This is a genomic window from Cyanobacteriota bacterium, assembly GCA_025054735.1.
Lineage (GTDB): Bacteria > Cyanobacteriota > Cyanobacteriia > SKYG9 > SKYG9 > SKYG9.
Genome location: JANWZG010000001.1, coordinates 1 through 57,671, shown reverse-complemented (window position 1 = coordinate 57,671; position 57,671 = coordinate 1). Strand labels below are relative to the sequence as shown.

Genomic DNA, 57,671 nt, shown 5'->3' with positions numbered 1-57,671 from the left:
AAAATCGCCAAGGTGTGAATATTATCCTAGTACGCTGGGAAGACTGGCAACGGGAACTAGCAGAACACGATGACTCGATCGCCCAAGTAGAGCGTAATCTAGATGACCTAATCGTAGCTCTCAGAGCAGCAACAGGACGATCATCAACACCCTACATAGTTGGGCTATGCCCGTCTTCACCAGCCGTGCAGGCAGATCCCAGCCGAGCTGCTTTCTTCCAGCGGATTACTGAGCAATTTATAGCTGAGACCAGCAGCATTCCTGGTCTGTACCTGGTGCAAACAGCAGATTTTGCTCTGTACCCCGTAGCTAACTACTACGACCCATCACGAGACAAGCTGGGGCATATCCCCTTCACGCCACTCTTCTTTGCCACTTTGGGCACTATCTTGGCTCGCAAGATCTATGCCCTCAAACATCCACCCTATAAGGTGATTGTCCTAGACTGCGATAACACCCTTTGGAAGGGAGTTGTAGGTGAAGATGGGGTTATGGGTATTGAGATTCCCCCTCCTTGGCAAGAATTGCAGGCTTTTATGGTGAAGCAGCAACAGGCAGGAATGGTGATCTGTCTCTGTAGCAAGAACATTGAAGCTGATGTCATGGAAGTGTTTGATCAGCGTCAAGACATGATCCTAAAGCGGGAACACTTGGTGGCATGGCGAGTAAACTGGATGCCCAAATCTGAAAACTTAAAGTCCCTGGCTCAGGAGTTAAATTTAGGACTAGATAGCTTCATTTTTATCGATGATAACCCAGTGGAATGTGCAGAGGTGCGATCAGCTTGTCCAGAGGTGTTGACGTTGCAATTACCGATCGCAGGAGATATTCCCCAGTTCCTGAACCATATATGGGCGTTTGATCACCTGAAGGTGACAGAGGAAGACAAGCAGCGCACAGCACTCTACAAGCAAAATATAGAGCGATCGCGCTTCCAAAAAGAGGCTCCCACAATCAGTGACTTCCTGGCTGGTCTTAACCTCACGATTACAATCGACGTTCCCACAGAGGAGCAAATTCCTCGTGTTTCTCAGCTTACTCAGCGCACTAACCAGTTTAATATCACCACGATCCGACGCTCAGAGACAGAGATTCAGCAGCTTGCCCAAGCTGGGCTAGAGTGCCGTATGGTGCAGGTCAGTGATCGTTTTGGCGATTATGGGCTTGTGGGAGTGATGATCTTCGGCACGGCTGATAATGCTCTGCAAGTTGATTCCTTCTTACTCAGTTGCCGAGTACTGGGACGAGGGGTAGAACATGCTATGCTCAACCATTTGGGGACTGTTGCCCAGAGCAAGGGATTGAACTACGTACTAATACCCTACCGTCCTACTAAGAAAAACCTGCCTGTCCTCAACTTCCTTGACAGTGTGGGGGCAGCCTACAAACAACCCGACGGAGACGGTGCCTGTTATCGCTTTCCAGCAGACTATGCTGCTACAGTTACCCATACACCTAATGCTGAAGTGCTGGCCCTTGCAGACGAGAAGCCCAAGGCAAAGAGTTCTAGCGTGAATGGTAGTCAGGCTACCGCGATCGACAAATCTGCCCAACAGACACGCATTGCCCTTGAGCTATATCAGCCAGAGCAAATCCTTGCCCAATTGGAAAGACGAGCAAAATCAGCTCGCTCTCTAAAGCAAGCGTTTGTGCCCCCACAGACCGCTACAGAACACCTGCTAGCGGCACAGTGGTGTAAGCTGTTGCGCCTTGATGCCGTTGGTATCGAAGATAACTACTTTGACCTAGGCGGCACCTCTCTACTAGCGGTGGAGCTATTTGTTTGGATAGAGCAAGAATTTGGCAAAAAACTGCCTCTAACAACGATTTTGGCAGCACCCACGATCGCCCAACTCGCTGACTTGATCAACAAAACTGATCAGCAAACCGTTAAGGGATCCGTTGTCTTGCTGAAGCCCGGAGATGCCAACTACGCTCTGTTTCTAATCCACGATGGTGACGGCGAAACCCTGCTCTATCGCAACCTAGCAAAGCGCATGGATCCATCTTTACCTGTCTATGGTGTGCAGCCCCTTGGCAACGACCAATTTCCCATGCTCCATACTCGCATTACAGACATGGCAAGCTACTACGCTGACCAAATTCGCGGCGTGCAACCCGTTGGCCCCTACTTTCTGGGAGGCATGTGCGCGGGTGGCGTGTTGGCCTATGAAGTGGCACGGCAACTGCGAGCACAAGGTCAGCAGATTGGTTTGGTAGCCCTGATGGATTCTGCCGATGTAGCAGCACCTAAACGGGTTGGCCACATTGCTGGACAACGCATGAGCCGTTTTTCTGAAGCACTGAGTCAAGGCAGCAAGCTACCCCACTGGCAGCGCTGGCTATTTATCCTCACCAAAGTCTGGCAAAAGGTAACTAACTTGGTGCAATACGAGGTGACTAGCCGCTTCAAGAGACTACAGCAAAACCTGAAGATGCGCTTGTTTCGTTATTGCCTTGATCGCAACCGTCCGATACCAGCTTGGCTAGCACCCATTTCTGTACGTACAGCCTACAACTACGCCGAGCTAGACTATCGTCCCCTTGAACCCTTTGACGGTGAGCTAGTATTGTTGCGAGCAACGGAAGGCACAGGCACTGATGAGCCGTTTAGCCATATTTACAGCGACCCATTACTAGGCTGGGAGCGACGAACAATCAAGGGCGTGAAAGTGTACGATGTACCTGGCGGTCATGCCAGTATGCTCCAAGAGCCAAATGTCGCTGTGATGGCAGAAATTCTGCGAAACTACATCACCACTCAAATGCCTGCCTCGTCTGCATCTAATCATTTATCAGCCATTCTTTAACCCTATGACTGCTAGTGTTTGGACCAGCCCGCTACAGCTTCTGGTTGTCATTGTTAACTATCGTCGGCCAGATTTAGTTGTCGATTGTTTGCGATCGCTATACCCAGAAGTAAAAGCACTGCCCAGTGTACGTGTTGCCGTGGTTGACAATCCCTCTGGAGATGACTCGGTAGCCCAAATCAGCGCTGCGATCGCTGAAAACCACTGGCATGATTGGGCGTATCTCTTGCCTGCTCCCTACAACGGCGGCTATGCCTACGGCAACAACTTTGCCATTCGTCCGGCCTTGCAGTCAGCCTATCCTCCCAGTTACGTGCTGCTGCTGAATCCTGATACTCAGGTGCGTCCTGGTGCACTCCATGCCCTGTTGGACTTCATGGAGCATCACCCCCACGTCGGCATTGCTGGTAGCAGCTTTGAAAATGCCGACGGTAGCCTGTGGCCGATCGGCTTCAAATTTCCCTCCCTTTGGAGCGAACTGGACGATGGCCTACGCCTAGGCTTTGTCACCAAGTTGCTGAAAAAACATGTTGTTCCTCAAACCTTAACACCTGTGGCCCAACCGATCGATTGGCTCCCCGGTGCTAGCTTGATGATTCGCAAGGAAGTCTTCGACGCGATCGGCCTCATGGACGAGGACTACTTCCTCTACTACGAAGAAACCGACTTTTGCTTGCAGGCCAAACGGGCTGGCTGGCCCTGCTGGTATGTGCCTGAAAGCCGCGTTATGCACATTGCTGGGCAAAGCACTGGTGTCACCGTCCGCGATCAACGTCCAAAACGGCTACCACCCTACTTGTTCGTGTCGCGCCGCCGATTCTTTGTAAAAAACTACGGCTGGCTCTATGCTGCCCTTGCCGACATAATCTGGCTGCTCGGTCGATCCCTATGGCGGTTACGGCAATTGATTCAGTGCAAGCCTAATAACGATCCACCCTACGTGCTGATAGATTTCTTCACCAACAGTGTATTCTTTAAGCGCACTATTTCTGGACGGGTAACTCCACCGTCCTCAGCATCGTTGTCTAATATATAAGTTCATGAATATTGTTCCCTCTGAAATCCCTGATGTCTTGATTCTTGAGCCACGGGTATTTGGCGACGATCGGGGCTTCTTTTTTGAAAGCTATAACGAGCAAGTCTTCTGTGAAAAAACTGGCCTTAGTGTGCGGTTCGTGCAAGATAACCATTCCAAGTCTGTCAAGAATGTGCTACGCGGGTTGCACTACCAAATTCAGCAAGCACAAGGCAAGTTGGTGCGGGTGATTGCTGGCGAAATCTACGACGTAGCGGTGGATATTCGGCGATCGTCCCCCACCTTTGGTCAATGGACAGGAGTCAGCCTCAGCGCCGACAACAAGCGTCAGGTTTGGGTGCCCCCCGGCTTTGCCCACGGATTTGTAGTAGTATCCGATTCAGCAGAAGTGTTATACAAAACAACAGACTACTATGCACCTGCCTATGAGCGCAGCATTCTTTGGAATGATCCAGACTTGGGAATTGACTGGAAGCTAGAGGGTGAGCCAATCCTTTCTAAAAAAGACCAAGCTGGTACACCCTTTGCCACAGCGGAGGTATACCCATGACCCAAATTTTGTTAACAGGCGCAGCAGGACAATTAGGCCACGACCTCCAACCAGTGTTAGCCACAGTGGGTGAGGTGATGCCAGTCAGTCGAGATGAACTGGACTTGTCACAACCGGAGCAGGTGCGGACAAAGATTCGGGACTGGCGACCGAGGGCGATCGTGAATGCCGCTGCCTACACAGCAGTAGACAAGGCAGAGTCGGAGGCAGACCTTGCTAACACGATCAATGGCACTACACCCACAGTCATGGCAGAGGTGGCACAGGAGTTGCACATTCCTCTCATCCACATTTCTACTGACTACGTATTCGATGGCCAGAAGAACACCCCATACTTGGAAGATGATACCCCCAATCCCGTTGGTGCCTATGGCAAGTCCAAACTGCTGGGAGAAGATGGGGTGCGCCAAGCCTGCGATCGCCATCTGATTCTGCGCACGGCGTGGGTTTATGGTGTAGGCGGCAAAGGCAACTTTGTGAAAACGATGCTGCGGCTGGGCAAAGAGCGGGAAGAACTGCGGGTGGTGGTTGACCAGGTAGGCACACCTACATGGACAGGGGACTTGGCCACCGCGATCGCCCAGTTACTTCTAGGTCTCTTGCAGGAGACGATCAGTCCTGGCACCTATCACTATACCAACAGTGGAGCCATTAGCTGGTATGACTTCGCTGTGGCCATCTTTGAAGAGGCGGCTGCCTTAGACATGTCCCTAGCCATGCAGCGGGTCGTTCCTATTACCACTGCCGAATATCCCACCCCAGCCAAGCGCCCAGCTTATTCGGTACTGTCCGGCAAGAAAGTGTCAGCAGCACTAGGAACGATTCCGCCCCACTGGCGATCGGCCTTACGAGTAATGCTCCGTCAAATGCTTGCAGCTTAAATCATTACTTGAGTCATTATTAAGTCATTATTACTTGAGTCATTAGTAGTTATCTATCGCAAGCCCTGAAAGCTTTTCCCAAAAGTGATCGATCTGTAACAGGGCGATCGGTGTTTAAACCAGTGCTGCGTAACAAAATGTTATGCATTAATGCATACCAAATACTTTCTTATGCATTAGTTATGCATTAAGATCAGGATCACTATTTTTCAACTGCTGTTACGTCCAATGCAAACCAGAAAACGCGAACGGTTGGGTCGTCCCCTGGCATGGGGTGAGCCAAAAACGCGCACCACCCTGTCTCTCACACCTACAGCTCTGTTAGCCCTAGACAAGCTAGCAGCTCAAGAAAATGTGCGGACAAAGTGCGAACTTTTGGAGCAACTAGCACGAGGTACTTACAAACTAGTGCGAGTTCAAGATCTGGACAGCACCCGTCGCGTCGAAGGTGCAGAGGGCTAGTTAGCACCTGGGTGAGGGCGGCATTCCGGTCTCATTTTCCAGTTATTTGCAAACACAAAACCCAAAACAAAACCCACTAGTTGCGAGCTAGTGGGTCGTCATTCGCCCAGCCATGAGCTGGATATTTATCATGCTTAGTAAGATTGTAGCGCACACCCGCAACGGGTGTAAATTTGACATTCGTAATTACATCGAAGTTCACAATGGGCGGGCGAGTTGTCCTAGCTGCGAACAGGACGGCAAGCTCAAGCAGAAAAACCTTCAGGTCAATGACAACGGCAAGTATTGGTGCTATCGCGGCTGCACGCCAGAGCAGATCCGGGCGGCGTTGAATGCACCGCTACCGTTTGCTGCGAGTGCTGGGTTCTCTGTTCAAGAACACTGCAAACAAGAACACCACAAAGACACGAAGGTCACAAAGGTCGGGCTGCGTTCGCCACAGGTCTTTAGCCGACGGCAGGTGCAGCAGTCAGTTGATCGTCTGCTCAGTGCGAGTCAACCAGATCAACAGCAGGCTCTTTGCTGGCTAGAGGGTCGCGGCTTTACCCGTGACATGATCCGCCATTTCCAGCTTGGGTTGGAGCGCTATCCCCTCAAGGATCACCCGCAGTTACGCTATGTGTGGGCGATCGCCCTGCACATTCCTGTACCCAACCAGCCGGGACAGTTTTACCGCAAGTTACGCATTGCACCATGGCTAACGGGGGACGATCGTCCCGATGGTCTGAGCCGCTGGAGCCAGTACGGGGTTCCGGCAACGGTGTGGCTGACCTATCACCCAGAGAATGCTACAGAGACTTGGTTCTGTGAAGGGGAATGGGATGGGATGCGTCTTGGTTGGGAAGCACAACAGCAGGGGGCATCGATTGCTGTTGCTTGTTCTACCGCAGGCTGCGGCACCATACCACCCCTTGACCAGTTGGATCCCTTACCGGGTACAGTGACGATTTTCTTTGATCGTAATGACGAACCTCGTAAAGATGGTGTAGTTCCAGGAGAGGCTGGGGCAGAAAAACTAGCGCTGGTGCTGGGCGATCGGGGACGCATTGCCCAAGTGCCCATGCCAGAGGATTGCCCGATCGCTGGCTGGGATGTTTCCAATGCCCTTGATGTCGGCTACACCTGGCAAGATTTCCTCACTGCTGCCGCCCTTGCTGTCCCTCCATCCCCTGTTCTCCATCCTCCGTCAGCTTCTCCCTCTCTCCGGGATCAGATCCTCACGATTCTGCGGCAGCACGATTCCCCAGGACAGAGAGAGTTTGCCCTGATGGAGTTGGCACAAACGGCAGGCTATTACTACCGTGATATTTCTCACCTAGCACAGGCCTTGATGATTGAAGTTGACCTGCAAACCAACCTAGCCGATGCCATTCAAAAACTGCACAACCTGCTGAACATCCGCCACACGCAACTCAATCTACACCGTTACCTAGAGCCAGCCTTTGCTCAACAATTGATTGATACAGCTAGGGCCATGCCAACGGCTCCAGAAATGCTATTCACGACGTTGTTGCCTGCTGCTGCTTCGCGCATTGGTACCGGAGCACGGGTCGTAGTCAAGCCTAGTGCCAAATATACTCAACCAATGGTGTTTTGGACAGCGGTGGTAGCAGATTCTGGCTCCTTGAAAACGCCAGTGCAGCGGGTGATTATCGATCCTCTAATTGCCTTGGAAAAGGAGGCACACGATCGCTACCAACTAGACCTTGCCGACTACAAAGCAGAGCAACAGGCTGCCAACAAGTCCCAGGATGGAGACTATCGCCAGCCCCCTACTCGCAAGCGCTATGTTACTAAGGATGTCACCCTGGAAACCCTGCAACGTATTCACAGCGAAAACCCACGCGGCATCCTCTACTATCGCGATGAATTGGTGGGCAATGTTAAATCTCGCAATATGTACAGAGGTGGTGTGGGTGCCGATGAAGAGGCCGAACTAGACCAGTGGAATGGGGCAGCGATTTTGTACGATCGTGCCGAAAAATCCGTTTGCCTTGCCCAGTCTGCGGTCTCTCGCACCGGAGCCTACCAATGGGAAACCCTGAGCCAGCTCATGGGCGACCACACTGATTTCAATGGTAGCTTTGCCCGTTGGTTGCTCTGTGCCCCCAAACTCCCCCGGCGCTATCTCCGTTTGTTGCAAGATGACCAAGATACAGGCATCTCTGAAGCCTTGATGCGCCTCTACCGCGACCTGGAGCAGCTTCCTCCCCAAGACTACCTGCTCAGTTACGAGGCAAAACAACTGCTAGAAACCTGGCAACATCAATTAGTCGATGCTCAGATTACGGAATCAGCAGTGGGACTGCGGGCAGTCTATCCCAAAATAGAGTCTTACACCAGTCGGCTGGCACTATGGCTACATTTGGTGAATGCGACCCTGCGCGGCGATCGTCCCACCCAAGTGATCACCGGCGACACCATGGAAAAGGCGATCGAACTAGCTGCCTACTACCTCTGGCAATACCGCCTGATTTACACCCACAACTCTCCCGACGCTGGTTTAGAAGGCCCTAGCCTGAAACTGCAACGCTATGCCGAAAAACTGGGCAGGGTCACAGCTTCCCAAGCTAAGAGCGGTGTTTATGCCCTGCGGCGGATGCCCGTGGAGCAAATTCGCCAGTTGATGCAAACCCTGGTTGCTGCGGGTCACGGGACGATCGAGGGCGTGGGTGCTGAGTCGGTGTATATACCCTCTGGTCAGAGTGTGCCTACTCTACAGGAAACTGCCAGCCTGTCTACCCCCCTCAACTCCTTTTCTCTCATCGAGAATCAGAGGGATGCTGACCATCAACAATTGATCAATTCAGGGACGATCGACCCTTTCCCAGAGCCAGATATTGGCATTGATCCTGATCCACAATTGCCCGATCAGCCATCAACTGCTGCCGCCGATACTAGACCCCAGCTAGACGCAGAAGCATATCCTCTATCCCCCCCAGCAAGAGAGGTGATCAGCCAAGTCCCTGTACCCCTTTTCCCAGACGATGTGAAAGAATCATCCACCTTGAGTGGCAGTCCTCCTGGCTCTGGATCTGTCCAGGGCGATGAAACTAATGACCGAGATGATGCTGGAAATGGTATTGATCAATCGTTGCTGGAGAGATCAACTTCCCATAGCCCGTCGCGGGGGGATATTCAGACAAGTGTTGATGAAATTGATCCAACGTTAAAGGCTGTAGATGCTGCGTCGATCGTCCCTTGTCCCCTTGCGGTTGGCGATCGAGTTGCTTACATCGGTAACCATCCCAACTTGCAGCGTCAGTATCCCGGCACTCTCATTGTCCATAGCATCACCAGTGATGGCATCGCTTGTCTGACAGCAGAGGGGCGAATCACAACTTGGCTGCCCCCCGCTGACCTCCAACGCCCTGATTAGGCAGTATGATGAAACTAGTCATCTTGAACTAGCTCTCATGTCATCCGCTGAATCATCACAGCCATCTACTGAGTTACTAGACGATCTCCGGCAGATGATGCAGTTGGTTTTGGCCGAAGTCCAACAGATGCGATCGGTCTTGGCCGAAGTCCAGCAGCTCCGGCAGGATGTAGAAAGCTATCGGCATGAAGTAGCTGAATACAAACAGGAAGTCCTGAACTACAAGCAAGAAGTCCTAGGCTACAAGCAAGAAGTCAGTATGTTTAACGACAAATTTGAGACCTACCAGAAAGCTACCCAGTGGGTCGTACAGCTAGCCTTTAGCCTGATTGCCGCCGCGACAGTGACCATTGTTGTATCGTCGGTATTTAACAAATAGCCATTGCAGGAGACGCTTCATGACTATAGTGACGACAACTATTCCCACTGACTTGTCTACTGAATTGGCAGAGTGCGGCTGGCGCTATGAGACGATTGTGCTGGCTGACGGCACCACGACGGAGGTAATGGTGCCCCTGACAGAGGAGGAATTTTTGCATCCCCAGGAGGACTACCGTTTGCCCAACAGCACTTTCCATGACCAAGCTAGCCTAGACGCAAAAGATATCACTGCCCGTCGCTATGCCGATCGCTCCGATGTTGGTGTATTTCACGATCTACTCATCGAGTGGGATATCCCCGATCTGAAGGTTCACTCCCCCGATGTTTGCGTTGCTTTTGGCATCCGCAACAAGGAGCAAAACCGCACCAAGTTTATTGTGTCAAACGAAGGAGTACGTCCTGCCTTTGTGCTAGAGGTGGTTTCGCCCCGCTATCGCAAAGCCGATCGCGAAATCAAAGTCCTACACTACGCCACTGCTAGAGTTCAGGAATATGTGATCGTTGACCGTCGTCCCTATCGAGAACAGATGATCGACGAGGTACTAGGCTACCGTCTGACACCATTAGGAACCTATCAACCCATCAGCCCGGATGACGACGGACGTATCTACTGCCAAACCCTAGACCTGTGGATTAGTTTGCAAGATGGTCGGTTAGTCATTCAAGATGGACAGACCGGTGAGCGTCTGCTGCGATCGGACGAGCTAGAAACCTTAACTGTCCAAGAGCGGCTCCGAGCAGAGCAAGCCGAGCACCAGGCAGAACAGGAGCGACTGCGGGCAGAACAAGCCGAACACCAAGCAGAACAGGAACGGCTGCGAGCAGAACAAGCCGAATACCAGGCAGAGCAAGAACGACTACGATCGCAGCGCCTAGCCGACCTCCTCCGAGCGCAAGGCATTGACCCCGACCAATACTAGGTGCAGTCTGGAAATAAGAGTGCTATGCTACGGTTCTACCAGTAGCTCAATTAAACGATCACCTGTGTTTGGACCTTCCCCTGATACGAAATACCCCCTAGGGGGACAAACGCGCTTGGTTTACCTGAAAAATGTGGTGACCCACCCCATGATCATCGTCGGTGACTACACCTACTATGACGACCCCGAAGACCCCGAAGGCTTTGAGCGCAACGTTCTCTACCATTTCGACTTCGAGGGCGATCGGCTGATCATCGGTAAGTTTTGCTCGATCGCAGCAAAAACTACCTTCATCATGAACGGCGGCAACCACCGCACTGATTGGTTCACTACCTATCCGTTCCCTGTGTTTGGCAACGGATGGGAGAAGGCAATGCCAGAAAGCTGGCCCCACAAAGGAGATACCGTCATCGGCAACGATGTTTGGATTGGCTACAATGCCACCATCATGCCAGGAATCCAGATCGGTGACGGGGCGATCGTCGCCAGCAAGTCTGTTGTCACCCGCAATGTGGAACCCTATACGATCGTCGGCGGCAACCCAGCCACACCCATCCGCAAGCGCTTTGACGACAGCACCATCAACGCCCTCCTCAGCATCTGCTGGTGGGATTGGGATATTACCACCATCACCGAAAACCTCACCACTATTTGCAGTGCAGATATCAATGCTCTCCAGCAGATCACCCATCAACTCAGCAGCAACTAGCATCATAATGAAACTAGGTCTGATTCATCGGGAAATGCGCCCCCTATGATTGCCATTGCACCACCCGTGCCTCAGGAACACTTCGGTGAACAGCGTGTGACATTGTATGGGTTAACGTGGCAAGCCTATCAGCAGATTCTCCAAGTTCTACCCGAAAGTCGCGCTGCCCGTCTGACCTACGATCGGGGAACCTTAGAAATTGTTATGCCCTTAGAACACCATGAGTATGCTAGCGAGCTAATTGGGTTGTTTATCCGCATATTAGTGGGAGAAATGGGGTTAAAACTGAAGTCCCTACGTTCCACAACGCTAAACCGACCAGACTTAGACCGTGGTGCAGAACCAGACAATGCTTACTACATCCGACACCAGCCTCAAGTAGCAGGGCGCTCAATAGACTTAACACAAGACCCCCCTCCAGACCTAGTTGTGGAAGTGGACATCACCCACACTAATATTGACAAAAATCGCCTCTATGCTGCCATAGGAGTTCCTGAGTTGTGGCGCTACGATGGACAAGACTGGCAAATCTATGCTCTCCAAGATGGGATGTATCAGGTGTGCGATCGTAGTCCTACCTTCCCTTGGGTAGAAAAGGTATACCTCTATGATTTTTTGAACCAAGCTCAACAGGATGAAATCGAAGCTGAGAAAACATTCCGAGCTTTTGTCAGGCAGTGTCTTAGCCAATAGGCATCTATGGATTTTCCATGCGCTGCTATCACTAAGTCACTATCGTTATCATTGTTAACATGCATCGTTCAACATCGCTTGCCCCCCATGCCTTGCGCCTGAATCCTGGTGATGACCTGCGTCAGAGCCTCCTGACAATCGCCGTTAACCAATCCATCCACGCTGGGTTTATCCTCTCGGCGATCGGTAGCCTCACCCAAGCCGCCATTCGCTATGCTGACCAGCCAACCCCCACCATCCTCCCTGGCAGATTTGAAATCCTCGCCCTGAGCGGGTTATTCTCTCAGCACGGCATTCACCTGCACATGGCGATCGCCGACCACACAGGACGCACAATCGGCGGTCATGTCTGTGACGGCTGCCTAATTTACACTACTGCCGAGATTGTCTATGGAGAGTGTCAGGGAATCGTGTTCGATCGCCAGTTCGACCCTCAAACTGGCTTCATCGAGCTAGCAATCCATCACAATACTTAACCGTAACTACTTACCTTGCCGTTGTGAGAAATCTTGCCAATCAATATCCACCGTAAACTGTTCAATTGCCGCAACAGCATCCAACATGTCTCGCAAATAGTCTTCTACTTGCCGTAGTAGGCTCGGTGTTGCAGAAAACTCTACTGGGACATCAACATCACTCGTTTCTGTCTACTCTTACCAAATGTAGGAGCCAAAAATGCCCAATTCACTGACATGATACTAGTCTTGTAACAAGGGCTTAATGTTGTACAAGCCAATGCATGATGTCCTACAAGGATTTCGCAGCGTCATGTCGTCTTGAGGTAAACACAGGAAGACATCATCTAGTTTAAGTCTGGATGATGAAATGCTTGACGATCATCTCCAGCTCCACCACGCATCAAATATTAGGGACGATCGCAGCAAATTTTCTCAGTGAAACTACAGGTGTAGTCAGACACGAGTTATGTGAGTATAAACATAAAATATCTTAAGAATTTCTAAAGATTCTAGATTGCAAGCTAGCTTTGCCAGGTTTGCTCTAATTGCTTACCTCTAACGCATCATTTGTTCTATGGTTACATGGCGCACTCTACTTGTTAGTTTAGCTACTCTCATGTCTGGCATGCTCACATTACAGGCAACTCCTGCCTTGGCAAGGCAATGGGTTACGATTTGGAGTAACTCTAGGGCAACTGGTGAAGTTGATGTAGACAGCATCAGAGGCACAGGCGATAGCAGAACGTTTTGGCAAAGAATTGTATTTTTTGAAGATCAATCCTATGGCTACCGCCGACATCGAAGTTCAACTATGTTGATGTACGTAAACTGTACAACTCAACAAATAGGAGCACTGCGAGCGGTTTACCACGATCACTATGGTGAAGTAGTTGACAGCTTTGACCAAAGCTATCTCACCGTCCCCACAAATTTAACCACTGTCATACCTGACACCAATGGAGACGCTACACTGCGCTATATCTGCGAGCGTCGCCGACCCAATGGAGGATTCTCCACCACATCCTTACAAACTAGTGCTCGTAATGGCGGCGCAATAACCCGTGAGCAAGCCAGAAACTTGGTGAATCGATGGTTGCAGGCAAAGCGAGAAATTTTTGCGCCACCCTACAGCCGACAACGCATCGAAGAGCTAACCACAGGCAACCTGCGTCAAGAATTGCTAAGCGACAACGGCCCTGTTGCATTCTTGCGACGAAACAACGCTTGGTACGAATATGGGGCACAAGGTATTGAAGAAACTCGCATGTTCAGCGCCGACCAATCTGGAGCAGCCATCATTGAGGTTCGCGTTGGTGAATACATCACCTATTTTGAAAACGGACAACTCAACACCCGTGCTAGCGGCTGGAAAACCACTACTGTGCGCTACTACCTGCGCCGCACTAACGGTCAACTCAAAATATCAGGCATTTCAGTAGTGCAGCCATCCACTTGATAAAAATGGAGCATGGAGAGAGAAAGTTAAAAATTTAGCTCAGCATCTTTTCTATCTATTAGGCATTCTAGGCATATCTGCTTTGATGAATATAACCATAGTTTCAGGATCTAATATGATTCAAAAATACGAGCGTCGAGCCAAGCTACTGGGCATCATTGTATGGATTTTTCTATTCCTTGGAGAGCTTGTAATTGCAATTATTTTGAGAGTTTTGCTTGATTCTAATATTCTCTCTATCTCTGATGCACTCTTTGTAGGCAAAGCAACTTACTACATAATCCTTTATGCTCTATTTTCGTGGGCTTGCACTACACTAGCTCAGGCAAAAGGATATTCTCCTTTGTATGGGTTGTTTGCTCTCTTTCCTCCTGCCCTACTTGCAATAGTATTTCTTCCTGATAAGAAGAAAAAGCGACAAACTTAGTCCGATCTCTCCTTAGGAAAAATACGCCCCATTGGGCTATAGAGATTGATTGTGGAAGTTCCTCCCCGTACATTAAGAGAACTGCGTCCATCCACTAGCGCACTGGCATCATCTAAATTCATCCTTTACTGAGCCGTGTAATTGGAGCTGCTATGAGGTTGATTTCAGTTTGTGTTGGCTTGCTGCGTGAAGGGAAGGGAAAGGTAGTCGCAACAGGTACTTTAAGGGACGAATGATGATGCGATCGCTCAATCTAGACGGTGATCAACAGGCAGATTTGACAGTGCATGGTGGTGCCGAGAAAACGGTTTATGCCTATCCCATGGAACATTACCTCTGCGGTCAACTTGGTGCTTGACACGTAGTTAGGTCACTTCATTTAGCTGGTAGGAAGAAGACAAAGCATTATGTCCTAGTCCTACGTTTCAGTAATTTGGCTGTAATGGACGGGTTGAGAATCATCGAGAGAGCTAGGATATTGTAAGACAATTTATGGTACAATCGTCCTGATCTAACCAGATCTTCTGAGTATCCGGTAATAAGCCAGATTTATACTTTGCCTAACAAGGCTTCAGCACTTTCAGTACCATCAAATGCATCCTAATATACAGTTCGATCACGAACCCAGAAGAGCCATTTACTCTAAATGATTGATTTAGAGTAAACTGACCAACTGAATTGTTTTTGTAGTTGTAGCTTGTGATTTCAAGAAATAGCCCAAAACAGCAACCTGGATTATTTGCGTTAAGGTATTGCAATCGAGACTTTACTCAAAAGGAAGCCTGGGGCAAAAATTGTTTTAACACATCGTTTCCAGCTTCTCTTTGTTCTTACTTATACAGTAAAAATCTCGACAGCATATATATCATTCTCAACTCAAATTTAGAAATTGAACATTCAAGTATCAGTACAAAATCCTTTTACAGAATTGACCCAAACTCAGAGAATATTTTTTACGCTTTTGAAACTCAATTTACACCATATCAAAAATACTTGATTGGTGCTCTTCCAAGAGCAGATCTGGTGACTCAGCGAAGAGACACCGGGGCTTGCTTACAAGCGGTTGAAATAAAGTTAACAGCGTTACCAGATAACTCAACATGTGACTTTTTAGACGAGAATCTTTATGGATGTGAAATAGTTGTAAGACCTGATACTATTGTCTATCTAGCTTGTAGTATTGCTGAATATTTTGAACAGAATATTAATTTGCTTCAAAGTTTGATTACAGGAAATTTTGAGGAAATAAATGATTGGACAGAACCTCTAGAAGTAATACCCCATCTCTCTAATATGTTTGCCTCCATCAGAGCAATCATATTGGCAATGATAGAAGCACAAAAGCCTTCTATAATGCAGCCTATATGGAAAACTATGGGAAAATCTCCTAAGCTTGCGGATAACTGTTTAGATGTATTTATTTGGAGCAATCTTGCTTTTATAAAACTAATTTTAGATTCGAGCAGATTAGATAGAAATTTAACTCAAACGATAACTATTGGTAGACATATTCGTGCCATTGTTTGGCTCTTTAAGATGATTTATGATTTTAGCCTGCAGTCTCAATTTGATCAGGGAAGAATTATTGATATTGCATATAATACGAAAAATGATAAAGCTTTTTCAGTTAATGGGAGATTTACAAATCTTTATATGAGATCAGAAGTTTTAAGAATGCCAAGGATTCAAAAGGATGAAATTAAAGAAATTATTTTAGGCGGAGGTCAAAACTTGTTAAGTCCTGAAAGGAGATTTGACGCTATAATTTATAATTCTCCTGATTTATTTAATTAGAGAAATCTAAATTCATGTCTTAGCAATGAGGACAGTTGATCTATTTTGTGGTTGTGGAGGTTTGTCACTTGGTTTCCAAAATGCTGGATTTGACATAGTCGCAGCGTTTGATTCTTGGCTGCCGGCGATTGAAGTGTACAAGAATAACTTTCGGCATCCTATTTTTAATATGGATCTTTCAAAAAGCGATGCGTGTGAAACTATCGCTCAATTAAAACCAGAAATAATCATTGGGGGACCTCCATGCCAGGATTTTTCGAGCGCAGGGAAAAGAGATGAAAGTCTTGGCAGGGCAGACTTGACCTTGAGTTTTGCGGATATCATTGCTTACATTAAGCCTCAATGGTTTGTTATGGAGAACGTTGAGAGGATTGCCAAAAGTCAAGTTTTGAGATCAGCACTACAGATATTCAAAGAAAGTGAATATGGCTTAACTTCTGTAATGCTTGATGCGAGTTTGTGTGGTGTTCCTCAAGTTAGAAAGCGATATTTTCTAATTGGTCAACTTCATGGAATAGACGATGCTTTGAATTATTACTTAAGAAAAAATCAGTCAAAAAAACCTATGACGGTCTTTGATTACTTAGGTCACAGTTTGGGAATTGAGTATTTCTATCGTCATCCTAGAAGCTATAAGAGGAGAGCTGTTTTTAGTATTTATGAACCTAGTCCAACAGTTCGCGGAGTTAATCGACCAATTCCAAAAACATATAAGAAGCATAAGGGAGACCCATGTGATATTACTGAAGACTTACGACCTTTAACTACTATTGAGCGGAGCTATATCCAAACATTTCCTAAAACCTTCAAATTTGAGGGGAATAAGACAGACTTAGAGCAAATGATTGGCAATGCGGTTCCCGTAAAGCTTGCCGAGTACGTAGCCAAATGTATTCTTGAATATATTAGAGATGACTCTAATAATGTTTATCATTTTCCCGATATTCAGTTGAAGTTATTTGAGAGTATTTATGGTTATGGCAGGCATGTTTGATAAGTAAATGAAATGAAGCTTATTTTGCTATTTAAAGTATTTGATATTACTAGATGGATCGCCTGGAAAAACTTAACTTTGTTTTTCAAAAATTAGAGTTGTTATTTTTGCTGATGGCTATTTTGGGCACGTATACAAGTGTCTTAACACAGCTCCTTCTCAAGATTTCAAGTATTGGCAGAGAAAAATCTGGAATAACCTCTATCGTGACCACTTGGTAAAGAGTACCTTGGAAAAGTGAGAGATTATTCAAGAAATTATAACTAGCGACTCCTCGATTGATAAGTATTAAGATTTCGCAATCAGTTGGTTAGCGCTAGCCAGCGCCTTAACACTGCGTTGGTGCGGACGGTACAGAGGCTATCGGTGAGAGTTCAAGGCTATCTGCCGCTGCTGCACTGCCGTTATGCTGCCTCAAGCTACTAATAGGGATATACCTGAAAAGGTACCTGCTAGCATTAGGTTCGGGAGCATGTCACCTTTGCAGACTTTCATCCCTCAGCCCCTTCTCCCAAATGGGGAGAAGCAGGATTGCTTGGTTGGAAGCGGTGCCCTAACGATCGGTGAGGACAATACACTGCCCTTACCCCAGATAGACTAGCCCTGCGGAAAGAAATGTGGCAAATTTATGTTCAGGGTATTGCCAAGCACTTTGCTGGTTATCTGAGTGACGAGTGAGTGACGAGAGAGTAGTGGTGCCATCAAATGTATTTGCGCGGACATCGCAGGGAAGCAGCTACCTCTGAAATAGCCAGCGATTTTTAATGTTCATTGCATAAACTGTCTGTATTTCCCCACACCAGATAGTGGTATCTTCAGGTTGTTCTTTCCCTGTCATGATGTGATGCTGAGACGAAAGCAAACCCCAACTAGCCCTTTAACCTATATCGCCGCTGCGAGCGAGTTTCAGGGAAACCTCCACGTTGAGGGTAACCTGCGAGTTGATGGTATTATTCATGGCACGGTCGAAGTTCTAGGAACGATGGAAGTTACCGCTACTGGGTTAGTGGAAGGCCCAGAAATCCGTGCTCATAATTTGGTTGTGCATGGTGTAGTCAAAGCTAGGGTCACACTGACGGGTGAATTGCTCCTGAGTGGCACGGCACGGCTAGAGGGTGACGTGGTTGCCAATGCTTTAGATATTGCCCCTGGAGCTATGTATGTTGGTTACATCGAGACTAAAGATGCTGCAAAGGTGACTCTCCCTGCTGCTGCTGCTGTGCCTGGGTTAGCGCCTAGCAAAGATGAGTAATTAACTGTTAGGTTTCTGTCTATCACCGATTGGGTAAATGACAAATTTGTTAACTTTTGCTGGACTTAGTTCACTGGCTACTTGACTCAGGTGCGGTGAACTTGCAAGCTATAGGCGTGTTGTTGGTGATTTCACAAACAATGCTGCTCTTTAATGGTTGAAAAAACTATGGATGGGACTATCCAAGCATTTGGCTTAACAATGCCCATGATGCTTCAAGGTTTGCTGTTGGCTCAAGCTGACGGCGCATCATCGGCATCTGGTATTTTTGGTTTATCACAAGACTTTCTCAATTCAGAGCCTGTAAAGGTTGCTCTTAATCTATTGTCAGCGATCGCAATTCTGATCGTTGGCTGGATTATTGCGATCGTTGCTGCAGCAATTACCAAGTCACTGTTACATCAGACAAAAATTGATGACAATATCGCCGCTTGGTTTAAGGGACAGCAGGGACAGCAAAGTGCCTCGGCACCCTCAGCAGAAAAATGGGGCGCGACGATCGTCTTTTGGATTGTCATGCTGTTTGTATTGGTAGCGTTCCTCAACGCTCTCCAGCTAGAGGTTGTGTCTCAACCACTAAATAGTTTTCTCAACAAGATTTTTGCCTATTTGCCTCAGTTTGGTGCAGCCGTTGCGTGGTTGGCTGGTGGCTGGCTGTTGGCAACGGGGGTAAAGCTGCTACTAACCCGTGGCTTGCAAACTTTTCGCCTAGACGATCGCCTAAATGAAGCGCTCGGTGCAACGGCTGAGTCTAGTCCCCTCTTGTTAAACGAAACTTTAGGCAATGCCCTATTTTGGTTCATTCTAGTATTTGCCCTCTATTTCGCCCTGGGCACCCTTGGCCTGCAACAGCAACTGCAACCCCTAGAAAACCTGCTCAGGCAAATTTTGGCAGCAGTACCGCGAATTGTCACCGCCGTTATTATTGCTGTGGTTGGTTGGGTAGCTGCCCGCATTTCTCGTGGATTTATCAGCAACCTGCTGTCAGCAACCGGGATTGACCAAGCAGGAGCGCGGGCTGGCCTCAGTCCTGAGGCTGGTAGGCAATCTCCCTCTTGGATTATCGGTACGGTGGTCTACACCCTGATTTTGATTGTCGTCGGTGTAGCAGCATTAGAAGAACTGGACATTCAGGGTATTTCTGAGCCAGCAAAGTCCATGCTTCAGCAGACCTTTGATACCTTGCCGCAGGTGTTTGCTGCTATTCTCACCCTTGTGGTGGCCTTTGTAGTTGGGCGTTACCTAGGGGACTTAGTAGCCAGCATCTTGGCTGCTGTTGGTTTCAATAATGTATTTACGTGGTTGGGGCTACCTACACCAGTAGCTCCTCAGCAACCAGTAGATGCTCCAGCGGAGGGTCAACCTGCCACGGGGGATGTTCCAGTGCGCACGCCATCAGAAATTGTGGGCACGATCGTCCTGGTTGGCATTATGCTGTTTGCTGTTCTGTTTGCAATCAACATCCTGCAATTCAAGGAACTATCTGTCTTGATGGCAGGTTTGATGGCTATTCTCGGTCGGGTTCTGGTCGGTGTACTGGTTTTTGGCGTAGGCCTCTACTTGGCGAACCTCGTATTCCGGCTCATTGCTAGCTCTGGTAGCGGACAAGCCCGCGTCTTGGCACAAACTGCCCGCATTGTGATCATTGCTTTTGTGATTGCTATGTCGTTACAACAGATTGGCATTGCTACCAACATTGTTAACTTGGCATTTGGCCTCATTCTAGGGTCGATCGCCGTCGCTGTTGCCATTGCCTTTGGTTTGGGTGGACGAGATATAGCCGCCGAGCAAATTCGCCAGTGGATTGATGCTTTCAAGCGGCAGTAGTTAGGTGTTAGGTGTTAGGTGTTGGGGGACAAGCCTCGCACCTCGCACCTATCACCTAGAACCTAAAACCTATTCGGTAACTATCCCCTACTCTGGTGGGTTCTCCTGACTGTTGTCTATCAGTGTTGCGTTGCACTATGAGAAGTGTAAGTTAACCCGCATGATGGGAACGCAAGGAGAAAACGCTATGGTAGTAATGCGCTGGCAACCGATCGTGGAATTTGGCTCTCTACAACGTCAGATTGACCAACTGTTTGAAGACCTAACCCCTAATGGCAACCACAGTAACGGCAATCGTGCCCCTTGGGTTCCGGCTGTAGAAATTAAGGAGTTGCCTGAAGCCCTGAAGGTACGCGCCCTGTTGCCTGGTGTTCGCCAAGAAGACCTTGATATCCAAGTCACTCGTGAGTCTGTGTTGATTAGTGGCGACTACCGCAGCGATGCAGAAGAAACCAAGGGATATCATCGCTCTGAGTTTACCTATGGCAAGTTCCGCCGGGTGGTAGCGCTACCGATGCCCGTAGACAACACTAACGTCCAAGCTAGTCTGGAGCATGGTGTGTTGACTCTAATTCTGCCCAAGGCACCTGAGGTCATCAACCGCGTGGTGAAAGTGAACGTGGGCGATGTGCCAACTGAAGCGAACTAGTATCCAGTGAGAAGTCAACAACGATGGATTGTCGTGATTTCTAGATGAACCAAGGATAGTGAAGTAGATGGGTGTAAGGGATACATGACTCCCCTTGCACCCACTTTTTATGATTGCAAGCTTCATGATCGCAAGCTACCGTTGTAGTCTTGCCTAGACAAACTCCAAACCCAACCCTTGCACTCTTGCCATGTGAATCCACAGCAAGGTCATAGGTTCCAAGTGAAAACTCATGGCTAGGTTGCCAACAATCTACAGGTTCCCAGTCCAGTCCTTGGCGTAAGCTGACGATCGTTGCTGCGGCGATCGCATTGTCTCCTGCAATCAGCATAGCGGGCTTGGGGTTGCCTATCCTGGATAGGAACTATCCTCTACATTTCACCTTCGATTCACCAAGGTGTCACATGCTGACCTTGTGCTCAGATAGCAAAATTTGTTTGTACAGTCACAATGCTATTCAGCAAATTACGTTAGAACCCAAAGATCCAGGATTCCTAGGTGTGCGTATCTCTAGACGTTAGCTCTAAACACTGGGTTGTTGGAGCATTAGCCTTAGGGAAAAGCGGAAAATTATGACAGTGCTGAAGCGTGAAGAAGGTCAACGTGTACAAGTTTTGAGTGATACGGTGTGCATCAAATTAAGATCTGAGCACTCTCCTAACCGCATGGTTGTGGTCACCGTTGATGTTCCACCTAATGGCTTTGTTCCTCCCCATACCCATGCTCAAGAAGAAGAAAGCTACTACATGCTAGAAGGGTCAATGATCATGTATGTAGATGATGCTGAGTTTACAGTGGAACCAGGTGACTTTGTGCATGTTCCTGTAGGAATACCACACGGATATAGGAACAAGTCTGGTCAATCCATCAAGTTTCTTGCATGGACGATTGGAGGTGCTATTGATGACTTCTTTATAGAAACCTCAGAACATATTAAAAATTTGCCTGATGATTTACCTAGGCTGCCTGTAATTCTTGAGAAGTATGGAATTCAAATAGTTGAATCAGCAAAAGTTTAGTATCTCTACAGAATTTCTAGACAACTCATGACAGATCAAGAAAGCAATAAAGATCTCATTAAACGTTGGATTACTAATGGTAATCGTGGATTTTCTGATAGTTTTGAAGACTATATTGCTTCCAACTTTATTGGACATAGTAGACGTGGTTTGATTGGTTTTCACGAACTTCAACGGTTGGAATTAGCATTTGTGGATGCATTTCCTGATGCCAACTATGCCATAGAGGACTTAATTGCTGAAAATGATAGAGTTGTGCTGCGCGTCACCACAAGGGGAACCCACAGGAAAATGTTTCATGGTGTTGCTCCTACTAACCGATATGTAGAGTTTTCTGGAATCGTGATTTATAGAATCCGAGACAACAAAATTGTGGAGTGTTGGGATGAAATAGACGTTGCTAGTTTGTGGCAGCAAATTACTGAGTGAGTTGAGTAGGATCCAATGGATTATTGATGGCGATAGGTATCAGAAAAAACCTCATATATAGTCAAATAACGCAGGTGAAGACACAGGTGCAACGATTGTACTGCTAGCAATTAGTGACGATTCATAACAAGGAGACGGGGAGAGTTTTTGCCAAATTGGTCAAACGTGATATAGTCCCTTAGATTGTTACGAATAGTAAATGTGCGATCGTGGTGTTGCCGATGATGAAGCAGGTATATTGCTCTGCGATGTTGGCAGGGGCAGTCTGGATATTGGGTGAGCTACCAGCTAGCAATGTGATGCCTGTGCTGGCACAGGTGACTCAGGTGAATGCTGTTGAATTGATGAATCGGGGAGTAGATAAGGCCGAGCGGGGTGATTTGCAAGGGGCGATCGCCGACTATACCCAAGCGATTCGCCTGCAACCTAAATTTTCTCCGGCCTACTACAACCGGGGTATTGCTTACTACAAGCTGGGGAACAAGCAGGCAGCGCTGGCTGACTTTTCTGCGGCCATTCAAGTGAACCAAAACTGGGAGGGTCAGGCGATGGCCAATGCCTACTATAACCGGGCAACAGTTCGCTATGATTTGGCTGATATGAAGGGTGCGATCGCCGACTACACCCAAGCGATTCGCCTGCAACCCAACTATGCGGCTGCTTACCTGAACCGCGGTAACGCTAAGGACGATAGTGGGGATGCTCAGGGTGCGATCGCCGATTACACCCAAGCGATTCGCATTGACGCAAACTATGCCAACGCCTACTACAACCGAGGTAACACCTATCGGCGCTTGGGCGATCGTCAACGGGCACTAGCTGACCTCCAGCGGGCTAGTGAACTGTATCAGCAGCAAGGAGAAATGGCACGCTATCAAGAAACATTGCGACTGCTCCAGACGTTACGGCTACAGACATCCCAACGGTAACAACAGTTAACCGGCGGTAATAGCTATGTAGGCTATACACTAGTGACAATCGTGCATTTACAACTTGGCCTATGTCTTCCTCTGAGTTTGAGTCTGTTCTAGCGGCCTATGATCTTGCCTTAACAACGCTAGAGAAGTCAGAAAAGCCCGGTGCTGAGGAGGCGTTGGCTGTTTTGAGGGTGCGCGATCGGGTGCAATCTATGCTGATGGCTGATAATTCGACTGCCAACCTGGTACAGCTCATTCAGCTAGATAGTCGGCTGCGCAATGGGCGTGACAAGTTTCTCAGTGCGATTGATCTAGAGTCCGTGCGGATTAGCTTGAAACCCCCAGAGGGCAACTGGTGGTGGCATCTAGAGCCAGTAACTCATCGGCTCGATCGCTTTGACTGGGCATGGCAAGGGCTAACCCTGTTGTTGCTTACACCATCCGTCAGCTTATTGGTGGATATTTCCAGCAAATTTTTGGCAACCGTGCCCGATACCTTTGGTTCCTTCGCTATCGTGGGGCAGAGTGCCATGGCGCTGTTAACTGGTGGGGCACTGACCGAGCAAGGACGCAAAATCATCCAAACGGTGCTCACTAGCCTGCGGATTCCTCCCTATCTTTGGCGCGAGACCCAAGCCCTGATGTCTTTGGTGTTGCTAGTTAGCTTGTTAGGGTTCCGACTTTCCCTACCGGTAATTGCGAAAGGTTACATGACAAAAGCCGACACTCAACGAAAAGACGGACAGTTTAGTCTAGCGGAAGCAAACTACAAACGTGCCCTAGACCTATGGCCCCAGATGGTGGTTTGCAACGCTAAGCTAGGGTCACTTTATGAAGATTTGGGTGAGTTAGGCAAAGCTACCGAGCAGTATCGGTTAGCTGTTCAAGGTGGTGAAGCCCTTGCCTTCAATAACCTATCGCGCATTTATAACATTGAAGGAAACTATTCTGAAGCTTTTCGGATTCTGTGGACTGGGCTGCAACAACCAGAGGTAGCGCAGGAAGTTGCCCGTGTTCCCCAAGTGCAGATGGCTTGGTATAAAAATATGGGCTGGGCACGGTATGGACAAAAACGCTATGCTGAAGCGGATGCATACCTAACACAAGCGATCGCGTTAGCCAGTAGCTCACAACCCGGTGACCAAGGACAGCCCTCTGACACAGCGAGTCAAGACAACCAGGTAGCCCATAGCTCTAGCAGATCTGACACATCTGTGCTTCCTGCACTTGAAGATAGCTTGGGGTCTGCCCATTGCCTGCGGGCACAGGTATACACTGCCCTACAGAAAACTAAGGACATTGCAACAGAGTGGGAGCGGTGTATTCAGTATGCAAATCCTAGCTTGCCTGAGGCTGATCAGTGGGTAGGTGCAGCCCAAGTCTATATGAAATCACAGCCCAGTGCAGATGGTGGCCGCACGGAGTCAACAAAATCAAATGGGGAGAGACGATGAACACAAAGGTTTGCATTTGCACGGTGATGGTTTTGGTTACTGTTGCCAATAGTGCCGTTGCAGCAGGGCGTAGACCTACTGGGCAAATTGTGCAGTTTAGTGGAGGTGTGCTGATCAAGCCGCAAGGACGGGGTGAATTCCGCAAGCCCCAAGCTGGTCAAACCCTCCGGGCTGGTGATTTGTTGAGGGTGCCACCAGGAGCAATTGCCATGGTGCAGTGTCCAAATGGGTTACCGATCGCGGCTCCGGCTGACGGCAATACCCGCGGTTTTGTACAAATTTGCCCCAGCGTTGCTTCTAATGCTCGTTCTACAGAGCTATCGCTATTTCAGATTGGTGACCCAACGAGTGGCCGTGACGCAAGCAAACCTTACATCATTACCCCTCGACAGACGATCGTTGTCGGGGCTAGGCCCACATTGGCCTGGTATGGGCCAAATCGGGCCGCGAGTTATCAGGTGAAATTGTTTCAAGTACCCTGGTTTAAGTCGGTGCCCTTTGCAGAAGGAGAAACCATTACCACTCAACTCAGTTATCCGACCAGTGATCGTGACCCTAGACTGTCAGCAGGCAACTATCGCTTTGTGGTAGAGGCTTATGGAGATAAGGGATTTCTTTTGCGGCAGGAACAGGCTCTACCGATAACCAGTCCACCAACGGTAGCTAAAAAACTGATGCTGAGTTGGCGTGGTGTGGCGACAGCATCTCGCTATCTGATCAGTCTTGAACGCAGCGATGTCTTTTGGCAAACGCAACTATCTACTACAAGGGTGGATTACCCAGGGCAATTGCCCCCTACTCGCTATACCTTGTATGTGTCTGATAACATGGCTGCTGCTCATGTCGATCGTCAACAGTTTATTGTGCAAGACTTTAGCACTGCAACCAACGAACTCAGCAACGCCAAAAGCAACCTAGATCGGCTTGACAGAGTAACTCAAGTATCGAATCAACCACTAACACCAGTGGCGAAGACGCTGGCACGCACTCAGATTTGGGCTGAGAATTTTTTCATTACCAATGCGATCGCAGAGTTAACATCCCTAACCAGACGCGATGACCAATCCATAGCAGTATACCGACGCTTAGGAGAACTGCATCAGCAAGTTGGGTTAACGATCTTGGCAGGTAACTATTACACGAGAGCATTGCAGCTTGCTCAAAACCAAGGAGATGCAGATATGCAAGCAGTGTTGCAGGCTGAATTGGCATGTTTAGCAGAGGAACGATTCTGTAACCCATGATGGAGATCAATCAACCTGCGATTATAGCTGAGGTCACTGCTCTGTATCAGCGCTATGAAACCGCATTGTGTGAGAACGATTTAGAGACCATGGATGCTCTATTTTGGGATTCCCCTGACGTTATCCGCTTTGGTGCCACTGAGAACTTATACGGCATTGAGGCTATCCGAGCCTTTCGGCAAGCGAGAGGGCCAGCAACGTTGCGAATTCAGCGAGAGGTAAAAAACTTCAAGGTGTTGGCGATCGGCACTGATGTAGCTATGGTCACCCTAGAGTTCTATGGCGGTGTTGTGGGTAAGCCGCCGCATAATGGTCGTCAGACCCAGCTTTGGCATCGTTTCCCTGGTGTAGGCTGGCGCATTATCTCTGCCCATGTTTCCTGGTTGCCAACCTGACTAGTGGAACAATGATGCTAGAGCGCATATGGCAGTGAGGGTTACAGCATTGCCTCTAATTGCGACAACAGTTTTTCCAGTTGCTTGCTTTTTTTGGGGTCATCCCAAAGGTTAGATTTACTGACTTGCCGAACGATAGTCTTGAACCGTTGCTTTAGGGATGATGGTGGAGTAGTTTCTAGCTTGGTCATCCGTTCAGCAATGCGAGTGCGGATATCAGCGAGAGATAAATCCTCCGCGATCGCGGTTTGTAGCAGTTCTTGCCGTAATGTAGAGTCCTTAATGCGGGCAATTTCCTTGGCTTTAGTATAGGCAAGCTGGCCTTGGCGCAATGCCTCTAGTACGTCTTCAGGTAACTTCAGCAGGGGGAGGCGATTGCGTACAAATGATTCCCAGCTCATTAGCCCTAAGCCTTGAAACACATCCTGGACGATCGTCGCCTCGTCGCTAATCATAACGTTATGATTAGATTCTTCCTTAATGTTTCCTAAGGCAGCATTGTTCATGCGATAGAGCAGGGATGACACGTCAGCAATCTCACAGTTCAGGTTAATGGCCAACAGGTGCAAAATTCCCTCTGTTTCTTCGACGGGGTTTAGGTCTTCCCGCTGAAGATTTTCCACAAGGGCAAATTGCTGTGCCTCTTGGTCAGTGAGGTCACGCTTGACGATCGGCACCTCCGTTAACCCCACCTCACGGGCAGCCCGATAGCGCCGCTCTCCGGCTACTAACTCATAACGACCATCGGGTAAAGGACGCACAATCAATGGCTCCAAGATGCCGTGAGTTTTCACCGACTGCACCAGTTGCGCCATCTTGTGAGGGTCGAAATAGCGACGGGGTTGTTGCGCTGGTAAAACAATCTGGTCTAGGGAAATGTATTCACCTGCTGGTGGTGGTGCATCTCCAAACAGTGCATCTAGGCCCTGGGCCTTGATTTGACGAAATGGTTGGTCGCGTTTGCGGGTCATGGTTCTGAGGTCATTGGGGACTCGGTATAGGAAAGACACGTGGCGGTACGTTGCTGAAGGTCAGCGATCGTCCGCAGACCGGACTGAGGCAACTTGAGGTGGTCGCGCTTAAAGGTAAAAGCCAAATTTGCCAAGATATTCAGACGGAGCAAACCGCAGTTCAAAGTAGCTGCGGAAGGTGTAGGAAACTGTTGGATCAGGCACAAGGGGATGGTTGCTAACGTTTTCATGGGCAGTTCCCTTGGGGGTTAACGTAGTGTCTACCAGCTAAGATAGGCTTTCTAAGTAGGTAGCAATGTCATCGAAGATTTCTAGGGATGGATGGCGAGGACTGTAGATGGCTAAGGGTTGGTGGGCTTCGGCAGCATCAGCAAAGGCAGTAGCACGGACGATCGGTGCAAACACCGTCCCAAACTCAGCCATCTGCTGTTGAATGGCCTCCAAGGCCCGCACATCCTGAGAGTTACGAGCAGTGTACATTGTAGGGATAAAACCAGCTATTTTGAGAGTGCGGTTAGCCCGCGATCGTACCCGCGCCACTGTGCTCAGTAACATTTCCGTACCACAAAACGCCTTGTATTGCGTTTGGATAGGCACCAACACATAGTGGGCTGCTACCAAGCTAATGTAGCTTAGAATTCCCAGACTAGGAGGACAATCCACCAAGATGAAGTCATAGTGTTTTTGGGCTGGCCTCAAGGCTTCCTTCAGACGTAGGTCGCGCATGTCAGCAGTAACCAGTTCCAGTTCAGCCCCACTCAAGCGAATGTTGGCTGGTACAAGATCCATGCCGTGCAGATTGCTGTGAATAGCCAGTTCTTTGTCTTCCAGCAAGGACTCGTAGATGGTTTGTTGCAATTCTGAGGGTTCTAGCCCCATGAATAGAGTTAAGGAAGCTTGGGGGTCAAGGTCTACCAATAACACACGCCGATCGTGCTGAGCGAGGCTATAGCCTAGGTTCATCGTCACACTAGATTTACCTACGCCTCCCGCTTGGTTAAACAGGGCAATTACCCGACTCATAGGCTCAGGTGTAGTAGGTTGTTGAGTTAATCATAACGTTATGATTAAATCTTGACGCAGCATTTTTCACAAAACATTTTGCAAAAAAAAGGTCACAGAGACACTACTCCATGACCACAGGTGTTACTAGGTTGTGTTCCTAAGCTGATAGTGACAGCTTGTCTGCGATGCTTGATCAGCTCTCTTGAACTGGCTCTTGAACTGGCTCTCGAATTGGCTGAGGAATCATCTTTATCAAGATGGCGTAGAGAATAGCCGCTACGACAATACCATTAATAGGAGCCACCCCAAGATTCATCTGCCCCGATAGATAGGCAACTACCGAAGCAACCACATAGGCAATTGCACCAGCCCAGTTGAAGGCTGGTAGCCTGGACTCTAGGGGAGGAAACTGGCCCTGATGACGTAGCCAAAAGTCTACCATGACAATACCCCCCACGGGAGGAATGACGGCACCTAGAAAAATCAGATAGGGAATCAGTAGGCTGTAGATGCCAGCTAAGGACAGAATTAAGGCTAAGGTTGCCCCACCCAACACGAATAAGTTGCGCTTGCTATTGCGAAAGAAGTTTGCCCCTGCCACAGAGAAGGCGTAAATAGTGTTGTCTTGGGTTGTCCACACGTTGAGGATGAGAAGAATCAAGCCCGCGAACAGAATACCCTGCTTAGCCATGGCTTCTACAATGTCTTGGCTGCCATAAACCAGGGTGCAAAAGGCACCAATGAAGACGAGGCTACCGTTGACAAAGGTAAAAGCAGCCAGGGTGCTCAAGATGGCGTTTTTGGGGGTATCAGCAAAACGGCTCCAGTTGGTAGCTTGGGTGCCCCCAGAAATAAACGAACCAATGACGACGGCAAGGGCGGCACCTGCTGCCAGTTGTTCTTTAGGGGTAATCGCTTGCAGTTGGGCAAAGCTACCAGCATCTTTGGTGGCGATCGTCATGCTGATGCCAATCAAGATCAACATAGCAGGCACAGCTAGGCGACTGAGCCAATCCATTGCAGTATAGCCAAAGTAGGCAGTAGCACAAAATGCATAAGTGACGAATAAAATCACCAGCCAGTTGAGAGATTTTGGCATTCCCACTAGGGTGTTGAGAGCATCAGCAACGAAGGCATTGGTGACCGCGAACCAGCCGATTTGGGTAAAACCGAGAATAAAATCGACCCAGCGGCAACCAATATTGCCAAAGCTAAATCGGGCCATGAGGACTGTGTTCAACCCACTACGGGCTGTAATAAAACCGAGGGTTGCGCAATAAATGCCCAGGAGAAGATTGCCTACGATCGTGATCCAGATAATGTCAGTGAACTTGAAGGCATTGCCGAGTTTGCCGCCTGCAAATAGAGTCGTGGATGTGAGAGTAAAGCCCATTAACAGTGGTGCCAACGACCAAATGGGGCGACGAGCGCTCATGGGCACTGGGGAAAGTGGATAATCTTCCTCAGCTTGAGACTGGTCAATAACTAATGATTCTGTTGTCATAGGTAGAACTGTGCGATAAGGGATACACAAGCAGGAAAGTCTTCTAAGAAAGTCTTTCGATTTTTGATAGGCCGATTGTCTACTAGATAGTGACCAAAAATGGTAGTCTGCACAACGATCGCACAGGTTACCACAGGTGCTAGCCGAAGCATATGTGGGACTGAACTTCGTGGTAAGGATTTAAGTCCCTACTACGAACTACAGACTATACCAGCCCTACCACCGGTTCAGAGGGAGTAACCATCGCTAGCAGAATACCCAGCAGGTGCTCGATGTTGACAATGTCATACTCAGTAATGTCTATGGTCAGCTCGGTACCTACAAGTTGCAAAAATTTCCAATTGCTGCCATTCGTCACACAGCCATAGACAGTAGAAATGGCAAGGTTGTGGTTGTGGTTAAACTGTTGCGCAGCGACTATCATGGCTGCACATTGCCCTAGACCATTTTCTAAGATGCCGCCCGTTGCTTCAGCAATCATGACCACAGGTGCTTGAATGATGGATTGAATCGGGCTAAGGCTAATCAAAAAATTACAGTAGCCAGTGAGCTTCTGGGCAGGGTCAACATTGAACTCTCTGCCAGCAAAAACACTGATTTGCTCTTGCCTCAGCGCCCGCACATCCAGCAAGACTTGAGTAATGATGCCGCTATAGCGGGCAATTTCAGACCCAACTGCGATCGCCCAAGGCAAATTCCCACTTCAGAATAGCAACAAGCAAATCCGTCGGTTGCACAGGCTGGCTTTGTATCAGCGCTGACGTTTCTCGAATCGTCAACTTAAACTGGTCAACCACCATCTCTAGGGTAAAGTCACTATAGGCCACTTGACCTCCGTGCTGGCTCTACGTCACCTTGTGCACTGCTATAACCTACGACAGATTGACTATGTAGCAATCATCAATTCTCCCTTTGAAAATGACCAAAGGCGGCTTTCTCGGTTAGCAGTTGAGCAGTTTGTTGAGCATCCAACCCAGTAGCGTTGATTGTGTAAATCGGGACTTGACGTTTTTGCAAGTCATAGGTGTAGGTTTTGTCGTAATAATCCAGCACTAGGTCGATCGCAGCGGCTAGCTGTCCTGTGCGAATAAACTCCACAGCTTGTTGAGTGCGCAGACCACCCAACCGCTTGCGCAGACGTTCAGTTGCAGCGACTAAGCCTTCAGGGTCTGCAGAGCCATATTCTGCTAGCAACAGGGCAATGCGTTCAGACCGCGATCGAACAATTTGCACTACCGGCGCACGCATCATGGGCTGAAATAACTCATCGGGTATACGACACAGTCCAATCCGACGACTTTCGGCCTCAATCCAAATTGGGCGCTGAGCATCCAAGGCAGCCCATGCCAGAGCAACATGGTTTTCAAACTGCTCTTGGGTTGGTTGTGGGGGCAATCCCAAGCTGCCATAGCTACTGCCCCGATGATGGGCATAGGCTTCTAAATCCAATACTTGTTCACCCAGTGCCGCTAATGCAGTCAGCACAGCAGTTTTGCCTGTACCTGTCATGCCGCCCAAGGTCAGGATAGGTTTGGGAATTGCCAGGGTTTGGCGTACCCATTGGCGAAATGCCTTATATCCGCCCGTCAGCACAGTGGTGGAAAAACCAGCCGTCTCCAGTAACCAAGCCATGCTGCTGCTGCGCATTCCCCCTCGCCAACAGTGAATTCGCAGGGTGCGATCGGCTGTCAGTTGCTTAGCTTGTCGGACGAAGGTAGCTAACTTGGGGCCAACCAGTTCTAAGCCTAGTTCGATCGCCAAGTCTCGCCCCTGCTGCTTGTAGCAAGTACCCACTAGCGCTCGTTCTTCATCGCTGAAAAGGGGAAAACTGACGGCTCCAGGAATATGCCCATCAGCATATTCAGCCGGACTGCGGACATCCAGAATCACTCCGGGTGCTCGGAAAAAGTCGTCAATGGTGACAGTCTCAGACATGCCAAGAGTTGGTGTCGGTGATGGTTACTAACGACCGAGATGAACTCTCACCTAGCTTGGGTGATCAAAAATCTCGCCGGAAGTAGCTTTCGGGAAACTTTTCGGTAATCAGCATTGTAGCTTGACGATTAGAAATCACGCGGTAAGTGCGGAACAATAACGAATCATCGGGAGCAATACTGAAATAGTCAGCTAAGTCCTGAGCAGGTTCTTTGCCAGAGATGATAATCTCCTTAAAAGTTTCCACCCTTTGATCCAGCCAAATTTTGCCGATCGGCGTGCGTGTCTTTAGTAACTCATGGCGAAACTGATCATCCAACCGACTAGGAACAATGATTGACTCGGCATAGATGAAGTGGCGCTGGCTAATTTTGCCTTTGAGCAGAATTTTGCGATCAATCACTTCCGTCCCTGATGGTAAATCCAACTCTGGAATAGCCTGCGGGCTAGGATGCAGAGCTTCCGCCAGCTTCACCACTTGAATTTGCTCAAACAGGTACGCTTCTAAAATGTCAGTGACCGTGCCGTCTGTCGTCAACAGAATGCGCTGGAATGGACTCAGCATCGCTGGATTGATGTGGCTGCGGGTGAGCGATCGGCGCAAATCTGGTCGAAGGGTTTGATCCTGCGGTTCTGTCGTCAGCACGGGTGATACCTGCTCTTTGTCACAAATCTTAACTTATTGTAGCAAGTTGTTTGTAATTCAACATTGAAGTGTCGTGTAACCAGCGATATTTGAGGGGAATAGATAACGATGGACAGGTTACTATTTAGGGAGTCATGACGCAATCAACACCGATGGCTTCTACTGTTGCCTATCTAGTCAACCAGTATCCTAAAGTTAGTCATAGTTTTATCCGTCGAGAAATCCTTGCAGTTGAAGCCTGTGGAATCAAGGTATTGCGGTGCTCCATCCGGGCCTGTGATGCTGAGCTGGTAGACGAGGGCGACAAAGCAGAGCTAGCAAAAACCAGAGTAGTGCTCGCTGGTGGGCTGAAAGGTGCAGGGTTGAGCTTGCTCTCTGGCCTGCTCTGGGCGTTGGTTACCCGACCACTGTCTCTAGCAAAGACTGTGGGTGCCACAGTGCGACTAGGTTTGAAGTCTGAGCGGGGACTGGTGCTGCATGTTGCCTACCTAGCGGAAGCCTGTGTATTGCTCCGCTGGTTTCAACAATCAGGTGTTGGGCATGTACACGTGCATTTTGGTACCAATTCAGCAACCGTAGCGTTGCTCTGTCGTTATCTGGGTGGCCCTGCCTATAGCTTTACTGTGCATGGCCCAGAAGAGTTTGACAAACCAGGGGCGATCGCTCTAGAGGAAAAGATTCGTCATGCTGCCTTTGTGGTAGCAGTCAGTTCCTTTGGTAGAAGCCAACTTTACCGCTGGTGCGACTATCGTCATTGGCAAAAGATCCATGTCATTCACTGTGGAGTTGATGATGAGTTTTTGAATCAGCCTTATACGCCTGTGCCGGAAGCACCTATCTTAGTTTGTGTAGGACGGTTGAGTGAACAAAAGGGACATCTACTATTGCTAGAAGCAGCAACAAAGCTGGCCTTAGACGGCGTAATGTTCAAATTGATCTTTGTGGGAGACGGGCCGCTACGGCGGCAGATTGAGGCCACGATCGCCGAATATCACCTACAGAATCATATCGTGATCACGGGTTGGGCAAGTAGCGCTGAGGTGCGTCAACAGTTGCTAAATGCGCGTGCCCTTGTGCTCCCTAGTTTTGCTGAGGGGCTGCCCGTGGTGATTATGGAAGCATTAGCGCTGGCGCGTCCTGTCATCAGCACCTATGTTGCAGGCATTCCAGAGTTAGTAGAACCGGGGGTTTGTGGTTGGCTAGTGCCCGCGGGTTCTGTCAGCCACCTAGCAGAGGCAATGCGATCGGTGTTAACAGCATCGGTTGAAAAGTTGTCTCACATGGGCAACGTTGGTATGGAGCGAGTTGCTCGCGAGCATAGTGCATCTATTGAAGCTAGAAAACTAGTGCAGTTGTTTGAAGCAGTTGTGGATGGGTATCCTTCTGTATGAAAGTGACATTTGTATTGCCTGTAGCAACATTGGCTGGGGGTATCCGGGTGGTTGCCATCTATGCTGATCGTCTCAAGAAACGAGGGCATGATGTTACAGTGATTTCGGTGCCACACTATCAACCAACATGGAAAGAACAGGTCAAATCACTACTCCAGGGTCGTGGTTGGTTATCCTATCCAAAGCGTTTGCCATCCCATATGGACAATGTGGATGTGCCTCACTACGTGATTGATCGCGATCGTCCTGTCACCGATGCCGATCTACCAGATGCAGATGTCGTCATCGCCACTTGGTGGGAAACGGCTGAATGGGTCGCCAAGCTGTCACCCGCTAAAGGTGCAAAAGCTTACTTTCTTCAGCATCATGAAGTATTCGACTATCTGCCCGTGGAGCGAGTGAAAGCAACATGGCGGCTCCCGCTCCACAAAATTACAATTTCTAAGTGGCTGGTCGATCTGGCCCGCGACGAATATGGGGACACAGACGTTACCTTTGTGCCGAATAGTGTTGACACCGAGCAGTTCTATGCCCCCCGGCGCAGTAAGCAGCCCGTGCCAACAGTAGGTATGCTATATGCAACACCTCACTGGAAGGGTTGTGCAGTCAGCCTGAAAGCCTTTGACTTGGCATCTCAAAAGATTCCAAATTTGCGTATGGTTGCTTTTGGCACCTACCCTTTATCCCCAGAGCTACCCCTACCAGCAAATTCAGACTATTTTCTCAAGCCAGAGCAACAGTCCCTGCGTGATATCTACGCCCAATGTGATGTTTGGCTCTGTGGCAGTTGGAGCGAAGGGTTTCATTTACCTCCTCTAGAAGCCATGGCTTGTCGCTGTCCTGTGGTATCAACGGCAGTGGGTGGCCCTCTGGATATCATTGTTGATGGTGTCAATGGCTATTTGGCTCCCTGTGGCGATGCAAAAGCTCTAGCAGAGAAGCTAGTGCAGGTATTGTCGATGTCCAACGAGGAGTGGCAACAGTTGTCCGATCGCGCCTACGAAACTGTTATCGGCTATACCTGGGATGATGCCACGGATTTGTTTGAGAAAGGTCTATACCGGGCAATCGAACGCAGTAAGGCGGCTCAAGTCAACCAGATGTTAAGGAGCTAATACAATGAGCACTAGTGGCATTCGGCTAGTGATGCTGCAATATGCCGGTGACTATGGTGATGCCTTTGAACGGTTTGCAGCCGGTGGTGACGAGACCTACTATGCTCAGCGCTACTCGGTAGATTTTGTGGGCGATCTCCGCCAGAAAATTGATGACCTCACCGTGATTTGTAACCGTACACCGGCACCTTACAACAAGGTATTAGCAAATGATGTGCGCGCGATCGGAGCTGGTTCTTCCGGTAGTATCAATGCTGGTGAATTGGCTGCTCTAGTGGCGGCTCAAAATCCAACCCATGTAACGATTGGCTTCCCTGACCGCAAGCTGTTTGCCTGGGCAATTCAGTCGCAGTTTAAAACCCTAGGGTTACTAGCTGATTCCTTCAACCACACTAAGCTGAAGGAGAAATTTAAAGGCTTCTTGTTGGCACGCCAGCTCAACCATCCCCTAGTGAACTGGGTGGGCAACCATGGTGAAAACTCAGCCCGATCGCTACAAGCAATCGGGGTTAATCCCAATAAAATCATCCCCTGGGATTGGCCCCACTCCATGCGACCCGATGACTTTACACCCAAAAGCCAACCAGATTCAACACAGCCTTTTAAGCTGGTGTATGTCGGCTCAGTCATCGCCGCTAAGGGGGTAGGTGACATTCTAGATGCCCTTAGCCAGTTGCGAAGTCAAGGGCTAGTGGCACGATTGAAGGTAGCTGGACGTGGTGATCTAGAGGCGTTTAAGGCACAGGCTACCAGCTTAGGAATTGTTGACCAAGTGGAATTTCTGGGATTGGTGCCCCACAAGCAGGTTGTGCATCTGATGCGAGAGGCAGACGCAGTGGTAGTACCTAGTCGTCACGAGTATCCAGAAGGGTTCCCCATGACTCTCTACGAAGCCATGTGTTCGCGCACGCCGATCATAGCCTCCGATCACCCCATGTTTTTAGGAAAACTTCACCACCAGACTAACGCCATAATCTTCCCCGCCGGACAGCCAACAGCCCTCGCTAGGGCTATCAAAACCCTACAAACAGACGCTAGCCTTTACCAAGCGCTATCCCAGGCCTCTGCTGAAGCTTGGCAACGGCTACAAATTCCGGTCAAATGGGGCGAATTGATTGAGCGATGGTTGTTTGACTCGCCAGAAAATCGACAATGGCTGTACAACCGCCGCCTCAAGTCTAGTTGGTATGGTAAGACCAAGTAGGTGTTGACTGATTCAGTGGTAACTAATAACTCTATGAGCCGTGTTGGTGTTGTTACAATTGGGCGCAATGAGGGAGAACGGTTGATTCGCTGTCTCGACTCTCTGGTGGCGCAACGCTCCCATGACATGTCGATCGTTTACGTTGACTCTGGTTCCACCGATGGCAGTTGCGAAGCAGCCCGTCAACGTGGTGTAGAGGTTGTGGCTTTAGACCTGTCTATTCCCTTCACGGCTGCTCGTGCTCGTAACGCTGGCTTCGATCGCCTACTGCAAATAGATCCTACAGTAGACTACGTGCAATTCTTTGATGGTGACTGTGAAGTCTTGCCAGGATGGATTGAAGCTGCTGCTGCCGTCATGGATGCACAACCCGATGTGGTAGCCGTCTGTGGTTGGCGACGAGAACGTTACCCAGAGCGCAGCCCCTTCAACCGCATTTGTGATGTAGAGTGGCACATAGGGCCTGTGGGGGAAATTAGCTGCTTTGGCGGTGATGTGATGATTCGGGCAGCAACCTTCACCGCTGTGGGAGGCTATAACCCCAAGGTCATTGCCGCAGAGGATGATGAACTAGGGGTGCGACTACGGCAAACTGGGGGGCGGCTGATCCGCATCGATCGCCATAGTACCGTTCACGATGCAGACATGCACAGCGTGCGCCAGTGGTGGCAACGAGCCAAGCGTTGTGGCTATGCCTATGCCCAAGTATCGTCCATGCATGGACGACTGCCGGAACGCAAGTTTGTCAAAGAAGTGCGCCGAAGCCTACTCTGGGGAGTCATTATCCCCTTAACCTCCCTAGTGTTAGCCGTTCCCACCTATGGTTGGTCACTGCTGGTGTGGGGGCGCTATCCCCTAACTGCGATCAAAACTATTCTGAATACTCAAAAGCGAGGCTTTTCCCAGGCTGATAGCGTGCCATGGGGAATTTCCTGTGCCCTGTCTGCATTTCCAGAAGCTTTAGGGGTGATCAATTTTTACATCACCCGCTGGCGCAAGCGGCAACACAAAATTATCGAGTACAAAGGAGTAAATGCGGGCGGCTAGGCGATCGCGAACCATGAATGACAATGAACCACTCTATTCATCGAGCGAACAACGTAAGACAATAACCAAGGGTGCGAGTCATGAACCAGCATTGGGTAAGATTTTGTTCCATAAGGGAGAAAAGTAATGGCTGAGGGCAAGAAAATTGCGGTAGGGTTGCTAGGTGCTGGCTATATTGCCGATTTCCACGCGACGGCGGTACAGTCGTTTCCAGGAGCGGAGTTAAAAGCCGTCTGTGACCTAAACCAACGGCTAGCTGAGCAACTAGCTCAAGCCAAGGGAATTCCCCATGTCTACAATGACTTGAGCACCATGCTGTCTTCAGTGCCTCTGGATGTAGTCCATGTGCTCACGCCCCCCAATCTCCACTTTAAGACGGCAGCTCCAGTGTTGGAAGCTGGGGTAGATGTGTTTATCGAAAAACCCCTGTGCCATACGGTTGCTGACTGTCAAGCCTTACGCCAGATGGCGACTGATCGTAACCGCATTATTGGCGTGAGTCACAATTTTCTCTACTTTCCTGCCTATGAGCAGCTAGTTACCGATATGCGCAGCGGACGACTGGGGCGCATTGACCAAGTAGACATCATTTGGAACAAAGAACTGGGACAACTGAAGGGAGGCCCCTTTGGAGCTTGGATGCTGCAAACACCTAAGAACATTTTGTTTGAAGTTGCCCCCCACTCGTTTGTACATGTGGTGCATTTGCTGGGAATGCCTGATACCGTCGCCGTAGATGTGCGCGATCGGGTAGACCTGCCCCGTGGCCTAGAGTTCTATCGCCGCTGGGAAATTCGTGGTTGGAAAGGCAACACCAGCATTCGTCTCCGCTTCTCTTTCATTGATGGTTACTCAGAACATTACATCCACGTCCGAGGCACCAATGGGGTTGGTCATGTAGATTTCGAGAACAATACCTACACTCGCCAGGAACATACCCCCTATCCTCTAGATGTCGATCGCTACCTCAACGTCACTACCATGGCTAGGGATGCCTCTCGGCAGGCTAGGGAAACCCTAACCAACTTTGTGCTCTCCAAGATGAAGCTTTCCAAAATAGCAGGGCCTTTTTCCCATAGCATCACTCGCGCTACGGCAAGCTTCTACACCAACTGGAAGCGAATCTTGGATGAGCGCGTCAGTCCAGAGTTAGGGGAACAGGCGATTGTCCTTGCCGAGTGGATTGCCCAAGAAACCCAATTCCCTGTTATAGAAAAAACGGCCCCTGTCAGCGATGCCATTGCCCCCTCGCCACCCCCATCCACAGTGCTAGTGATTGGTGGAACCGGATTTATTGGCAAAGCCCTAGTAAAACGCTTACGCCAAGAGGGGCATGGTGTCCGCATTCTTGTGCGCGATCCCAATAGTTGCCCGGCTGAGCTGCGCCAGTTGGGTGTAGAGCTAACCAAGGGCGACTTCACCAACGCTGAATCAGTAGATGCAGCCCTAGACGGCATTCAATACGTCTATCACCTAGCCAGGGGCTATGGCAAAACTTGGCCTGAATTCCTCAAGTTTGATGTAGAGCCAACCCGCATGGTGGGAGAACTATGCATCAAGCATGGAGTGAAGCGTTTATTCTATGCCTCATCGATCGCCATCTACTATGCAGGTAGTGGTGTGCCCCCCATTACCGAAGCTACTAAACCCCATCCCGGCTTGTTACGAGCAGCCCCCTACGCCCGCTCCAAGGCCGAAAACGAGAACGTGCTACTGCAACTCTACAAAAACAAAGGCTTATCCGTAGTTATCTTTCGCCCCGGTATTGTATTAGGGTCTGGGGGCGATCCCCACCACTGGGGAGTTTGTGCATGGCCCTACAACTCCGTGTGTCGCCTTTGGGGATCCGGTAACCATCCCCTGCCGATCGTCCTCGTTGATGATGTTGCCGATGCTATGGTCAAGGCCCTTACCATTCCTGGCATTGATGGTGAATCCTACAACCTCACTAGCCCTACCACCATTACCGCCAATGACTATCTCGATGAATTTGAGCGTAAGGCGGGCATCAAACTCAAACGCATCCCTACCCCAAGCTGGCGCAACTACCTAGAAGCCTTGGTGAAATGGGCGATCAAAAGCATCGGGCGTGATCCCAACGCCACTATGCCCAGCTATGCTGACTGGGAAGGTCGCAGCTTTGCTGCCCGCTTTGACTCCTCCAAGGCCGAGCGCGAACTAGGCTGGACTCCGGTAAACGATCGAGACACCCTGATTCGAGAAGGCATTCACAAACCCGTATTAGAAGCATTTGAGTCACCATAATGCTCCTGCTGAGGCAAGTTCAAGCTCAACCTTACCATCCCCGCAGGGCACAGAACAGCAGCCTCCAAGACTCAAAAGACCAAGGCTTTTTCCAGAGAGCACGAAATGCATATTTACGTGCTGTCTTGAGATTTTTTCCCTGAATTGCCCACCAACCCCAACGTTGATAGGTTCCGTATATAGAGTCTTCCTTGTCATCGGTAGGATAAGGATTTTCAGGCACGGGCAACCCGCGTCGCTGGTGAGCATCGATAATCAGTCGGCGAGTTGATTCAATTTGTTGTTTACGCTTGCTGTGTCCAATGCTTTTCAGGTGTAGACGATACTTCAGTAACACCTCTGGTAGATTGCACAGCTTACCAATTTCTGCTAGCCGTAGCCACAAGTCAATATCTTCTGCTGATTTAAGTTCTTCCCGGTAACCACCAACCTTTACGATCGCATCCCGGCGGATCATAGCGCCTGAGTGGGGAAAAGTACCGTTTCCCAGCAGGTGCTCAGCATCAATCTCTTCATGGGTGATGACATCATTGTGAACTTTAATGGGAGCATCATCCGCATCAATCATGAGCACCTGTGTACCCACTGCCACATACTCTGGGTGACTATCCAAAAAAGCAACTTGTTTAGCAAACAACTCTGGTAGGGCAACATCATCCGCATCAATGCGGGCGATATACTGTCCGTTAACGTAGGTGATGCCTCTGTTTAGGGTATCAATGAGGCCGAGGTTAGGCTGACTGAAGATGCGTATGCGATCGTCCTGCTGGGCAAATCTGTGGAGTATGGCTTCAGAACTATCAGTAGACCCATCATTAATAGCAATCACCTCAAAATCTGTGAAGGTTTGATTGAGGACACTTTTGAGTGCCTTTGCCAAGTATTTCTCAGCATTATAGATGGGCATCAAAACAGAAACCTTTGGAGATGCAGTCATCATGATTCCAGAGCAATAACAGTTCAAAGCAAGCCAGTTATGACTGATGTGATTGCTGACCAAAAATAGATAACAAGGGACATAACGATCGCTAGCCCAGCCACTGGCAGGTCAATTTCAGGTTGCCAAAGCTTGATCCGGGAAAAGACAGTGGCATCCATTAGATAAATTAGCCAGTTGGCGGCTGCGATACCAACTACAAAGCCTGGAAACCCACCCAGATGGTGACCTACAATCATTGAGGTAAGCTGAATAGTAATACTAGAGCCGATTAACACAGCCAACAGCACAGTTTTGCCCGTTGCCATCAGCGCATCACCATAGGTAATACTCAATGCCCTCGCCATTAGGCCAACAGCTAAGATTTGCAAGATCCATCCAGCATCTGCATAGCGATTGTCATAAAGGATCTGGATAGCTAGCCGACCAAGTAGCACCATACCCACAGAACAACCAACACTCAGCCCAACTAGGATCAACCGAGCTTTGCGGAGATTGCGGTACAAGCGTTCGGGGCGTTCTCGAATCAATTCAGAGTATGAGGGGAACAACACTTTGCTACTCACTTGGTCAACCAGTTGAATGGCAATACTGGAGAGGCCAAGGGCAATGGAATAAACTCCCAGGGCTTTGACATCGAGCAAACGGCCTAGGATGAGGCGATCGCCCTGGAGGCCAAAGAAACCAAACACTGTGCTGACAAAGATCCAGCGTCCAAACCGGTTAAGGGAATGAAACGCCTCTTTGTCCCAATGGAAGCGATTCTGCTCACCCTCTAATATAAAGTGGCTGCCCAACATCAGAGCAACGGTACCAGCAAAGCCTCCCAGAACTAGCGACCAAACAGCGCGAAAGTCAGAAATTCCGTTCAATCTATACAGCAGGGCAGCAACAATGGTAACGACTAGTTGCACTACATAGGAGCCAATCTCGATCGCAGTCAAGCGGCCTAACATGAGGCTGCGGTTAGCTGTGGCCAGCTTTGTGGAATTCAGCCCACTGATAAATGCCTGTAGACCTGTCACAGGCAACAACTGCATTAGAAATGGTTCTCGGTAAAACTGTGCTGCTAGAGGAGCAAGTCCAAGGGCACATAGAGACAGACATAAACCGCGAATTACTTGAATCGTCCAAGCCGTATTGAGGAATGCAGGATCGTTACCACGCTTGTTTTGGATAATGCTAGGCATGATGCCTAAGTCTGAAAACATTTCCAGACCAACCATAAAGGTTTGTACCAGGGTCATCAAACCAAAGGCTTCAGGAAACAGCAGTCGAGCAAGCACGATGTTGCTAGCTAGGCGCAACACTTGTTTAGCACCATGATTGGCTAAGGCCCAAACGGAACCAATCACAGCTTTTCGTTTTAGAGAAGGAGTTTGGGTTGCTGAGTCTTGGGGTTGATCCTCCGGAGAGCTAGCTGTGGCTGATGGCTCGGCATGATCAGAGCTATCTATTACAGGTTCGTGCTCAGACGGTTCTAGTGGGTCTTCATGGCTCATAGCGATATTTTCAGGGCTACGGTTATTCGAGTGCGGTAGTGTGCAAACAATCCCTGTGGTGATTATGACAGGCTTTACGGTTTCAGACCATGAAAGCAGATTATTCTAAATTAGGTAGCAAGAAAGTTCAATGAGTAGCAAGAAGGATAACTCTATTGTTTGACAGGGCGTAGTCTGTATCACGGAATGATGCTATGGCCTGCTCTATGTCCAGCACTAGGAAGCGATCGATGCAACACCCTTATACCTCGGCTGTATTGACTAGCCCAAGTGCGCAATAGTCGGGCCATGTGATGGGGTACAGCACGAGTGGAGCTGACAAGGGTGGTTTTAACTGTGGATGTTGTGCCTGCTGTTGCTTGACTTACGATATATCCACAAACGCACAAAGCATTCTGCTCGTGATCGAGTCATGCCAATAGGCTGAGTTAGCTGAGCAACTAATGACTCTTGCTGTTGACGAGGTCACTAAGCAATCAACTCGTCTCTATTCATGATCTATACCCTCAGGCAGTAAGGCTTATACTCAGCTTACTTCACCCCTCTTCACTCTAGTTCACCCCGATTCAACCAGTATCGTCACTCTCCTGTAGCTTGTAGTCGCTCATTGTAGCTTCTCAGACCCAATGGATAGGATGCAATCATCAACCAGACATACCGGAGACTTTACCTACGGCGATTAAAAATTATGCTAGTTCCAAGTCCTAGGCCTACCCATTCCACAGCGTGGGTTAACCACACTTGGTTTCTAAGACAATTCGTGATGTGGAAGAGTCTAAACGGATCATCAACCGTATCGACGAAGCAAAGCCAAAGCACTTGCTCGCAGACAATGACCTGATTAAGAAATAGTCACTTGGTTGTCGGGCCAAAGCCATAATTGTAGTGCGGACTTCAGTCCGCACCAAGCGCTACCCCTGTTGCCTAGCCTCTGCGACGATCGCCTATTTTTTGCCCTTAGCCTTACCTTTAGTTGCTTTAGCTTCTTCAGCATCCCTAGCTTCTAATACCTTATCCTTAAACACCTTCCCGGCAGAAAAGGCTGGTACTCGAGTAGCTGGGATAGTCATAGTTTTGCCTGTTTGGGGGTTGCGCCCTTCTCGTGCTTGCCGATCGCGAGCTTCGAAGGTGCCAAAGCCCACTAGAGTCACTCGATCGCCAGTTGAGACCGCTTCCATAATCGAGTCTACGATCGCTGTGATGATCGCATCTGCATCTTTCTTCGTAACCGAAACCTTGCCTGCAACGGCATCTACTAATTCGCCCTTGTTCATGACTGTATCCTCAAACGCTACGCTCAACTTGATTGCCGTGATTATAGTGCAGGTTTTTAGGAGTGGATTACCTGATCTAGCCCCAAGTGACACAAGATTGCACATTGTCAAGTCGGTTAGGGCACTTCAATAATAAATTTTACTGATGCTTGCTTGGGAACGTACTACAACCTTGGACTAAGAATTGGACTCACTTGTCATACTACAAAAGTGTTACAACTTACAGTTTCCCTGCTATCAGTTCTGTGTTGATCAGGGTTTGGCCTTGATGTACTGCTGACCTCGCAGTCACGATCGTCCCTAGACCCCATTAGTGACACTTATCTTTCTGGGACATCTGCTGGAACCGGGCGTTCCTGTCTGTCTTCACCAAATCTATAGACGTGTTCTGTACTTTTTGTACCCTTGCACGGTTTTGAACAGGAGACAAGCCATGACGACTAACCTCACAGTACGTAAGCTGAAACGATGGCTAGATAACCGGTACGGACGAGTTATAGGCTGGCTAGCGGTTGCTGTTTGCAGTTGTCTGTTGACGATCGGGCTGCACAGTCTTCCTGCCTTTGCTCAGAGCAGAACCATCACCCAAGCTACTATCACCGAAATTCTGCAAAGTAATCAAGTGTATATCCAAAACCGGTTAGCGCAGGTGCGCGACATTGCCCGATCGGGCGAGCGGATTCGCACAGGGCAGGCTAGAGCCAGTCTTCGCTTTAACACTGGAGCGATCGGGCGCTTAGGCACAAACGCTGTGCTCACCGTAGGCAACCAGTGTGTGCATGTTCAACAAGGACAAGTATTGGTCAATGGCGCTGCCAATGCCTGCACTCGCAATTACATTGCTGGTGTGCGAGGCACCCTTTACCTGATCGATGTAGACGAACAACAGCACGAAAGGTTTACAGTGCTAGAGGGACAGGTGAACCTGACGCGCCGCGATCGCCCCACTGCTCCACCCGTCATCCTCACACCGGGACGACGAGTAACCATTAACAACCGGGGCATTCCTGGACAGGTGCAATCCTTAACTCAGCAGGAATTTAACCAGATTCTCAACAGCGACCTGTTCCAGAGTTTTCAAGAGCCATTGCCAGGGTTCAATGCTCTCAAGCAGTCTTATAACCAATTGTTTCCAGGCACTGTATTTCCCCTAGACCAGGGCAAGGGTGCTCAACACTGGAGCGGCACGGTGAACCTGCTCAGGGTTAGCAGTCAAGGACGACCGGCGATCGCCCTACAGTTAACCATTCGCAACAAGCCTCAAACTACCTATGCTAATGCTGTTTACCAAATCTATGCTCGCAAGGATAATCGTTGGATTCCAGTCTACAGCAACGTTGGTGCTCGACTACTCCCTAGCTCACCAGGCGCGGTAACCCCCCCACCAGAAGTTATCCCCCTTGTAGCCCTACGGTTAGATCAACTAGGGCTAACCCCCCAAGCTACACTTCTACGAGGTGTTGTACTACTGCGTTATGATTTGCCCAATGGTGCCCGTGATCAACGCCTGATCCTAGAAACCACCCAATCTTACCGAGACCTGTGAACAGCACGACTTTCGTTACCAGAACTATCCTTAGCTTCAGGAGACAGATAGTGGCAAATTAGCTACACATTCTTTGAGCAAATTTAGTTAATTTAACGAAAACTTTGCCATATGAACAATTAGATGTTAGTACCATTTAAAGAATGATGAATAATCTGTCGTTAGGTAGAGTCTGAGTTTGTCTGGATTTTAGGTACATGTTTATGATGTTATGAGTACTGATACAGCGCTAGCCATGACGTAGAGGTACTCAACGATCGCCAAAGGGTGTAAGGCTGAGTTCGTCAGGATGTTTTTCATGCAGAGGTTGCGATGGAACTTCATAACGGGGTAGAGGCGATAGGGACAAGTTATCAACCACGGCAAGTAGTACCAGAACCTGCCAGTGACGGTGAATTTGATGACTCTGCAACACCCAAAAAAGGCTTAAACTTCCGTCCATACCTGCGTACTATCAAGCGGCGCTCAATCATCATTGCCTCTGTCACCTTTGCCGTCGGCGTACTAGGGTTTATCATAGGTGACCCAGGCCCCCCTATTTACGCGGGTGGCTTTCGAGTTCTAGTTGAGCCTGTCTCGACCGAGGCCAAGCTGACAGACCCCACCGTAGTGGCTAGGGGTGGCCCACAAACCAACGCCGAGCTAGACTACGCAACCCAGTTAGAGATTCTCAAAAGTCCCAAAATCCTTTCAGAAATTAGCGAACAGGTCAAGACTAAGTTTCCTGACTTTAACTCTAGTAGCCTGAGAGAGGGTTTGGAAGTTAAGCGAGTTGATGAAAACGGGCAGACAAAAATTTTACAAGTTACCTATCAGGGCTACAGCCCTGACCTAGTACAACATGTACTAGAGGTCGTCTCCAGCAAGTACCTAAAGTACAGTCTGGAAGAGCGCAAAAGTAGGCTGGGTGAAGGGGTTAAGTTTATTGAAGACCAACTTCCAAGCTTACAAGCACGGGTATCAGGGCTTCAGCAACAGTTGCGGCAACTCCAACAGCAGTATCAGATGATTGACCCGGCTGCCCAAGGCGGAAACTTGCTTTCTCGGCTGAACGAAACTACTGTCCAACAGCAAGATACTCAACGACAGCTCATTGAGCAACAAACATTATTCAATTCTCTGACTAGTCAGTTACGATTCTCGCCTCAGGAAGCAGTCGTTGCGGCTGCCATTAGTCAAAATCCCACCTATCAGGGAATTATCACCAAAATAGCTGCTGTTGACACTCAAATTGCTGTTGATTCTACTCGATTTCAGCCAGATAGCCCTAATATTCAAGCATTGCAAGAGCAAAAGCAGACTCTGTTAGCTCTCTTGCAAAACGAGGCTCGTGCGATCGCAGGAGAGAGCTTAACTGGAGTGTTAAGTAATCCCCAAGTCACTGCCTATCAGGACAGTGTGCGGCTGGGATTGATTCAGCAACTTGTTGCCGCTACTACACAGATTCAACTCCTAGAGGCACGCAGTCAAGACATTGCCAAAACCAAGCGGGAACTAGAAGCACGTCTGCGGGAATTCCCAGAGATTGCAGGCCGCTATACTGAAATTCAACGGCAGTTAGAGATTGCTACGCGCACCCTAGATCAACTGTTAGTGCAACGAGAAACCCTGCGGGTAGAGGCAGCCCAAAGTCAAGTACCGTGGGAACTAATTTCCAAGCCAGGTATCCCCAGAGATGTCAACGGTAATCCGGTGGCAGAGTCTCCTGACCGTAAAAAGCAGCTATTAGGGGTGATAGCTGGTTTGATGTTAGGGGTAGGTGCGGCCATACTTTGGGAGATGTACCGCGATATTTTCTACAGCGTAGAAGATGTGGAAGATGGATTGCCGTTCCCACTCTTGGGGTCAATTCCTTTTTATCAACACCTACTTAGTTCCTCAGATCCTGTAGATCTGTCTAAGGTAGATGACGATCTAGAAGCTGCTTCAAATACAGCCAGTTTTCTTAATGCTTTTGATACACTCTATGGCAACCTAAAGCTGTTGTTTTTTAATCCACCCCGATCGGTAGCTATTTGTTCTGCATCTTCTGGAGATGGCAAGTCAACTGTAGCGCTACATTTAGCCCAGGCAGCAGCTAGCATGGGTCAACGGGTTCTGCTGGTGGATGCTAACATGCGCCTGCCCGATATTCACGATCGCCTGAATATTTCCAACGCCAAAGGGCTGAGTGATTTTCTAGTGGATCAGGTCGAACCCAGTTACCTGATTCAACAGTCGCCTGTGGCAGAAAACCTCTATGTCATGCCCTCTGGTCGGGCTATTCCTGGTTCTGCCAAGCTGCTGGCTTCGGCTCAAATGCAAACCCTCAGAAAACGCCTAGAAGAACAGTTTGATCTTGTTATTTATGATACTCCTGACCTACTAGGCCCTCTGGATGCTAACTTCTTGGCAACTTACACAGATGGCATCTTGATGGTAGTTGCTGTGCGAGAAACCAAACGCTCGGCAGTCAACAAGGTAATTAAACAGTTAGAGAAATATCATTTACCTATCTTGGGTATTATTGCCAACCATCCCCAAAAGGCAAAGAGTTTGGAAATTCCAGAGACAATCCAGATTGGCGATCGAGAAATTAGCTGGAAGCTGCCTGAACTCGGTCGCGTCACCCAAGATTCCAGCACCCTGTCTATTGATAGCTAAAGCAGTGAATGAAAGCGCTACACTTCAGGGTGATGACATTGGTGAATGGATTGGTGAATAGCTTGTGGCACTTGTTCATGTCGTTTTGTTAACACTAGCACTCCTGCTTTCGGTTCCAGTGCTGGTGCTGTTCACTGAGTGTATGGTTGCGGTGTTTTCTCACCATAGCCAGACGCTTCCCCGGCCACCCAAGGATAACTCAATGGGCGATCGCCCAGAAACACGTCCTCGCGTTGCCATCCTCATGCCCGCCCATGACGAAGCCCTTGGCATTGCAGCCACGTTAGATACGCTGTTACCACAAGTGACTGCCCCCGATCGTCTCGTTGTGGTTGCCGACAACTGTAGCGATAATACGGCAGACATCGCCCGCGATCGGGGTGCCATCGTCTTAGAACGAACGGATCTGGAGCATCGCGGCAAAGGCTACGCCCTAGATTATGGTATTCAACATTTGGCCGCTGACCCGCCAGATGTGCTAGTTCTGGTAGACGCTGACTGTGACATGCCCTCACCAGCCGTTGATCAACTAGCTCACCAAGCTTACATAACCCAGCGTCCAGTGCAGGCTATTTACTTAATGGAAAAACCAGCTCACCCTACCGCTAAAGATGCAGTATCGTCCCTGGCATTTTTAGTCAAAAATCTGGTACGCCCTCTGGGGTTATCTCGATTGGGAATGCCTTGCTTGCTAACAGGCACTGGTATGGCGTTTCCTTGGAACATTGTGCAAACGATTTCCCTGGCAAGTGGCAACATTGTGGAAGATATGCAGCTGGGGGTTGACTTGGCGATCGCAGGCTATCCTCCCCGTCTTTGTCGTTCTGTCACAGTCTTCGGACGCTTACCTCAACAAGAACAAGCGGCTAAAAGTCAGCGCACCCGCTGGGAACACGGCCATCTACAGACCCAGCTAACTCAAGTTCCCCGCCTACTCACCGCTGCCCTACGGCAAAAGCGCTTTGCATTGCTAGCAATGGCACTAGACTTAGCCGTCCCGCCCCTGTCATTGCTGGTTTTACTCTGGTTAGGTCTAACTCTATTGACTGCCCTAGTCACGCCATTAGGAATTTGGCTTCCCTTTGTCATTATGATTATCCAAGGTTTATGCCTCAGTCTTGCCATTTTGGGAGCTTGGGCAATATTTGGGCGCAGCTTGCTTCCGCCCGGTCTGCTCTTGAGCATTCCCGGCTACATCCTTTGGAAAATTCCCCTCTACGCTAAATTTCTGGTGCGCCGTCAAACCAAATGGGTACGTACTGCCCGTGATCCAGTAAACGGCAATAGGTGACCGTATGGCCATAGGATGAGTAGTTACCTAGTTTCTGTAAAGGCTCATCGTGAGGACTTAAGTCCTCATTACAAACATTTTAGCTAGCCCTTGTATTGCCTATCTGCTGTAGGCGATCGTCAGCAGGTCGCGCCAAAAATGGCTGCCAGTCTGGAGTTGTTGCCCTGCACAGTGTCAGCAGGTTGTGAGTCTTACAGTATTGGGCGAAAGCCACGTCTCTGAATGATCGCTCTGGATTGATCGCTGTGGCTGGGTTATCTCCTTTGAAGCCAGAAAGGATGAAATTACTAGCAAACTCATGGTGCGCTGCCATAAACATGCTGCGCTTCAGCACCATAAACGCAGGGTTACTGTCTGTACTGTAGTACCAGTGATCCCAGGCATCACTATGCTTGGTGAGGTTTTTTTCAGCAGCACTCACTGCGAATACGCCGTCACGATCAAGATTGTTAATAGCCTCATCGAACCAGTAGTCATAGCCTTGGCGCTGGGGAATAGTGTCTAGCCCAAACAACAGCACATAGGGTTTGTTAGAAATTGCAACTGCCATATAGTCTTGGCGATCTGCTTGGTTGCGATCGCCCGAATCATGTTGGCCACGAACAATGTGCAGCTTGTCAATCACCTTGTTTTGGAACAATTGCCAATAAATTGCTTGGGTCGCGAGGTCACTGCCACTATCGACAACAACCACCTCACCGGGCTTGCCACCCAAAAAGGTAAACCAATCCTGAATAATGTCAGCAAACACAACTCCACGACTAAAACCCGATACCACCATCGATAACTGCTTGAAGGTATTCGACTGATCGCTCACAACTGACAACCTCTTCACTCAGTGCGGTCATTGTTGTAACACGAACTGCTGTCAATTGAAACCTGATTAAGTGAAACCTGATAAAAACTATGGACAATTCAGATTGATAAGCGTTAGGGTTGCTGTGAGGTTGTTCATGCACCCATTCGTGGCCAGCCTTCAGTCGATCTGCTATTTTCATCAGAACTGTTCATGGGTGGCTTTGTTATTCCAACTAACCCATTTGGTAGCCCTAATGCGATCGCAGTCTTAGTGATAGTGGCATGGTTACCATTCTTCATTTTCCTATTTCAGCAATATCCACCTAGGCGAGCGTTAGTTATTGGCATCATTGCTGCCTGGTTGTTTCTCCCAGAAATCGCTCGCTCTCTACCTGGCCTACCAGACTACAGCAAGGCATCCGCTACCATTTACGCAGCGTTAGTCGCCATCATGCTCTTTGATCCAGGACGGTTTAGCACCTTCAAGCCTGGACTGTTAGATATTCCAATACTTGTGTGGTGGTTCTGCCCATTTGTGACCTCGATCGTCAATGGACTGGGAGCATATGATGGCGTATCCGCAGTCATCGCTCAAACTATTTCCTGGGGAGTACCTTACCTGCTAGGCCGTCTTTACCTCAGTAACCTACAGGGACTCAAGGATATAGCCGTAGGCATTTTTATTGGCGGTGTGGTGTACATTCCATTCTGTCTGTTTGAAGTGCGCCTTAGCCCTCAACTCCACAGAATTGTTTACGGTGCCCATGCATCTGGAGATTTTAGTCAGGCCATCCGCTACGGAGGTTTTCGACCCACTGTGTTTATGTCCCACGGTTTAGCTGTGGGGGCTTGGATGATGATTGCCACCTTAGCAGGAATCTGGCTATTGCAGTCAAAAACCCTAGGTAAAAAACTCTTCTACATTGAAACCAAGTGGTTGGTGATGGCACTTAGCCTCACCTTCGTGCTGTTGAAATCAACTGGAGCCTACGTGTCATTACTCCTAGGTTTGATCATCATGGGCACGGGTAGGTTTCTCAAAACAGGTTTGTTGGTATTTGTCATCATTATTGCTATTTGCGTTTATCTCTACACCAACACGATGACAGAAAGTTACTTCACAGACCAGTTGATCGACTATCTGTCTAATATTTTTCCACCCGATCGCATTCAATCCCTAGCGTATCGCTTTAATAATGAAGAGGTATTAGTTGACCATGCCCGCAAACAAATCCTATTTGGCTGGGGTGGATGGGATCGCTCAACAACGATTCGTCCAGAGGATGGTAAACGAGCCGTTCAAGACAGTTTGTGGATCATTGCCTTTGGCATGAATGGCATTGTTGGCCTAGTGAGCTTTTTAGGAACTATGCTAGTTCCAATTTGGGCTATCTGCTGGAAATATCCAGCTCGCACCTGGATGAGGCCAGACATTGCCCCGGTTGTTTTCCTAGCTGTAGGGCTACTACTCTACACGATCGACTGTCTCCAGAACGCTATGCTTAACCCCACCTATCTTTTAGTTATTGGTGGGTTAACAGGTTTCGCCATGAAACCATCGGCTCTGAAACAGCCAGCACCCAAGCCAAAGCCAAAATCAATTCAGCAAGCTGCTATTAGAGGAGCGTTAGCTGTGCGGCGATCGTCCTAGACAGCAAACTACCTCCAAACAAATATACGGATTGCCAAATAAACATGCGGATATAGGCCACAAACTCAGCAATTACTGCTTCACGGTCTGCACTTAGATAGCTCAGATAATCAGATAGTTACCCCTCGGCGATCGTGAGATCTCAGGCGGTTTACCATCATCACAAAGGTATTAGCATCCCGCCTATTGTGCTTCAAATACCATACCACCCAGACTGAAATGGCATAGCAAAGTCTTCTAGCATCCATAAGCGGAAATACATCATGGAACTCCTCAATTCTTAACAGCAAAAAGCGCCCCCGTAGGAGGCGCTACGCAAACTACCGAATCAGCTCAATTAGCCATTGATTTGAGGAGCGCTCAGAGCTACAGGAGCAGCCTCAGCACCAGCCAAATCTAGGGGGAAGTTGTGAGCATTGCGCTCGTGCATCACTTCCATACCCAGGTTGGCACGGTTGATAATGTCTGCCCAGGTAGCTACCACACGACCCTGAGAGTCAATGATGGACTGGTTGAAGTTGAACCCGTTCAGGTTGAACGCCATGGTGCTGATGCCCAGAGCGGTGAACCAGATGCCGATGACAGGCCATGCACCCAAGAAGAAGTGCAAGCTGCGGCTGTTGTTGAAGCTGGCATACTGGAAGATTAGACGACCAAAGTAGCCATGGGCAGCAACGATGTTGTAGGTCTCTTCCTCTTGCCCGAACTTGTAACCGTAGTTCTGAGACTCGTTCTCGGTGGTCTCACGTACCAAGGAGGAGGTTACCAAGGAACCGTGCATCGCACTGAACAAGGAACCGCCAAATACACCTGCTACACCCAGCATGTGGAAGGGGTGCATCAAGATGTTGTGCTCTGCTTGGAATACCAGCATGAAGTTGAAGGTACCGGAAATACCTAGGGGCATACCGTCAGAGAAGCTGCCTTGACCAATGGGGTAGATGAGGAATACGGCAGTGGCTGCGGCTACAGGTGCACTGTAGGCAACGCAGATCCAAGGACGCATACCGAGGCGGTAGCTCAGTTCCCACTCACGTCCCATGTAGCAGAATACGCCGATGAGGAAGTGGAAGATGATGAGCTGGTAGGGGCCGCCGTTGTAGAGCCATTCGTCGAGGCTGGCTGCTTCCCAGATGGGGTAGAAGTGGAGGCCGATGGCGTTGCTGGAGGGTACAACTGCACCGGAGATGATGTTGTTGCCATAGAGCAAGGAGCCAGCGACAGGCTCACGAATGCCGTCGATGTCTACGGGAGGTGCAGCAATGAAGGCGATGATGTAGCAGATGGTGGCAGTCAGCAGGGTGGGGATCATGATGACACCAAACCAGCCTACATACAGGCGGTTGTTGGTGCTGGTGACCCAGTTGCAAAACTGCTCCCACAGGTTAGCGCTTTGGCGCTGGGAAATTGCAGTGGTCATAATCTATAAGTCCAAGTACAAGTACAAATGAACAAGTTATGAATGGTTACCGAACTGTTTGAGTCGGTAGCCACAATTGTAAGACAAATTAATGAATTTTTGTAACCAAATTTTTTATTTTCTTTATGAATAGGTGATTGACTGCTCACTCAACGTGACTGAATAGCCCGATAAGCTCACTAGAAAAAGGCCAACATTCCAATATCAAGGATCTCTGCCGAATCGACAACACACCATGACTGACCTGCCCTTCCAGGACTATGAAAACCTGTTGAACGACCTTAAGCAGAAAATTCACAGCGCTCAGGTGCGAGCAGCACTAGCAGTTAATCGAGAATTGATTCTGCTCTACTGGCAAATTGGGCGAGAGATTTTGCAACGACAACAGCAGCAGGGGTGGGGCAGTCAAGTTATTAATCGCTTGGCAGTTGATCTGCGACGGGCGTTTCCTACAATCAAGGGGTTTTCGTCCCGTAATCTGCATTACATGCGATCGCTGGCCGAAGCTTACCCCGATGAGCAGATTGTGCAACAGACTGTTGCACTAATTCCCTGGGGGCACAATGTGCGGATCCTAGAAGCGGTGAAGGGAACTGAGGAACGCTTGTGGTACATACAACAGACGATTCAGCATGGATGGAGTCGTAAAACCCTTACCTATCAACTAGATGGCAACTTGTATGAGCGGCGGGGTGGGGCGATTACTAACTTCGATCGTGCCTTGCCTGCACCTCAATCGGAACTGGCGCAAGAAGTCCTTAAGGATCCCTACACCTTTGATTTTCTAGATTTGGGGAATGAGGCCCAAGAACGGGATATTGAGCGGGCATTGGTAGATCGCATCCGAGACTTTTTGCTGGAACTAGGCGTAGGGTTTGCCTTTCTGGGCAGTCAGTATCCCCTACAGGTCAGCAATCGTGAATACCGTTTGGATTTGCTCTTCTACCATGTCCGGCTGCATTGTTATGTGGTGGTGGACTTAAAGGTGGCAGAGTTTGAACCAGAGTTTTCTGGCAAGATGAATTTCTACATTTCTGCCGTTGACGATTTGTTGCGGCAACCAGAAGACCAACCGACGATCGGCATCATCCTCTGCCGTACAAAGGATCGAACCATCGTTGAATATGCATTGCGAGATATAGCCAAGCCGATCGGAGTTTCCACTTATCAACTGCGAGATGCACTGCCAGAGGGATTGCAGGGGAGCTTGCCCACTATTGCCCAGTTAGAAGATACCTTGCGTAACTTGCCACCGGAAAATTGACCCTTGACTATATAACTTGGACTATCTCAATTCAACTGTTGCCCTAGACCATCTTGCTCGATAATCAGGGGAACATCTCATGCCATACACAGTCGCTGCTGCTGTCGATCAGCACCTTTAGCCATAGGCAACCCCTCTAATCGATAAGGCAATATGTAGATCCGCAAGAATTTTTGACTTATTCAAAACAAATGTACTATACAATAGGGGATCATCTGAGTAGGAGCGATCGTGCATGGCTTGTCCTTCCATGATTTGCTCTCAGTAGCACAGATTAGTTTCCACATCGAGGACTTCACGAATGAGCCATAGAGCGACTAAGGTGCAACCAGAGTTCTGGCTAGCTGGGGCATTTCTGTTGGCAGGCTTGGCATTGCTAGTGCACCAGTTTGGTCTGTCTACGATCGGGTCAGGCTGGCGCTTGACCAGCGCTAGGCAGGAAACATGCCGAGAGACCATTCGCTCAGGAGCTGTACTGTCTCGCCATCAGCTCTCCCAGTTGCTAACGATGGCATCACCAAATTCTAAGCAGACGGTACAGGCGATCGTTGGGGTTCCCTACTGTCGGCTGTCTCAGATCAAGGGGGATACCGGGACGATGCTCGATCGCGAGGCGTATCCGATGGAGTTTGACCCCCAAGTGTGGCTGATTGTGTTATATGAAGGTAACACCTACGCAGGCTATACCTTCAGCTTTCGGCAATGAACATGAGAGCAGTAGGGCTTTGAGAGGCTTAACTTGGATATTTCCGAGTTCAAGAGGTGACAGACATTGAACACGGTATAATCCGGGCATTGGTTACTGACCAAATCCTTTGCATTTCAAAGAGCTTTCATCATTTAGAGAATCTGCCTATGGCATCAATTCGCCGTCCGAGAGTCAACATCCTGGGTACTGAAATTGATAACCTGACAATGACAGAATTTTTGCAGTCCCTCGATCGCGGCATTGTGTTTACACCCAACGTGGATCACATCATGCGCCTCCGTAAGGATGCTGAGTTTCGTGAGGCGTATAAACTGGCTGACTACAGCACCTGTGACAGCATGATGATTATCTTCGCGTCCCGCTTTTTAGGCACCCCTATTCGCGAAAAGCTTTCTGGATCTGACATTTTTCCAGCATTTTGCAACTACCACCGTCACAATGAGGATATTCGCATTTTTTTAGCGGGAGCAGCAGAGGGTGTTGCTAAGCGAGCACAGGAAAAAATCAACCGTAGAATCGGACGTGATATTGTCATTGGGGCCTATTCTCCACCCTTTGGGTTTGAAAAAAGTGAGACAGAATGCGATCGCATCATCGATATAGTCAACCAGTCTGGGGCAACAGTGCTAGCAATGGGAGTTGGCTCGCCCAAACAGGAAAAGTGGATTGCCAAATACCATCATCGGTTCACGACGGTTAGGATTTTTATGGGCATTGGGGCCACCATTGACTTTGAGGCCGGAGAAAAGCCACGATCGCCCAAGTGGATAAGTAACCTGGGTATGGAGTGGGTCTATCGGCTTGCTCACGAGCCTAAGCGGCTGTGGCGGCGCTACTTAGTTGAAGACTCACCGTTTCTTTGGCTGGTCTTGCTAGAGAAGTTTAAAAAACGATGAGAGTTGACCCCTGAACCATGGAACCATCAGAGATGGTTGCTAGCTCACAGATTTGGCCGATCGCCGTTGCCGCAGGATAGCCAGCAGCATGTAGATCCGCAAGGCAAGCAGTGGTGCGATCGGCAGGAACAGCCGCAAGGAGACCGCCAGACGTTTGGGGGTCAAACAACAGGGGAAAATGGGGATGCTGCTCAATGTAGTCTGGAACAGTGATAGTACGAGCAGCCTGCTGATTTTGGGGATGTAAGGAACTGAGAATGCCCCGCTGGGCAGTAGTAAGGGCACCCGCTAGGACAGGGACAGCTTCCACATCAAGACGGACAGCAACCTGGGAAGCACGGACTAACTCTAGTAAATGACCTAGCAGCCCAAAGCCAGTGACATCCGTGCCGGTGGAAGCTCCATGCCGACGTAGGATGGCAGCAGCTTCTTGGTTGGAAAGTAGCATCGACTCAATAGCCGCCTCAATCCAGCATCCCTTGGCTTGCAGGCGCATATTAGCCGCAAATAGGGTTCCTGTACCCACAGCCTTGGTGAGAATTAGGGTTTGGCCAGGTTGCAGGCCAGACTTGCGCCATAGATGGTGCGGTTCAGCAAAGCCATTGCAGGCAAGACCAACAACCAGTTCTTCGCCCTCAGTGGTGTGGCCGCCGATTAGAGCAGCGTTGTTGTAGCGTAAGGCTTTGAGAATTCCTGCCAACAGTTGGAACAGGGTCTCTTCCTGCTGTCGGGGTGATCCGTAGGGAAGGGTGACGATCGCCAGCCCGCTATGGGCCTCGGCCCCCATGGCAAACAGGTCACTCAGGCAATGGTTGACCGTGATCTGTCCCAGCAAAAAGGGATCGGTGATCAGTGCACGGAAATGATCCACCGTCTGCACCAACACCTTACCCAAGGGCACCTGTACCACAGCGGCATCATCGGGGGCATCTAGCCCAATTAACACGTCTGGGGAGTCGCCCCAATCAGGATATTCTTGCCGCAACCGGGTCAACGATCGCCCTAAACTATCACTTCCCACCTTAGATCCACAACCAGCACAATACATTGGCGATGGAAATGCAGAGTTAGGAGCGCGGAGTTGATGTCCCATGCCATGCACTCTGACTTCTGAACTCCCCATAGCCATTGGCTTCAAGTCTGTGAATTTGGCCATGAAGCGGCGATCGATCCAGTCCTTCCAGCGCCAGAGCAGGGCAGACGGTGGTGATGCCATGTCATTACGGAGGGCGATCGCCCGTCCATCCCCCGTACCCACCAAGGCTAGAAAATCACGTTGGGGAATAAAAGTCCGTAGGGGTTTACACAGTAGCGCATGGCGCAGATTGTGGAACAAGGGCTGGCCCTGCCGAACCGCAAAGACACCAGCCTTAGGACGGGGATGATTGACCATGGTAGCAATGTCACCCGCAGCAAACACGCAAGCATGGGAGATGGATTGCAGATGATCGTTGACTTGGATGAAACCCTGATCATCCGTTGCCAGACCAGAGGTTTGCAGCCAAGGAGCTGCTACTGCCTGGGTGACCCAAAACAGGCGATCGCAGGCCACTGTTAGGCCAGATTCGCAGACCACGTGGATAGGGGCATGGGAAGACGGGGAAGTGAGCGCAGTAACAGTTGCATGGAGATGAACATGGATGCAGCGCTCCACAAGAACTTGGTAGAGACGGCGACCAATGCGAGGGTGGCGATCGGGCACGAGGTGATCGCCCCGCTGAAACAAGTGAATGGTGAGGGCATCTGACGATCGTCCAGCCTGTTGATAGAGCTTACCCAACCTAGCCTGCATTGCTAGTGCCAGTTCCACCCCGCCTACACCCCCACCCACAATGCCAAGGGTTAAACCCGCTTCATCGGATAGGTTGGCCAGTAGCGCTTGCCAATGATGCAAAAACTGGGCGATGGGTTTAACAGGAATTGCATAGTCTTTGGCTCCGGGTACAGTCAGGGTATTGGGTGTGCTGCCAATGTCAATGGACACTACATCAAAGCTAATGGCAGGGCGATGAGCACAAATTACCTGCTGGTTGGCTAAATCTAACCCGATCGCCCGATCGCAAATCAACCTTGCCCCAGCAGCCGTTGCTAAGGTTTGTAGGTCAATGTGGCACTCTTCAGCGCTGTAATAGCCAGCAATATACCCTGGTAACATGCCAGAGTAGGGCGTTTGCACCCCATCGCTGATCAGCGTAAGCTGCACTCCCGGCAAGGGATTCATACTCCACAGCTTGAGGACAATCGCATGACTATGCCCTCCCCCAACTAGTACCAAATCCGCCATGGTTCAAACCAAGACACAAGCATAAGCACCCATCTCTACAGCACCATTATTACGCAAGCAGGCTGCCCGTCTTTTCGCTGTCAGTCCTATCCCCGAATTACTACCACTGCCCTACCGCTGGGTGTGACTGCCGCTTCAGTCGTTGTATGGTCGGCGATCAGCGGCACCCCCGATCGCTGGTCAAAGATCACCAGCCAGCCAGAGTCTAGTCCCAAACCAGCTAGATAACTGTCCAAC

General features: G+C 49.3%; 52 protein-coding genes and 1 pseudogene (1 of these 53 running past the window's edge). 37 read left to right on the top strand and 16 right to left on the bottom strand.

From position 1 onward, the window contains the following. The 19 genes and pseudogenes from NZ772_00265 to NZ772_00175 all read left to right on the top strand — a co-directional run. On the top strand, positions 1–2,810 hold the 3' portion of the coding sequence (locus tag NZ772_00265; GenBank protein MCS6812004.1) for an HAD-IIIC family phosphatase. The gene continues 199 nt to the left of window position 1, outside the view; only the last 2,810 of its 3,009 coding nucleotides appear in the window; its start codon lies beyond the left edge, outside the window; its stop codon occupies positions 2,808–2,810. A gap of 4 nt (positions 2,811–2,814) precedes the next feature. Next, complete coding sequence (locus NZ772_00260) at positions 2,815–3,846, top strand: glycosyltransferase family 2 protein (protein MCS6812003.1); 1,032 nt, start codon at positions 2,815–2,817, stop codon at positions 3,844–3,846. A gap of 4 nt (positions 3,847–3,850) precedes the next feature. Then, the gene (gene rfbC / locus NZ772_00255) at positions 3,851–4,396 is read left to right on the top strand and encodes a dTDP-4-dehydrorhamnose 3,5-epimerase (protein MCS6812002.1); all 546 of its coding nucleotides are present in this window, start codon (positions 3,851–3,853) and stop codon (positions 4,394–4,396) included. Continuing rightward, positions 4,393–5,277 carry a dTDP-4-dehydrorhamnose reductase gene (rfbD, locus tag NZ772_00250; protein MCS6812001.1) on the top strand — a complete coding sequence of 295 codons (885 nt, stop codon included), beginning with the start codon at positions 4,393–4,395 and terminating at the stop codon, positions 5,275–5,277. Before rfbC ends, rfbD begins: the two co-directional genes overlap by 4 nt. 228 nt (positions 5,278–5,505) lie before the next feature. After that, on the top strand, positions 5,506–5,739 hold the full coding sequence (locus NZ772_00245; protein ID MCS6812000.1) for a CopG family transcriptional regulator: 234 nt from the start codon (positions 5,506–5,508) through the stop codon (positions 5,737–5,739). 130 nt (positions 5,740–5,869) lie between these two features. After that, positions 5,870–9,118 (top strand): DUF3987 domain-containing protein, encoded by a 3,249-nt coding sequence (locus NZ772_00240; protein ID MCS6811999.1) that lies wholly within the window; start codon positions 5,870–5,872, stop codon positions 9,116–9,118. 37 nt (positions 9,119–9,155) lie between these two features. Continuing rightward, positions 9,156–9,497, top strand: coding sequence for a hypothetical protein (locus tag NZ772_00235; protein ID MCS6811998.1), 342 nt, complete (start codon positions 9,156–9,158; stop codon positions 9,495–9,497). Between the two features lie 19 nt (positions 9,498–9,516). Next, complete coding sequence (locus NZ772_00230; protein MCS6811997.1) at positions 9,517–10,419, top strand: Uma2 family endonuclease; 903 nt, start codon at positions 9,517–9,519, stop codon at positions 10,417–10,419. A 64-nt stretch (positions 10,420–10,483) separates the two neighbouring features. After that, complete coding sequence (locus tag NZ772_00225) at positions 10,484–11,128, top strand: CatB-related O-acetyltransferase (GenBank protein ID MCS6811996.1); 645 nt, start codon at positions 10,484–10,486, stop codon at positions 11,126–11,128. A gap of 45 nt (positions 11,129–11,173) precedes the next feature. Then, positions 11,174–11,821 carry a Uma2 family endonuclease gene (locus tag NZ772_00220; protein MCS6811995.1) on the top strand — a complete coding sequence of 216 codons (648 nt, stop codon included), beginning with the start codon at positions 11,174–11,176 and terminating at the stop codon, positions 11,819–11,821. A gap of 59 nt (positions 11,822–11,880) precedes the next feature. Further along, positions 11,881–12,297 carry a DNA-binding protein gene (locus tag NZ772_00215; GenBank protein ID MCS6811994.1) on the top strand — a complete coding sequence of 139 codons (417 nt, stop codon included), beginning with the start codon at positions 11,881–11,883 and terminating at the stop codon, positions 12,295–12,297. Between the two features lie 598 nt (positions 12,298–12,895). After that, positions 12,896–13,735, top strand: a complete 840-nt coding sequence (locus NZ772_00210) for an ARC6/PARC6 family protein (GenBank protein MCS6811993.1) — start codon at positions 12,896–12,898, stop codon at positions 13,733–13,735. A gap of 115 nt (positions 13,736–13,850) precedes the next feature. Then, the gene (locus NZ772_00205) at positions 13,851–14,162 is read left to right on the top strand and encodes a hypothetical protein (GenBank protein MCS6811992.1); all 312 of its coding nucleotides are present in this window, start codon (positions 13,851–13,853) and stop codon (positions 14,160–14,162) included. 152 nt (positions 14,163–14,314) lie between these two features. After that, a pseudogene (locus NZ772_00200) lies at positions 14,315–14,496 on the top strand (MOSC domain-containing protein). A 365-nt stretch (positions 14,497–14,861) separates the two neighbouring features. After that, positions 14,862–15,956: a HindVP family restriction endonuclease gene (locus NZ772_00195; protein ID MCS6811991.1), complete on the top strand. Its 1,095-nt coding sequence runs from the start codon at positions 14,862–14,864 to the stop codon at positions 15,954–15,956. A gap of 25 nt (positions 15,957–15,981) precedes the next feature. Beyond that, a complete protein-coding gene (locus NZ772_00190; GenBank protein ID MCS6811990.1) occupies positions 15,982–16,950 on the top strand; it encodes a DNA cytosine methyltransferase in 969 nt (322 codons plus the stop codon). An 844-nt stretch (positions 16,951–17,794) separates the two neighbouring features. Further along, on the top strand, positions 17,795–18,202 hold the full coding sequence (locus tag NZ772_00185; protein ID MCS6811989.1) for a polymer-forming cytoskeletal protein: 408 nt from the start codon (positions 17,795–17,797) through the stop codon (positions 18,200–18,202). A 168-nt stretch (positions 18,203–18,370) separates the two neighbouring features. Then, positions 18,371–20,029: a mechanosensitive ion channel gene (locus NZ772_00180; protein ID MCS6811988.1), complete on the top strand. Its 1,659-nt coding sequence runs from the start codon at positions 18,371–18,373 to the stop codon at positions 20,027–20,029. A gap of 160 nt (positions 20,030–20,189) precedes the next feature. Then, on the top strand, positions 20,190–20,678 hold the full coding sequence (locus tag NZ772_00175) for an Hsp20/alpha crystallin family protein (GenBank protein MCS6811987.1): 489 nt from the start codon (positions 20,190–20,192) through the stop codon (positions 20,676–20,678). A 40-nt stretch (positions 20,679–20,718) separates the two neighbouring features. Here the strand turns inward: NZ772_00175 and NZ772_00170 are convergent, their stop codons facing one another. Beyond that, entirely contained in the window at positions 20,719–21,009 is a 291-nt protein-coding gene (locus NZ772_00170) for a hypothetical protein (protein MCS6811986.1), read from the bottom strand. A 241-nt stretch (positions 21,010–21,250) separates the two neighbouring features. On the opposite strand from NZ772_00170, the gene NZ772_00165 reads away from it, so the two are divergent. The 6 genes from NZ772_00165 (at position 21,251) to hpxZ (ending at position 26,136) form a co-directional block, all read left to right on the top strand. Further along, positions 21,251–21,697 carry a cupin domain-containing protein gene (locus tag NZ772_00165; protein MCS6811985.1) on the top strand — a complete coding sequence of 149 codons (447 nt, stop codon included), beginning with the start codon at positions 21,251–21,253 and terminating at the stop codon, positions 21,695–21,697. 27 nt (positions 21,698–21,724) lie between these two features. Next, positions 21,725–22,126 carry an ester cyclase gene (locus tag NZ772_00160; protein ID MCS6811984.1) on the top strand — a complete coding sequence of 134 codons (402 nt, stop codon included), beginning with the start codon at positions 21,725–21,727 and terminating at the stop codon, positions 22,124–22,126. 221 nt (positions 22,127–22,347) lie between these two features. Further along, complete coding sequence (locus NZ772_00155) at positions 22,348–23,055, top strand: tetratricopeptide repeat protein (protein ID MCS6811983.1); 708 nt, start codon at positions 22,348–22,350, stop codon at positions 23,053–23,055. 71 nt (positions 23,056–23,126) lie between these two features. Then, positions 23,127–24,497 (top strand): hypothetical protein, encoded by a 1,371-nt coding sequence (locus tag NZ772_00150; protein ID MCS6811982.1) that lies wholly within the window; start codon positions 23,127–23,129, stop codon positions 24,495–24,497. Beyond that, positions 24,494–25,741, top strand: coding sequence for a hypothetical protein (locus NZ772_00145; protein MCS6811981.1), 1,248 nt, complete (start codon positions 24,494–24,496; stop codon positions 25,739–25,741). The genes NZ772_00150 and NZ772_00145 overlap by 4 nt, the downstream gene beginning before the upstream one ends. Then, positions 25,738–26,136 (top strand): oxalurate catabolism protein HpxZ, encoded by a 399-nt coding sequence (hpxZ, locus tag NZ772_00140; GenBank protein ID MCS6811980.1) that lies wholly within the window; start codon positions 25,738–25,740, stop codon positions 26,134–26,136. The genes NZ772_00145 and hpxZ overlap by 4 nt, the downstream gene beginning before the upstream one ends. A 41-nt stretch (positions 26,137–26,177) precedes the next feature. Here the strand turns inward: hpxZ and NZ772_00135 are convergent, their stop codons facing one another. The 9 genes from NZ772_00135 to NZ772_00095 form a co-directional block, all read right to left on the bottom strand. Further along, positions 26,178–27,107: a ParB/RepB/Spo0J family partition protein gene (locus tag NZ772_00135; GenBank protein ID MCS6811979.1), complete on the bottom strand. Its 930-nt coding sequence runs from the start codon at positions 27,105–27,107 to the stop codon at positions 26,178–26,180. Continuing rightward, positions 27,104–27,337 (bottom strand): hypothetical protein, encoded by a 234-nt coding sequence (locus tag NZ772_00130; protein ID MCS6811978.1) that lies wholly within the window; start codon positions 27,335–27,337, stop codon positions 27,104–27,106. Before NZ772_00130 ends, NZ772_00135 begins: the two co-directional genes overlap by 4 nt. 37 nt (positions 27,338–27,374) lie before the next feature. Then, the gene (locus NZ772_00125; GenBank protein MCS6811977.1) at positions 27,375–28,130 is read right to left on the bottom strand and encodes an AAA family ATPase; all 756 of its coding nucleotides are present in this window, start codon (positions 28,128–28,130) and stop codon (positions 27,375–27,377) included. A gap of 175 nt (positions 28,131–28,305) precedes the next feature. Further along, on the bottom strand, positions 28,306–29,616 hold the full coding sequence (codB, locus tag NZ772_00120) for a cytosine permease (GenBank protein ID MCS6811976.1): 1,311 nt from the start codon (positions 29,614–29,616) through the stop codon (positions 28,306–28,308). After that, a complete protein-coding gene (locus NZ772_00115) occupies positions 29,613–29,768 on the bottom strand; it encodes a hypothetical protein (protein ID MCS6811975.1) in 156 nt (51 codons plus the stop codon). The genes codB and NZ772_00115 overlap by 4 nt, the downstream gene beginning before the upstream one ends. A gap of 53 nt (positions 29,769–29,821) precedes the next feature. Further along, positions 29,822–30,310, bottom strand: a complete 489-nt coding sequence (locus NZ772_00110; GenBank protein MCS6811974.1) for a hypothetical protein — start codon at positions 30,308–30,310, stop codon at positions 29,822–29,824. Continuing rightward, entirely contained in the window at positions 30,282–30,443 is a 162-nt protein-coding gene (locus NZ772_00105; protein ID MCS6811973.1) for a hypothetical protein, read from the bottom strand. Before NZ772_00105 ends, NZ772_00110 begins: the two co-directional genes overlap by 29 nt. Before the next feature lie 73 nt (positions 30,444–30,516). Next, entirely contained in the window at positions 30,517–31,551 is a 1,035-nt protein-coding gene (mnmH, locus tag NZ772_00100) for a tRNA 2-selenouridine(34) synthase MnmH (GenBank protein MCS6811972.1), read from the bottom strand. A gap of 64 nt (positions 31,552–31,615) precedes the next feature. Then, positions 31,616–32,116, bottom strand: coding sequence for a chorismate pyruvate-lyase family protein (locus NZ772_00095; protein ID MCS6811971.1), 501 nt, complete (start codon positions 32,114–32,116; stop codon positions 31,616–31,618). Positions 32,117–32,331: 215 nt separating this feature from the next. Here NZ772_00095 and NZ772_00090 point away from each other — a divergent pair, with 215 nt between their 5' ends. From NZ772_00090 to NZ772_00070, 5 genes are all read left to right on the top strand, one after another. Continuing rightward, entirely contained in the window at positions 32,332–33,588 is a 1,257-nt protein-coding gene (locus NZ772_00090; protein ID MCS6811970.1) for a glycosyltransferase, read from the top strand. Next, positions 33,585–34,703 (top strand): glycosyltransferase family 4 protein, encoded by a 1,119-nt coding sequence (locus tag NZ772_00085; GenBank protein ID MCS6811969.1) that lies wholly within the window; start codon positions 33,585–33,587, stop codon positions 34,701–34,703. Before NZ772_00090 ends, NZ772_00085 begins: the two co-directional genes overlap by 4 nt. A 4-nt stretch (positions 34,704–34,707) precedes the next feature. Further along, a complete protein-coding gene (locus tag NZ772_00080) occupies positions 34,708–35,907 on the top strand; it encodes a glycosyltransferase (protein ID MCS6811968.1) in 1,200 nt (399 codons plus the stop codon). Positions 35,908–35,940: 33 nt separating this feature from the next. Then, positions 35,941–36,954: a glycosyltransferase family 2 protein gene (locus NZ772_00075; GenBank protein ID MCS6811967.1), complete on the top strand. Its 1,014-nt coding sequence runs from the start codon at positions 35,941–35,943 to the stop codon at positions 36,952–36,954. Positions 36,955–37,080: 126 nt separating this feature from the next. Further along, the gene (locus tag NZ772_00070) at positions 37,081–39,219 is read left to right on the top strand and encodes an NAD-dependent epimerase/dehydratase family protein (GenBank protein ID MCS6811966.1); all 2,139 of its coding nucleotides are present in this window, start codon (positions 37,081–37,083) and stop codon (positions 39,217–39,219) included. 31 nt (positions 39,220–39,250) lie between these two features. On the opposite strand, the gene NZ772_00065 is transcribed toward NZ772_00070, so the two are convergent. The 3 genes from NZ772_00065 to NZ772_00055 all read right to left on the bottom strand — a co-directional run bounded on the left by NZ772_00065 (position 39,251) and on the right by NZ772_00055 (position 42,932). Further along, a complete protein-coding gene (locus NZ772_00065; protein ID MCS6811965.1) occupies positions 39,251–40,159 on the bottom strand; it encodes a glycosyltransferase in 909 nt (302 codons plus the stop codon). A gap of 20 nt (positions 40,160–40,179) precedes the next feature. Then, positions 40,180–41,658, bottom strand: coding sequence for an oligosaccharide flippase family protein (locus tag NZ772_00060; GenBank protein MCS6811964.1), 1,479 nt, complete (start codon positions 41,656–41,658; stop codon positions 40,180–40,182). Positions 41,659–42,602: 944 nt separating this feature from the next. After that, a complete protein-coding gene (locus NZ772_00055; GenBank protein MCS6811963.1) occupies positions 42,603–42,932 on the bottom strand; it encodes an HU family DNA-binding protein in 330 nt (109 codons plus the stop codon). A 433-nt stretch (positions 42,933–43,365) separates the two neighbouring features. Between NZ772_00055 and NZ772_00050 the strand changes: the two genes are divergently transcribed. The 3 genes from NZ772_00050 to NZ772_00040 all read left to right on the top strand — a co-directional run bounded on the left by NZ772_00050 (position 43,366) and on the right by NZ772_00040 (position 48,412). After that, positions 43,366–44,478, top strand: coding sequence for a FecR family protein (locus NZ772_00050; protein MCS6811962.1), 1,113 nt, complete (start codon positions 43,366–43,368; stop codon positions 44,476–44,478). Positions 44,479–44,790: 312 nt separating this feature from the next. Beyond that, a complete protein-coding gene (locus tag NZ772_00045) occupies positions 44,791–47,121 on the top strand; it encodes a polysaccharide biosynthesis tyrosine autokinase (protein MCS6811961.1) in 2,331 nt (776 codons plus the stop codon). Positions 47,122–47,185: 64 nt separating this feature from the next. Next, positions 47,186–48,412: a glycosyltransferase family 2 protein gene (locus tag NZ772_00040; protein MCS6811960.1), complete on the top strand. Its 1,227-nt coding sequence runs from the start codon at positions 47,186–47,188 to the stop codon at positions 48,410–48,412. A 79-nt stretch (positions 48,413–48,491) separates the two neighbouring features. On the opposite strand, the gene NZ772_00035 is transcribed toward NZ772_00040, so the two are convergent. Next, positions 48,492–49,229, bottom strand: a complete 738-nt coding sequence (locus NZ772_00035) for a hypothetical protein (GenBank protein ID MCS6811959.1) — start codon at positions 49,227–49,229, stop codon at positions 48,492–48,494. A 192-nt stretch (positions 49,230–49,421) separates the two neighbouring features. Between NZ772_00035 and NZ772_00030 the strand changes: the two genes are divergently transcribed. Next, positions 49,422–50,861: an O-antigen ligase domain-containing protein gene (locus tag NZ772_00030; GenBank protein MCS6811958.1), complete on the top strand. Its 1,440-nt coding sequence runs from the start codon at positions 49,422–49,424 to the stop codon at positions 50,859–50,861. 337 nt (positions 50,862–51,198) lie between these two features. Here the strand turns inward: NZ772_00030 and psbA are convergent, their stop codons facing one another. Then, positions 51,199–52,281 carry a photosystem II q(b) protein gene (gene psbA, locus NZ772_00025; protein MCS6811957.1) on the bottom strand — a complete coding sequence of 361 codons (1,083 nt, stop codon included), beginning with the start codon at positions 52,279–52,281 and terminating at the stop codon, positions 51,199–51,201. Between the two features lie 235 nt (positions 52,282–52,516). On the opposite strand from psbA, the gene NZ772_00020 reads away from it, so the two are divergent. From NZ772_00020 to NZ772_00010, 3 genes are all read left to right on the top strand, one after another. Continuing rightward, entirely contained in the window at positions 52,517–53,545 is a 1,029-nt protein-coding gene (locus NZ772_00020; GenBank protein ID MCS6811956.1) for a PDDEXK nuclease domain-containing protein, read from the top strand. 301 nt (positions 53,546–53,846) lie between these two features. After that, a complete protein-coding gene (locus tag NZ772_00015; protein ID MCS6811955.1) occupies positions 53,847–54,251 on the top strand; it encodes a hypothetical protein in 405 nt (134 codons plus the stop codon). Positions 54,252–54,400: 149 nt separating this feature from the next. Next, entirely contained in the window at positions 54,401–55,150 is a 750-nt protein-coding gene (locus NZ772_00010; protein ID MCS6811954.1) for a WecB/TagA/CpsF family glycosyltransferase, read from the top strand. On the opposite strand, the gene selD is transcribed toward NZ772_00010, so the two are convergent. Continuing rightward, complete coding sequence (gene selD, locus NZ772_00005) at positions 55,137–57,434, bottom strand: selenide, water dikinase SelD (protein ID MCS6811953.1); 2,298 nt, start codon at positions 57,432–57,434, stop codon at positions 55,137–55,139. The genes NZ772_00010 and selD overlap by 14 nt on opposite strands. Positions 57,435–57,671: the final 237 nt, after the last annotated feature.

Excerpts from the sequence above, each read along its gene's own strand:
- NZ772_00235 (MCS6811998.1), top strand. The coding sequence starts at position 9,156 with ATGTCATCCGCTGAATCATCACAGCCATCTACTGAGTTACTAGACGAT.
- rfbD (MCS6812001.1), top strand. The coding sequence starts at position 4,393 with ATGACCCAAATTTTGTTAACAGGCGCAGCAGGACAATTAGGCCACGAC.
- NZ772_00220 (MCS6811995.1), top strand. The coding sequence starts at position 11,174 with ATGATTGCCATTGCACCACCCGTGCCTCAGGAACACTTCGGTGAACAG.
- NZ772_00145 (MCS6811981.1), top strand. The coding sequence starts at position 24,494 with ATGAACACAAAGGTTTGCATTTGCACGGTGATGGTTTTGGTTACTGTT.
- NZ772_00115 (MCS6811975.1), bottom strand. The coding sequence starts at position 29,768 with ATGCTTCGGCTAGCACCTGTGGTAACCTGTGCGATCGTTGTGCAGACT.
- NZ772_00070 (MCS6811966.1), top strand. The coding sequence starts at position 37,081 with ATGGCTGAGGGCAAGAAAATTGCGGTAGGGTTGCTAGGTGCTGGCTAT.
- NZ772_00160 (MCS6811984.1), top strand. The coding sequence starts at position 21,725 with ATGACAGATCAAGAAAGCAATAAAGATCTCATTAAACGTTGGATTACT.
- NZ772_00260 (MCS6812003.1), top strand. The coding sequence starts at position 2,815 with ATGACTGCTAGTGTTTGGACCAGCCCGCTACAGCTTCTGGTTGTCATT.
- mnmH (MCS6811972.1), bottom strand. The coding sequence starts at position 31,551 with ATGTCTGAGACTGTCACCATTGACGACTTTTTCCGAGCACCCGGAGTG.
- NZ772_00215 (MCS6811994.1), top strand. The coding sequence starts at position 11,881 with ATGCATCGTTCAACATCGCTTGCCCCCCATGCCTTGCGCCTGAATCCT.
- NZ772_00075 (MCS6811967.1), top strand. The coding sequence starts at position 35,941 with ATGAGCCGTGTTGGTGTTGTTACAATTGGGCGCAATGAGGGAGAACGG.
- NZ772_00125 (MCS6811977.1), bottom strand. The coding sequence starts at position 28,130 with ATGAGTCGGGTAATTGCCCTGTTTAACCAAGCGGGAGGCGTAGGTAAA.
- rfbC (MCS6812002.1), top strand. The coding sequence starts at position 3,851 with ATGAATATTGTTCCCTCTGAAATCCCTGATGTCTTGATTCTTGAGCCA.
- NZ772_00080 (MCS6811968.1), top strand. The coding sequence starts at position 34,708 with ATGAGCACTAGTGGCATTCGGCTAGTGATGCTGCAATATGCCGGTGAC.
- NZ772_00210 (MCS6811993.1), top strand. The coding sequence starts at position 12,896 with ATGTCTGGCATGCTCACATTACAGGCAACTCCTGCCTTGGCAAGGCAA.
- NZ772_00205 (MCS6811992.1), top strand. The coding sequence starts at position 13,851 with ATGATTCAAAAATACGAGCGTCGAGCCAAGCTACTGGGCATCATTGTA.
- NZ772_00090 (MCS6811970.1), top strand. The coding sequence starts at position 32,332 with ATGACGCAATCAACACCGATGGCTTCTACTGTTGCCTATCTAGTCAAC.
- NZ772_00240 (MCS6811999.1), top strand. The coding sequence starts at position 5,870 with ATGCTTAGTAAGATTGTAGCGCACACCCGCAACGGGTGTAAATTTGAC.
- NZ772_00135 (MCS6811979.1), bottom strand. The coding sequence starts at position 27,107 with ATGACCCGCAAACGCGACCAACCATTTCGTCAAATCAAGGCCCAGGGC.
- NZ772_00085 (MCS6811969.1), top strand. The coding sequence starts at position 33,585 with ATGAAAGTGACATTTGTATTGCCTGTAGCAACATTGGCTGGGGGTATC.
- NZ772_00180 (MCS6811988.1), top strand. The coding sequence starts at position 18,371 with ATGGATGGGACTATCCAAGCATTTGGCTTAACAATGCCCATGATGCTT.
- NZ772_00055 (MCS6811963.1), bottom strand. The coding sequence starts at position 42,932 with ATGAACAAGGGCGAATTAGTAGATGCCGTTGCAGGCAAGGTTTCGGTT.
- NZ772_00175 (MCS6811987.1), top strand. The coding sequence starts at position 20,190 with ATGATGGGAACGCAAGGAGAAAACGCTATGGTAGTAATGCGCTGGCAA.
- NZ772_00060 (MCS6811964.1), bottom strand. The coding sequence starts at position 41,658 with ATGAGCCATGAAGACCCACTAGAACCGTCTGAGCACGAACCTGTAATA.
- NZ772_00030 (MCS6811958.1), top strand. The coding sequence starts at position 49,422 with ATGGGTGGCTTTGTTATTCCAACTAACCCATTTGGTAGCCCTAATGCG.
- psbA (MCS6811957.1), bottom strand. The coding sequence starts at position 52,281 with ATGACCACTGCAATTTCCCAGCGCCAAAGCGCTAACCTGTGGGAGCAG.
- NZ772_00050 (MCS6811962.1), top strand. The coding sequence starts at position 43,366 with ATGACGACTAACCTCACAGTACGTAAGCTGAAACGATGGCTAGATAAC.
- NZ772_00170 (MCS6811986.1), bottom strand. The coding sequence starts at position 21,009 with ATGCTGATTGCAGGAGACAATGCGATCGCCGCAGCAACGATCGTCAGC.
- NZ772_00150 (MCS6811982.1), top strand. The coding sequence starts at position 23,127 with ATGTCTTCCTCTGAGTTTGAGTCTGTTCTAGCGGCCTATGATCTTGCC.
- NZ772_00095 (MCS6811971.1), bottom strand. The coding sequence starts at position 32,116 with ATGCTGAGTCCATTCCAGCGCATTCTGTTGACGACAGACGGCACGGTC.
- NZ772_00020 (MCS6811956.1), top strand. The coding sequence starts at position 52,517 with ATGACTGACCTGCCCTTCCAGGACTATGAAAACCTGTTGAACGACCTT.
- NZ772_00045 (MCS6811961.1), top strand. The coding sequence starts at position 44,791 with ATGGAACTTCATAACGGGGTAGAGGCGATAGGGACAAGTTATCAACCA.
- NZ772_00065 (MCS6811965.1), bottom strand. The coding sequence starts at position 40,159 with ATGATGACTGCATCTCCAAAGGTTTCTGTTTTGATGCCCATCTATAAT.
- codB (MCS6811976.1), bottom strand. The coding sequence starts at position 29,616 with ATGACAACAGAATCATTAGTTATTGACCAGTCTCAAGCTGAGGAAGAT.
- NZ772_00230 (MCS6811997.1), top strand. The coding sequence starts at position 9,517 with ATGACTATAGTGACGACAACTATTCCCACTGACTTGTCTACTGAATTG.
- NZ772_00155 (MCS6811983.1), top strand. The coding sequence starts at position 22,348 with ATGATGAAGCAGGTATATTGCTCTGCGATGTTGGCAGGGGCAGTCTGG.
- hpxZ (MCS6811980.1), top strand. The coding sequence starts at position 25,738 with ATGATGGAGATCAATCAACCTGCGATTATAGCTGAGGTCACTGCTCTG.
- NZ772_00185 (MCS6811989.1), top strand. The coding sequence starts at position 17,795 with ATGCTGAGACGAAAGCAAACCCCAACTAGCCCTTTAACCTATATCGCC.
- NZ772_00010 (MCS6811954.1), top strand. The coding sequence starts at position 54,401 with ATGGCATCAATTCGCCGTCCGAGAGTCAACATCCTGGGTACTGAAATT.
- NZ772_00015 (MCS6811955.1), top strand. The coding sequence starts at position 53,847 with ATGAGCCATAGAGCGACTAAGGTGCAACCAGAGTTCTGGCTAGCTGGG.
- NZ772_00245 (MCS6812000.1), top strand. The coding sequence starts at position 5,506 with ATGCAAACCAGAAAACGCGAACGGTTGGGTCGTCCCCTGGCATGGGGT.
- NZ772_00165 (MCS6811985.1), top strand. The coding sequence starts at position 21,251 with ATGACAGTGCTGAAGCGTGAAGAAGGTCAACGTGTACAAGTTTTGAGT.
- NZ772_00190 (MCS6811990.1), top strand. The coding sequence starts at position 15,982 with ATGAGGACAGTTGATCTATTTTGTGGTTGTGGAGGTTTGTCACTTGGT.
- NZ772_00130 (MCS6811978.1), bottom strand. The coding sequence starts at position 27,337 with ATGAAAACGTTAGCAACCATCCCCTTGTGCCTGATCCAACAGTTTCCT.
- selD (MCS6811953.1), bottom strand. The coding sequence starts at position 57,434 with ATGGCGGATTTGGTACTAGTTGGGGGAGGGCATAGTCATGCGATTGTC.